General features: G+C 67.3%; 48 protein-coding genes and 1 tRNA gene (1 of these 49 only partly in view). 27 read left to right on the top strand and 22 right to left on the bottom strand.

Translation table 11 applies throughout. The annotated features are described in order from the left end of the window. The 5 genes from BCEP18194_RS12385 to BCEP18194_RS12405 all read right to left on the bottom strand — a co-directional run. Positions 1–995, bottom strand: partial view of an MATE family efflux transporter gene (locus BCEP18194_RS12385; protein WP_011351623.1) — the 5' portion only. 370 nt of this gene lie to the left of the window's left edge; only the first 995 of its 1,365 coding nucleotides appear in the window; it begins with the start codon at positions 993–995; the stop codon falls past the left edge of the window. 10 nt (positions 996–1,005) lie between these two features. Beyond that, positions 1,006–1,329 (bottom strand): DUF2288 domain-containing protein, encoded by a 324-nt coding sequence (locus tag BCEP18194_RS12390; protein ID WP_041492800.1) that lies wholly within the window; start codon positions 1,327–1,329, stop codon positions 1,006–1,008. Positions 1,330–1,405: 76 nt separating this feature from the next. After that, on the bottom strand, positions 1,406–3,025 hold the full coding sequence (locus BCEP18194_RS12395; RefSeq protein ID WP_011351625.1) for an acyl-CoA synthetase: 1,620 nt from the start codon (positions 3,023–3,025) through the stop codon (positions 1,406–1,408). A gap of 368 nt (positions 3,026–3,393) precedes the next feature. Further along, a complete protein-coding gene (locus BCEP18194_RS12400; protein WP_011351626.1) occupies positions 3,394–4,095 on the bottom strand; it encodes a peptidoglycan DD-metalloendopeptidase family protein in 702 nt (233 codons plus the stop codon). Positions 4,096–4,247: 152 nt separating this feature from the next. Beyond that, a complete protein-coding gene (locus BCEP18194_RS12405) occupies positions 4,248–5,159 on the bottom strand; it encodes an aldose 1-epimerase (RefSeq protein ID WP_011351627.1) in 912 nt (303 codons plus the stop codon). A 479-nt stretch (positions 5,160–5,638) separates the two neighbouring features. On the opposite strand from BCEP18194_RS12405, the gene BCEP18194_RS12410 reads away from it, so the two are divergent. Both BCEP18194_RS12410 and BCEP18194_RS12415 read left to right on the top strand, forming a co-directional pair. Continuing rightward, positions 5,639–6,469, top strand: a complete 831-nt coding sequence (locus BCEP18194_RS12410; protein WP_011351628.1) for an undecaprenyl-diphosphate phosphatase — start codon at positions 5,639–5,641, stop codon at positions 6,467–6,469. A 167-nt stretch (positions 6,470–6,636) separates the two neighbouring features. Further along, a tRNA-Arg gene (locus BCEP18194_RS12415) sits at positions 6,637–6,713 on the top strand. 51 nt (positions 6,714–6,764) lie between these two features. Here BCEP18194_RS12415 and glmS read toward each other — a convergent pair. Together glmS and BCEP18194_RS12425 are read right to left on the bottom strand one after the other, a co-directional pair. Further along, positions 6,765–8,582 (bottom strand): glutamine--fructose-6-phosphate transaminase (isomerizing), encoded by a 1,818-nt coding sequence (glmS, locus tag BCEP18194_RS12420; RefSeq protein ID WP_011351629.1) that lies wholly within the window; start codon positions 8,580–8,582, stop codon positions 6,765–6,767. 48 nt (positions 8,583–8,630) lie between these two features. After that, entirely contained in the window at positions 8,631–9,719 is a 1,089-nt protein-coding gene (locus BCEP18194_RS12425) for a hypothetical protein (RefSeq protein ID WP_011351630.1), read from the bottom strand. Positions 9,720–11,036: 1,317 nt separating this feature from the next. Between BCEP18194_RS12425 and wecB the strand changes: the two genes are divergently transcribed. Further along, positions 11,037–12,254: a non-hydrolyzing UDP-N-acetylglucosamine 2-epimerase gene (gene wecB, locus BCEP18194_RS12435; RefSeq protein ID WP_011351632.1), complete on the top strand. Its 1,218-nt coding sequence runs from the start codon at positions 11,037–11,039 to the stop codon at positions 12,252–12,254. 109 nt (positions 12,255–12,363) lie between these two features. On the opposite strand, the gene BCEP18194_RS12440 is transcribed toward wecB, so the two are convergent. Both BCEP18194_RS12440 and BCEP18194_RS12445 read right to left on the bottom strand, forming a co-directional pair. Further along, complete coding sequence (locus BCEP18194_RS12440; RefSeq protein ID WP_011351633.1) at positions 12,364–12,885, bottom strand: ureidoglycolate lyase; 522 nt, start codon at positions 12,883–12,885, stop codon at positions 12,364–12,366. A gap of 23 nt (positions 12,886–12,908) precedes the next feature. Next, positions 12,909–13,856: a LysR family transcriptional regulator gene (locus tag BCEP18194_RS12445; RefSeq protein WP_011351634.1), complete on the bottom strand. Its 948-nt coding sequence runs from the start codon at positions 13,854–13,856 to the stop codon at positions 12,909–12,911. Positions 13,857–14,222: 366 nt separating this feature from the next. Between BCEP18194_RS12445 and BCEP18194_RS12450 the strand changes: the two genes are divergently transcribed. The 6 genes from BCEP18194_RS12450 to BCEP18194_RS12475 all read left to right on the top strand — a co-directional run bounded on the left by BCEP18194_RS12450 (position 14,223) and on the right by BCEP18194_RS12475 (position 22,661). Then, complete coding sequence (locus BCEP18194_RS12450; RefSeq protein WP_341864840.1) at positions 14,223–15,308, top strand: branched-chain amino acid ABC transporter substrate-binding protein; 1,086 nt, start codon at positions 14,223–14,225, stop codon at positions 15,306–15,308. A 657-nt stretch (positions 15,309–15,965) separates the two neighbouring features. Beyond that, a complete protein-coding gene (locus BCEP18194_RS12455) occupies positions 15,966–16,427 on the top strand; it encodes a (2Fe-2S)-binding protein (RefSeq protein WP_011351636.1) in 462 nt (153 codons plus the stop codon). Beyond that, positions 16,424–18,748 carry a xanthine dehydrogenase family protein molybdopterin-binding subunit gene (locus BCEP18194_RS12460; protein ID WP_011351637.1) on the top strand — a complete coding sequence of 775 codons (2,325 nt, stop codon included), beginning with the start codon at positions 16,424–16,426 and terminating at the stop codon, positions 18,746–18,748. The genes BCEP18194_RS12455 and BCEP18194_RS12460 overlap by 4 nt, the downstream gene beginning before the upstream one ends. 68 nt (positions 18,749–18,816) lie before the next feature. Beyond that, positions 18,817–19,584 (top strand): class II aldolase/adducin family protein, encoded by a 768-nt coding sequence (locus BCEP18194_RS12465; RefSeq protein ID WP_011351638.1) that lies wholly within the window; start codon positions 18,817–18,819, stop codon positions 19,582–19,584. 118 nt (positions 19,585–19,702) lie between these two features. Next, complete coding sequence (locus BCEP18194_RS12470) at positions 19,703–21,532, top strand: acyl-CoA dehydrogenase (RefSeq protein ID WP_011351639.1); 1,830 nt, start codon at positions 19,703–19,705, stop codon at positions 21,530–21,532. Positions 21,533–21,680: 148 nt separating this feature from the next. After that, a complete protein-coding gene (locus tag BCEP18194_RS12475) occupies positions 21,681–22,661 on the top strand; it encodes an NADPH:quinone oxidoreductase family protein (protein ID WP_011351640.1) in 981 nt (326 codons plus the stop codon). A gap of 63 nt (positions 22,662–22,724) precedes the next feature. On the opposite strand, the gene BCEP18194_RS12480 is transcribed toward BCEP18194_RS12475, so the two are convergent. Both BCEP18194_RS12480 and BCEP18194_RS12485 read right to left on the bottom strand, forming a co-directional pair. Continuing rightward, on the bottom strand, positions 22,725–23,369 hold the full coding sequence (locus BCEP18194_RS12480; RefSeq protein ID WP_041493049.1) for an SGNH/GDSL hydrolase family protein: 645 nt from the start codon (positions 23,367–23,369) through the stop codon (positions 22,725–22,727). 22 nt (positions 23,370–23,391) lie between these two features. Next, positions 23,392–23,928, bottom strand: a complete 537-nt coding sequence (locus BCEP18194_RS12485; RefSeq protein WP_174935349.1) for a PadR family transcriptional regulator — start codon at positions 23,926–23,928, stop codon at positions 23,392–23,394. 150 nt (positions 23,929–24,078) lie between these two features. Between BCEP18194_RS12485 and BCEP18194_RS12490 the strand changes: the two genes are divergently transcribed. Together BCEP18194_RS12490 and BCEP18194_RS12495 are read left to right on the top strand one after the other, a co-directional pair. Further along, the gene (locus BCEP18194_RS12490; RefSeq protein WP_011351643.1) at positions 24,079–26,103 is read left to right on the top strand and encodes an FAD-dependent oxidoreductase; all 2,025 of its coding nucleotides are present in this window, start codon (positions 24,079–24,081) and stop codon (positions 26,101–26,103) included. A 50-nt stretch (positions 26,104–26,153) separates the two neighbouring features. Beyond that, entirely contained in the window at positions 26,154–26,594 is a 441-nt protein-coding gene (locus BCEP18194_RS12495; RefSeq protein WP_011351644.1) for a nuclear transport factor 2 family protein, read from the top strand. 32 nt (positions 26,595–26,626) lie between these two features. Here the strand turns inward: BCEP18194_RS12495 and BCEP18194_RS12500 are convergent, their stop codons facing one another. Continuing rightward, a complete protein-coding gene (locus BCEP18194_RS12500) occupies positions 26,627–28,060 on the bottom strand; it encodes a PLP-dependent aminotransferase family protein (RefSeq protein ID WP_011351645.1) in 1,434 nt (477 codons plus the stop codon). Between the two features lie 167 nt (positions 28,061–28,227). Here BCEP18194_RS12500 and BCEP18194_RS12505 point away from each other — a divergent pair, with 167 nt between their 5' ends. Together BCEP18194_RS12505 and BCEP18194_RS12510 are read left to right on the top strand one after the other, a co-directional pair. Further along, complete coding sequence (locus BCEP18194_RS12505) at positions 28,228–29,388, top strand: pyridoxal phosphate-dependent aminotransferase (RefSeq protein ID WP_011351646.1); 1,161 nt, start codon at positions 28,228–28,230, stop codon at positions 29,386–29,388. 56 nt (positions 29,389–29,444) lie between these two features. Beyond that, positions 29,445–30,176 carry a transporter substrate-binding domain-containing protein gene (locus BCEP18194_RS12510; RefSeq protein ID WP_011351647.1) on the top strand — a complete coding sequence of 244 codons (732 nt, stop codon included), beginning with the start codon at positions 29,445–29,447 and terminating at the stop codon, positions 30,174–30,176. A gap of 48 nt (positions 30,177–30,224) precedes the next feature. Here BCEP18194_RS12510 and BCEP18194_RS12515 read toward each other — a convergent pair whose 3' ends face one another. From BCEP18194_RS12515 to BCEP18194_RS12535, 5 genes are read right to left on the bottom strand one after another with little or no spacing between them, the layout of a single operon-like run. Then, complete coding sequence (locus BCEP18194_RS12515; RefSeq protein WP_011351648.1) at positions 30,225–31,301, bottom strand: alpha/beta hydrolase family protein; 1,077 nt, start codon at positions 31,299–31,301, stop codon at positions 30,225–30,227. A gap of 13 nt (positions 31,302–31,314) precedes the next feature. Next, positions 31,315–32,982: a bifunctional 3-(3-hydroxy-phenyl)propionate/3-hydroxycinnamic acid hydroxylase gene (locus BCEP18194_RS12520; protein ID WP_011351649.1), complete on the bottom strand. Its 1,668-nt coding sequence runs from the start codon at positions 32,980–32,982 to the stop codon at positions 31,315–31,317. A 50-nt stretch (positions 32,983–33,032) separates the two neighbouring features. After that, complete coding sequence (locus BCEP18194_RS12525) at positions 33,033–34,100, bottom strand: maleylacetate reductase (protein WP_011351650.1); 1,068 nt, start codon at positions 34,098–34,100, stop codon at positions 33,033–33,035. A 7-nt stretch (positions 34,101–34,107) separates the two neighbouring features. Further along, a complete protein-coding gene (locus tag BCEP18194_RS12530; RefSeq protein WP_011351651.1) occupies positions 34,108–34,410 on the bottom strand; it encodes a Dabb family protein in 303 nt (100 codons plus the stop codon). After that, positions 34,407–35,288 (bottom strand): intradiol ring-cleavage dioxygenase, encoded by an 882-nt coding sequence (locus BCEP18194_RS12535; protein ID WP_041492803.1) that lies wholly within the window; start codon positions 35,286–35,288, stop codon positions 34,407–34,409. Before BCEP18194_RS12535 ends, BCEP18194_RS12530 begins: the two co-directional genes overlap by 4 nt. 118 nt (positions 35,289–35,406) lie before the next feature. Here BCEP18194_RS12535 and BCEP18194_RS12540 point away from each other — a divergent pair, with 118 nt between their 5' ends. The 6 genes from BCEP18194_RS12540 (at position 35,407) to BCEP18194_RS12565 (ending at position 42,609) form a co-directional block, all read left to right on the top strand. Further along, the gene (locus tag BCEP18194_RS12540; RefSeq protein WP_011351653.1) at positions 35,407–36,330 is read left to right on the top strand and encodes a LysR family transcriptional regulator; all 924 of its coding nucleotides are present in this window, start codon (positions 35,407–35,409) and stop codon (positions 36,328–36,330) included. Positions 36,331–36,492: 162 nt separating this feature from the next. Beyond that, positions 36,493–37,401, top strand: a complete 909-nt coding sequence (locus BCEP18194_RS12545; protein WP_011351654.1) for a SphA family protein — start codon at positions 36,493–36,495, stop codon at positions 37,399–37,401. 270 nt (positions 37,402–37,671) lie between these two features. Next, positions 37,672–39,762 (top strand): TonB-dependent receptor, encoded by a 2,091-nt coding sequence (locus BCEP18194_RS12550; protein WP_011351655.1) that lies wholly within the window; start codon positions 37,672–37,674, stop codon positions 39,760–39,762. Then, positions 39,762–40,559, top strand: a complete 798-nt coding sequence (locus BCEP18194_RS12555; protein WP_011351656.1) for an ABC transporter ATP-binding protein — start codon at positions 39,762–39,764, stop codon at positions 40,557–40,559. Before BCEP18194_RS12550 ends, BCEP18194_RS12555 begins: the two co-directional genes overlap by 1 nt. Beyond that, positions 40,556–41,572, top strand: coding sequence for an ABC transporter substrate-binding protein (locus BCEP18194_RS12560; protein WP_011351657.1), 1,017 nt, complete (start codon positions 40,556–40,558; stop codon positions 41,570–41,572). Before BCEP18194_RS12555 ends, BCEP18194_RS12560 begins: the two co-directional genes overlap by 4 nt. Further along, complete coding sequence (locus BCEP18194_RS12565; RefSeq protein WP_011351658.1) at positions 41,569–42,609, top strand: FecCD family ABC transporter permease; 1,041 nt, start codon at positions 41,569–41,571, stop codon at positions 42,607–42,609. The genes BCEP18194_RS12560 and BCEP18194_RS12565 overlap by 4 nt, the downstream gene beginning before the upstream one ends. Positions 42,610–42,659: 50 nt before the next feature. On the opposite strand, the gene BCEP18194_RS12570 is transcribed toward BCEP18194_RS12565, so the two are convergent. Then, a complete protein-coding gene (locus BCEP18194_RS12570; protein WP_011351659.1) occupies positions 42,660–44,036 on the bottom strand; it encodes an ATP-binding protein in 1,377 nt (458 codons plus the stop codon). Next, positions 44,037–44,762, bottom strand: a complete 726-nt coding sequence (locus BCEP18194_RS12575) for a response regulator (protein ID WP_011351660.1) — start codon at positions 44,760–44,762, stop codon at positions 44,037–44,039. Between the two features lie 246 nt (positions 44,763–45,008). On the opposite strand from BCEP18194_RS12575, the gene BCEP18194_RS12580 reads away from it, so the two are divergent. The 3 genes from BCEP18194_RS12580 (at position 45,009) to BCEP18194_RS12590 (ending at position 46,889) form a co-directional block, all read left to right on the top strand. Then, the gene (locus tag BCEP18194_RS12580; RefSeq protein WP_011351661.1) at positions 45,009–45,755 is read left to right on the top strand and encodes a MipA/OmpV family protein; all 747 of its coding nucleotides are present in this window, start codon (positions 45,009–45,011) and stop codon (positions 45,753–45,755) included. A 220-nt stretch (positions 45,756–45,975) separates the two neighbouring features. Beyond that, positions 45,976–46,305 carry a hypothetical protein gene (locus BCEP18194_RS12585; protein WP_011351662.1) on the top strand — a complete coding sequence of 110 codons (330 nt, stop codon included), beginning with the start codon at positions 45,976–45,978 and terminating at the stop codon, positions 46,303–46,305. Between the two features lie 38 nt (positions 46,306–46,343). Further along, positions 46,344–46,889 (top strand): hypothetical protein, encoded by a 546-nt coding sequence (locus tag BCEP18194_RS12590; protein ID WP_244272946.1) that lies wholly within the window; start codon positions 46,344–46,346, stop codon positions 46,887–46,889. 31 nt (positions 46,890–46,920) lie between these two features. On the opposite strand, the gene BCEP18194_RS12595 is transcribed toward BCEP18194_RS12590, so the two are convergent. Then, positions 46,921–48,135: a transglycosylase SLT domain-containing protein gene (locus BCEP18194_RS12595; RefSeq protein ID WP_011351664.1), complete on the bottom strand. Its 1,215-nt coding sequence runs from the start codon at positions 48,133–48,135 to the stop codon at positions 46,921–46,923. 410 nt (positions 48,136–48,545) lie between these two features. After that, positions 48,546–49,706, bottom strand: a complete 1,161-nt coding sequence (locus BCEP18194_RS12600; protein WP_011351666.1) for a porin — start codon at positions 49,704–49,706, stop codon at positions 48,546–48,548. A 576-nt stretch (positions 49,707–50,282) separates the two neighbouring features. On the opposite strand from BCEP18194_RS12600, the gene BCEP18194_RS12605 reads away from it, so the two are divergent. From BCEP18194_RS12605 to BCEP18194_RS12620, 4 genes are read left to right on the top strand one after another with little or no spacing between them, the layout of a single operon-like run. Beyond that, entirely contained in the window at positions 50,283–50,792 is a 510-nt protein-coding gene (locus BCEP18194_RS12605) for a sigma-70 family RNA polymerase sigma factor (RefSeq protein WP_011351668.1), read from the top strand. A gap of 3 nt (positions 50,793–50,795) precedes the next feature. Beyond that, positions 50,796–51,782: a FecR domain-containing protein gene (locus BCEP18194_RS12610; RefSeq protein ID WP_011351669.1), complete on the top strand. Its 987-nt coding sequence runs from the start codon at positions 50,796–50,798 to the stop codon at positions 51,780–51,782. A 54-nt stretch (positions 51,783–51,836) separates the two neighbouring features. Continuing rightward, positions 51,837–54,413 (top strand): TonB-dependent siderophore receptor, encoded by a 2,577-nt coding sequence (locus BCEP18194_RS12615; RefSeq protein ID WP_011351670.1) that lies wholly within the window; start codon positions 51,837–51,839, stop codon positions 54,411–54,413. Positions 54,414–54,468: 55 nt separating this feature from the next. Next, positions 54,469–55,248 carry a hypothetical protein gene (locus BCEP18194_RS12620; protein ID WP_011351671.1) on the top strand — a complete coding sequence of 260 codons (780 nt, stop codon included), beginning with the start codon at positions 54,469–54,471 and terminating at the stop codon, positions 55,246–55,248. Between the two features lie 23 nt (positions 55,249–55,271). Here BCEP18194_RS12620 and BCEP18194_RS12625 read toward each other — a convergent pair whose 3' ends face one another. Continuing rightward, entirely contained in the window at positions 55,272–56,144 is an 873-nt protein-coding gene (locus tag BCEP18194_RS12625; RefSeq protein ID WP_011351672.1) for a LysR family transcriptional regulator, read from the bottom strand. A 112-nt stretch (positions 56,145–56,256) separates the two neighbouring features. Here BCEP18194_RS12625 and BCEP18194_RS12630 point away from each other — a divergent pair, with 112 nt between their 5' ends. Further along, positions 56,257–56,682: a VOC family protein gene (locus tag BCEP18194_RS12630; protein ID WP_011351673.1), complete on the top strand. Its 426-nt coding sequence runs from the start codon at positions 56,257–56,259 to the stop codon at positions 56,680–56,682. The last annotated feature ends 55 nt before the right edge of the window (positions 56,683–56,737 follow it).

Here is a 56,737-nt window from a genome sequence, read left to right on the forward strand (position 1 = left end):
AGCGCGCCGAGCGCCGACCAGAACAGCGTGACGCGCACGGCCTGCCGGAACGCGCGGCGGTCGCGCGCGCCGGCCGCCGCGCCGACGAGCGCCTCGGCCGCATGCGCGAAGCCGTCGAGACCGTACGCCATGAACGTCTGGAAATTCAGCAGCAGCGCGTTTGCGGCGAGCGTCGCATCGCCCTGTTTCGCACCAAGGTGCGCGAACCAGCCGAATGCGCCGAGCAGGCACAGCGTGCGCAGGAAGATGTCGCGATTGAGTACGATCAGCCGCTTGAGCGCGACGCGATCGGCGAGCGCGCGTACCGCGATCGGCGCAAGGCCGCGCGGCCGCAGTCGCCACAGCATCCACGCGCCGAGCGCGAAACCGCATGCGTCGGCGGTGGCCGTCGCGGCGCCGATGCCGGCAATGCCCCAGCCGAAGCCATACACGTAGAGCAGCACGGCGCCGATGTTCACCGCATTGATGAACACCTGCGCGACGAGTGCGAGCCGCACGCGCTGCATGCCGAGCAGGTAGCCGAGCACGACGTAGTTCGCGAGCGCGAACGGTGCGCTCCAGATCCGCGCGTGACTGTAGGCAAGCGCCGTGGTGCGGACGGCATCGCTGCCGCCGAGCGCGGACAGCGCAAAGGACAGCAGCGGCACCTGCAGCGCCAGCACCACGGCGCCGAGTGCGAACGCGACGATCAACGCGCGCAGCAGGTTCAGGCGGATTCCGGCAGCGTCGCCGGCACCGTGCGCTTGCGCGACGAGGCCGGTCGTCCCCATCCGCAGGAAACCGAACCCCCAGAACACGAAATTGAAGAACAGCCCGCCGAGCGCGACGCCACCGAGGTACTGCGCGCCGTCGAGGTGACCGGCGACGGCCGTGTCGACGGCACCGAGGATCGGCTGGGTCAGGTTTGCGAGGACGATCGGGAACGCGAGCGCGAGGACACGCCGATGCGTGACGGCGGCCGAGCCGGCCCCGTGCGGTAACGCGGATTCGGACATGGCGGACGCGTCAGGCGCGTTCTTGCACGCAAACCCACGGCGATACGACGACCGCCCACAGCTCCGGGTTGCGCGCCGCGTAATCGGCGGCGGTTTCGGCCGGCATGCGCGCGACGAGGCCTGCCGACAGCCAGCGCGTGACCTGCTCGGCATCGTCGCCGGCAACGGCTTCCGCGACGCTGACGAGATCGAGGTCGCGTGCAACGGACAGCAGCTTGCCCTGCGCGAAGAAGCGTTCGAGATCGCACCAGTCGATCTTGGCGGTTTCGCCGAGGAGTTTGGCGTAGAGCGGGCTGTGCGACGCGCCCGCGTCGGAGTGGTGATCAGAGGACATCGTTTTCTTGGAAAGACTGCGTAGTGGCGCCACTATAAACCATCCGGCCCAGCGGGCGGCTCGGGTGGCGGCCGGCCTACGCGTCGCGCAGCGCACGGCGCACGATCTTGCCGGTCGCGGTCATCGGCAGGCTGTCGACGAACGCGATCGCGCGCGGATACTCGTGCGCGGCGAGGCGTGTGCGCACATGTGCCTGCAGCGCCTGCACGAGCGCATCGTCGCCGATGTGGCCGGGATTCAGCACGATGAACGCCTTGACGATCTCGGTGCGCGTCGCGTCGGGCACGCCGACGGCGGCCGCCATCCGCACCGCAGGATGCGTGAGCAGGCAGTCCTCGATCGGGCCCGGGCCGATCCGGTAGCCGGCGCTCGTGATCACGTCGTCGTCGCGGCCGACGAAGCGCACGAAGCCGTCCGCGTCGATCGTGCCCGTGTCGCCGGTGAGCAGGTAGTCGCCGGCGAACTTGGCGCGCGTCGCGTCGGCGTTGCGCCAGTATTCGAGGAACATCACCGGGTCGGGGCGACGCACCGCGATGCGTCCTTCGACGCCGGGCGGCAGTGGCATGCCGTCCGCGTCGACGATCGCGACCGCATGGCCGGGCACCGCCTTGCCGATTGCGCCCAGCTGCGCGTCGAACAGTGCCGCGCACGACGACAGCACCATGTTGCACTCGGTTTGCCCGTAGAACTCGTTGATCGTCACGCCGAGCGCGTCGCGCCCCCAGGCCGTCAGCTCGGTGCCGAGCGACTCACCGCCGCTCGCGACGGATTTCAGCGACAGCGCGTAGCGTTCGCGCGGTGCCGCGACGGTGCGCATCAGCTTCAGCGCGGTGGGCGGCAGGAACGCATGGGTGACGCCGTGCCGTGCCATCAGCGCGAATGCCGCATCGCCGTCGAATTTCTCGAAGCGGCGCGCAAGCACCGGCACGCCGTGATGCCACGACGGCAACAGCACGTCGAGCAGGCCGCCGATCCATGCCCAGTCGGCGGGCGTCCAGAACAGGCGCGCGTCGCGCGGGAAGCACTGCTGCGACATCTCGACGCCCGGCAGGTGGCCCAGCAGCACGCGATGCGCGTGCAACGCGCCTTTCGGTTTGCCCGTCGTGCCGGACGTGTAGATGATGACCGCCGGATCGTCGGCGGCCGTATCGGCCGGCACGAAGTCGGGCGTTTCGGCGGCGAGCGCCGCGTCGTAGTGCAGCACGCCCGGCTGATCGGGCGCATCGTCGCCGATGCAGTAGACGGTATGCAATGCCGGCAGCTGGGCGCGCAGCGGCGCGATTTTCGCGTAGCCGGCCGCGTCGGTGACGAGCGCAGCCGCCTCGCTGTTTGCAAGCCGGTATTCGAGCGCATCGACGCCGAACAATGTGAAGAGCGGCACCGCGATCGCGCCGAGCTTGTACGCGGCGAGGTGCGCGATGGCCGTTTCGGGGCCCTGCGCGAGAAAGATGCCGATGCGGTCGCCGCGCCTCAGGCCTGCGCGCACAAAGCTGTTCGCGAGCCGGTTAGAGGCATTCTTCAAGTCGTCGAACGTGATGCGAAAAACATCGCCTTGCGCCGTTTCGTGGATCAGCGCGAGGCGTCCGCTGCCGTCGGCCCATTTGTCGCAGACATCCACGCCAATGTTGTAGCGTGCCGGAACGCCCCACGCGAAGCGGGAGAGCAGGTCGTCGTAGCGGTCGGCGGCGGGCAGCATCGAGGTGTCTCCTGGGGGCGAACGTGGTGTTGCGCGAGCGGCTTACATCAGGATTTCACGCAGAAAAATCCACAATGGCGTCTGAGGGTAGGGAATCTTCGTACTCGTCCAATAGCCTTGGCTCAGTGCACGATTCCACAATGACGCATAAGATCACGAAAAAATCAGTGTGTGACCATGGATTTGCTTTTGATAGCTGCGGGGTTCAGCCTGATCGGAATCGGCGTACTGGTGGCGTTTGCCCGTCACGTCGATCCGTTGTCCGGCCGGTTCACCGGACGTCTGCGCAAGCGCTGACATCACCTTTCCCGATTTTCACCGCGACGACACGCGATGCGTGCCGGCATCGCGTGTCGCCCATCGGGCGCTCAACGTGCCGGCAGGTAGCGTGACGGGTCGATCGATCGGCCGCCGTAGCGCAGCTCGAAATGCAGCGCGACGCGATCGCTGTCGCTGTTGCCCATCTCGGCGATCGACTGCCCCTGCGTGACCTGCTGGCCTTCCTTCACCAGCAGCGCGCGGTTGTGCGCGTAGGCGGTCAGGTAGTCGGCGTTGTGCTTGAGGATGATCAGGTTGCCGTAGCCGCGCAGCCCGTTACCCGCATAGACCACCACACCCGGCGCAGCCGCGACCACCGGCGTGCCCGGCGAGTTCGCGATGTCGATGCCCTTCGATTTCGAACCGTCGAACGTGCGGATCACGTTGCCGGCTGCCGGCCAGATCAGCGCGATGCTCGTGGCCGGCTTGACGGCCGATTCGACCGGTGCAGAAGGCGCGGGGCGGGCCCGGCCGGCACTGCCGGTGCCGGTGGTCGACGGCGTCGACGCGGTGGTCGTGCCGGGTGGCGGCGCGACGCGCAGCACCTGGCCGACCTCGATCGCATCGGGGTTCGTCATCTGGTTCCAGCGCACGACGTTCGACACCGACGTGCGGTTGTCGCGCGCGATCTTGTAGAGCGTATCGCCGCGCTCGACGCGATAGAACCCGGGGCCGACAGGCGCGGAGCCGCACGCGACGAGCAGGGCGGCGCAGGCGGCTGCGAAGAGTCGCTTCGTTGTTGTTCCGAACATTGAACCTCGCAAAACCCTGCCGCTCGTGACGCGGCAGGCAACACAAAACGTCCGATTTTAACGGGTTCGACCCGCGCACCGCAGTTTGGGCCGTTGCCGGGGCTGCGGCGCGCCGGTTCGGCGCGCTGCTTGATGACGTCTCGGCCTACGTATCAGCCGGCGAGCGGGAGGACGCGGATCCGCAGCGTGGCGGTTTCGGTCGCGCCCGGCGCGAGCATGCGCAGCCCGAGGCCGTTGTGGATCGCGTCCGGCAGGCCGAGCCACGGTTCGACGCAATAGAAGTCCGAATCGGGCTTCTCGGTCCAGGTCGTCACCGCGTACCACGGGATCGAACCCGGCACGTCGAGCGCGATCTCGATCGTGCGGCCGCGGCCCGGCATCACGATGCGCACCGGCGTGGCCGGCACGCCGTCGAGGCAGTGGAAGCGGTCGAGGATGTCCGGGTTGTCGAGGCGATAACGGGCTTCGCCCGGTTCGGGCGCACTGATCGAACCGTCCGCCTGCTGTGCGCAACGACGCGTCGGCGGCAGCTCGAGCGTGGTTTCGGCGCGTTCGCCGTCCGGCAGCGCGAAATAGAAATGGTGGCCGGCGTAGTAGGGCAGCGGCGTGTCGCCGCGATTGGTCGTCGTCAGCGCGACTTCGAGCGTGTGCGAGTCGGCCAGCCGGTAGGTCGTTTCGAAGCGGAAGTCGAACGGGTAACTTGCGCGCAGGGCGTCGGTCGCGTCGAGCGTCATCGACAGCGCGGCGCCATCGGCCGACGGTTGCGCGGCGAACGGCAGGTCGCGCGCGAAGCCGTGCATCGGCAGGTCGCGCACCACGCCCGCGGCGTCGCGCCAGCGGCCGAGTTCGCCGTCGACGCGGTGACGGCCGAGAAACGGGAACAGCAGCGGGTTGCCGCCGCGCACGCGCGCGAGGTTGCTCCAGTCGGCCGTTTCCGGCCAGAAGATCACCGGTTCGCCGTCGACATGCCACGACAGCAGGCGGCCGCCGAATTGCGGAGCGACCCGGACGAGCGACGGGCCGGCGTGAAGTTCGTGAATCTCGTGTTGCTGGAAGGTCGGCATGGCGAATCGGGTTGGGCGGGTGGACGGGAACGGCGCGCTCCATTATCGGGCCGTGGCGGCTCGGGGAAAACCCTTCTCGGGAAATCGCGAGTTTTTAAGACTGTCAACGGTCGGGATAATGCCTCTAAACCGGTGATGTTGCCGGGTCATGACACTTCGTGGAGGGGGCCATGGATCTGGCAATGGCAATGGGTATCGCACTGTTCGGCATGTTCACCGGCAGCACGGTATTATTTTTCTATCAGCTCGGCCGCTGACGGCAATTCCTGCCGAAGTCGAAAGGCCCGCCATGCAAATGGCGGGCTTTTTGCTTTCTGATTGCTTACAAGTTGCAAGCGTTTGTGTGCATTGCCGCAATATCCAGCCAAATGCCTTGGCGCAGTAATCCTGGCTCGGCATAATCGGGGCGCGTTTTTTTCGGACGCGCATCGCGTCGTCCGCTTTTCTTCCCGCTCAATCTTCACTAAAAGGACCGACGCGTGAGTCTCTGGTTTCTGGTATTCCTGAGCGTCCTGCAGGGCGTCACCGAACTCTTCCCCGTCAGCAGCCTTGGCCATACGCTGCTCGTGCCGGCGCTGTTCGGCATGCACATCGACAAGCACGCACCGCAACTGCTGCCGTTCCTCGTCGCGCTGCACCTCGGCACCGCGCTGGCGCTGCTGTGGTATTTCCGCGCACGCTGGGTCGCGCTGATCGGCGGCTTCTTCGCGCAGCTCGGCGGCCGCAAGAACGACGACGGGCACCTGATGTGGGCGCTCATCATCGGGACGATCCCGACCGGCATCGTCGGGCTGCTCCTCGAGAAGCGCATCGAACGCGTGTTCCACGACCTGCGGATCGTCGCGATCGCGCTGATCGTGAACGGCGTGCTGCTGTGGCTCGGCGATCGCATCCAGCGCAGCCGCGCGCATCAGGCGCCCGAGAAGATGACGTTCAAGCAGGCGTTCTTCGTGGGTCTCGCACAGATCGGCGCACTGATTCCGGGTTTTTCGCGCAGCGGGCTGACGATGATCGCCGGCAATGCAGCGGGACTGACGGCGGAGAAGGCCGCGGAATTCTCGTTCCTGCTCGGTACGCCGATCATCTTCGCGGCGGGTGTGCTCGAGCTGCCGAAGCTGTTCCATGCGCGCGACCAGCTCGCCGATGCGCTGCTCGGCGGCGTGCTGACGGCAATCGCCGCGTACCTGAGCGTACGGTTCCTGATGCGCTATTTCGAAGGGCGTGGCCGGCTGGCTTCGTTCGGCGTGTATTGCGTGATTGCCGGTGTGTTCTGCCTCGGCTGGTTCATGCTGCATCCGCAGCCGGTTTGATGCTGGGTTGGCCGGCTCGCGTGATGTGGCGCGATGATCGGGTATAATTTCGGGCTCGGCTTCATGCCGGGCCCGTTTTGTTTCGGGGCTTCGAGTCGGATGGTTTTGTCGTTGCTCGATGCCTTGCGGCAAATGCGGTCCGCGTCAGCCGTGTCTTTTCTCCCCGACCGCCCTTAGCTCAGTTGGATAGAGCAACGGCCTTCTAAGCCGTAGGTCACACGTTCGAATCGTGTAGGGCGGGCCAGTTAGATCCCTCGAAGACCTTCCCCAGTCCGCCCCGGGTTACCCAACCCCGTCACTCGACCGTCACCGATTTCGCCAGATTCCTCGGCTTGTCGATATCCGCGCCACGCAGACACGCCGCGTGATACGCGAGCAACTGCAACGGCACCACGTGCAGGATCGGCGACAACAACCCGTAGTAATCCGGCATCCGCAGCACCGACACGCCTTCACTGTTGTCGATCCGCGTATCGGCATCGGCGAACACATAAAGCTGCCCGCCGCGCGCCCGCACTTCCTGCATGTTCGACTTCAGCTTTTCGAGCAGCGCGTCGTTCGGCGCAATCGTCGCCACAGGCATCGTGTGCGTCACGAGCGCGAGCGGCCCATGCTTCAACTCACCCGCGGGATACGCCTCCGCGTGGATATACGAAATCTCCTTCAGCTTCAGCGCACCTTCCAGCGCGATCGGGTAGTGCAGCCCGCGCCCGAGAAACAGCGCATTCTCGTGTTGCGAGAATTCCGCCGCCCAGCGCTCGATCTGCGGTTCGAGCCCGAGCACATCCTCGAGCGCGCCAGGCAGCCGCCGCAGTTGCATCGTATAGCGCGCAAGCTGCGCATCGTCGACATAGCCGCGCAGCCTCCCGAGCGTGACGGCGAGAATGAACAGCGCGACGAGCTGCGTCGTGAACGCCTTGGTGGACGCGACACCGATTTCCGGGCCGGCCCGGGTCAGGAAGCGCAGGCCGGTCTGCCGCATCATCGCGCTGGTCGGCACGTTGCAGATCGCCAAGGTGTCGATATGGCCGAGCGCCTGCGCGTACTTGAGCGCGGCGAGCGTGTCGGCGGTCTCGCCGGATTGCGACACGCTCACCACCAGCGTATTCGGCGTCGCGAGCGCGTCACTGTAACGGTATTCGCTCGCAATCTCGACCTGCGCGGGCACGCGCGCAATAGTTTCAAGCCAGCGGCGCGCGGTCAGGCCGGAATAGTGACTCGTGCCGCACGCAAGAATCAGCACGTTGTCGATCTGCTCGAACGCCCGTGCCGCGTCCGGGCCGAATACGGCCGGATCGAACAGCCCCGCATCGGGGATGGTCGCGGCCACGGCCTCCGGTTGCTCGAAAATCTCCTTCTGCATGAAATGCCGGTACGGCCCGAGTTCGACCGCGGCCTGCGCGGAGGAAATGGTTTGCACCGCGCGCTCGACGGGTGCGCCGCCGCGATCGAGTACGCGCACGCCGCCAGGCGTCAACTCGACGATGTCGCCTTCCTCGAGAAAGATGAAGCGGTCGGTGATGCCGGCGAGCGCGAGCGCGTCGGAGGCGAGAAAGCATTCGCCGTCCTTCACGCCGACGACGAGCGGTGAGCCGACCTTCGCGCCGATCAGCCGTTGCGGCTCGTGCTTGCTGAACACGGCGATCGCGTACGCGCCGTGAAGCTGTGAAGTTGCCGCGCGCACGGCGGCGAGCAGGTCGCCGCGGTACTTGCTGTGGATCAGGTGCGCGACGACCTCGGTGTCGGTCTGGCCATCGAATTCGTAGTGCTCGTCGGAAAGTTGCTTGCGCAACGTTTCGTGGTTTTCGATGATGCCGTTGTGCACGAGCGCGATTTCATCGCGCGAGAAGATCGGATGCGCGTTGCAGGTTGCCGGCGCGCCGTGTGTCGCCCAGCGCGTGTGCGCGATGCCGGTGCTGCCGGTCAGGCCGGCGGTGCGCACGTGCGCGTCGAGATCGGCGACGCGCGACACGCTGCGTTCGCGACGCGCCTGGCCGTCGACGACCGTCGCCACGCCGCATGAATCGTAGCCGCGATACTCGAGGCGACGCAAACCTTCAATCAGAATCGGGACGATGTCCCGTTGCGCGACCGCGCCGACGATGCCACACATGACACGTCACCTCCCTGTTAGTCATCATGGACCGCGCGCACCGTTGCATCAGCGCGATGCGGTCGCCGTTGCCGCCGCCGTCGTGAATCCGCATCGAGCGGGTATGACGGGGTCGGCCATCCGGCTTTCGAATGCCAGATAAAGCGACTCCTCCAGTACGTTCCAGTGTGCGCCGTGCCGGTATGGGCCCGACCGGGCCTTCCAGCAGGCAACCGTGCCCCAATCGTTCATCTTGAGCGCGACCAGCCCGATCAAGCTCCACGGATAGTCGGTGTCGGCGAGTTGCGGCCAGCTCTTGCCGTACTTCCGCATCCACTGCGCGTAGATCGTCTCGCCGGATTGTTCGGGTACCTGAATACCGGACAGGAGCGGGAGGATCTGCGCGATCTTCGCCGGATAAAAGCTCGTATCGCTGACCTGCTGCGTGCTGGCGCGAAAGCCGGATTCGGTGCCGCGCCAGAAGACCTTCAGGATCGCGGATGCCAGCCGGTCGGCACGCTGGCTCCACGGTCCCGCATGCGTGTAGTCGGCGCGCCGGACGTAGTACGCCGCGAGGGCCTGGAACGCGCTGTGTACTTCGACGTTGTCCATCAGCAATGCGACATGCAGCGACGACGAGATCTGGTAGACGCCGGAGGGCTTGTCGAGCAGCGTGTCCAGATGCACGCCGGCGCGGTTCAGGCTGAGCTCCCACGCGGCGGGCAAGCCGTCGGGCGGCGCGAAGCGGGCGAGCAATTCGATCCAGGTCGCCATCATCGCGTCGTCGGTTTCCGCGTCGGCACATGCGCGGTAGCGGCCGTTCTTCACGCAGTAGCGATCGAAGCTGCCATCCGGGCGCTGGCGCGGCAGCAACCACGCGATCCAGGCGAGGGCGGCCTGACGGGCGTCGAGTTGCGCGTCGGACGCGGCGAGCAGCGCCTTCGCCGCGAAATACGGGTCGATGCCGACGCCGTTCAGGCGCACGGTGATCGCGCCATCGGCGCGTTGGTACAGCCCGTTGAGGCGGAGCTCGGCAGCGTTCGCATGCAGCGCGAAACCGCACGCAGCGATACAGCAGGCGACGTGCCACCGGCGACACAGCGCGACGGTGGCCGCTACGCGCGAGCGTACGGTCGGGCAAAGCGCGGGCCGATTCATGGTCTTGGGCTCCTGCGCGGCGGTCCTGTGCAATCGTCGCCGGGCGCGGCGTTGGCCGCGTCGCGCCCGGCGAGCGTGTCGACGTTGTGGCTCGGTTCACCGTGGCGAGGGTGAACCAGAGGCTGTTGCGTTCACGGACCGGTTCGCTACTTCGGAGCCGGAACCAGGCTCGTAGATCGCGCGTACTTCAACAGGACACGTCGGCACGTTCGGCGCGCTGGATCGCTGGTCTTTCGCTCCAGGCGGACGCGTCGCGTTTCCTTCCTGTTGTGTTGCCTGGGCGCTCCCGTTCGTCCGCTGCCGGGCGAGTGCTTCGGGGCACGCCTGACTGTCATTAAGCAAGGCGTGAGCCATCGGCCGCGATGCCGCGCGCAGCAAGGGGCGGGGGTGAAGGGGGGGCGCGTGGCGCGAACCACGGCGGCGAATTTTGATTCATCGAAGAATCAGCGTGCGCGCAGGCCGAATGCCCGCGCGCGATCGATGTCGCAGCCCGCACGCGTCGTGCGTCGAGCGAATTGTCTGCCGAACCTGTGCCGCCTTGGCAGCACGACGCTGCGCGGAGATGCGCATCGCGTCGTTCGTTGCGTGTGCATCGGCCGAATTGCCGGAGCGTTCCATGAGAGCGCGTGCGCTGCATGGGCCGGACTCCGATGCAACCACCCCGTTCCGGACCCGCGTTACACATTCGCAACATTTCCCGCCGCGTTGATTCGTGCGACGTGAATGACGTTGCGTGTCGGGTGAATCCGTCGTGCACGACCGTGGCCGCGCGTTCGATCGTGCGGCCGACTGCACTGACAAAAGGAGCGGATCAAGGAAGCGCAACGCGCTTCGACGGATGCGAGCGATCCGATGCGCAATGGACGCTCGACATGAGTGCGAGATTCGTCGGACGACGTCGTCGAAGGGGGCGTGCGACTGCCCCGATGTTTGCCTGTATCGCGCCTGATTGGCGCTGAGACACGCGTAGCAGTTGTGAAACATTCCGTCGCGCACCGCGTATGCGCGGGGCATGCAGGGTGAACCGGGCACGGTCGCAGGGCGGCTGGTTTGAATATTGCTGTAGAGGAAAGGACGTGACGAACAGACGTGACGCCTGGCCAAGCGAGGAACGACTCATGACGTGACGGATCAAGTGCAACGGGACGCCGGTAGTACGACGATTCGCGTGGCGTAGACCGCGTGAACCGGGCGGCACGCTCGCTCCGCGACACCGCAACGTGTCGACCGCGTGCGAGTACGGGAGGTGCCGCCTGAATACATGCTTCGCGCCACGAGCAGGGTCATTCAGCGCGAAATGGCTCAACGAGGATAACGATGAAGAAGATTTTGCTTGTGTTCGGGACTCGGCCTGAGGCCATCAAGATGGCACCGCTGGTGCGTGCATTGAAGGCGCAAGCGGGTGTCGACGCCAGGGTATGCGTGACCGCGCAGCATCGCGAAATGCTCGATCAGGTGCTGACGCTATTCGACATCAAGCCCGACTACGATCTCAACGTGATGCGCCAAAGTCAGACGTTGACCGACGTGACGACCGGCATTCTGCAGGCAATCGGCATCGTCTTCGACGAATTGCGTCCGGACGTCGTGCTGGTACACGGCGATACGACGACCACGCTCGCGGTCAGTCTTGCTGCGTTCTATCGCTATTTGCCTGTCGGGCACGTCGAGGCCGGCTTGCGCAGCGGCGACATCTGGTCGCCGTGGCCGGAGGAGTTGAACCGCCGCGTGACCGACGCGGTGTCGTCGTGGCATTTCGCGCCGACCGGGCAGGCACGCGACAACCTGCTCAGCGAGGGCGTACCGGGCGGGGCGGTCGTGTTGACGGGCAACACCGTGATCGATGCGCTGCACGAGGTCAAGCGCATGCTGGACTGCACCGGTGCGCTGGCGGAAAAGGTCGCCGAACAGTTTCCGTTTCTCGAACCGTCGCGGCGCGTGGTGCTGATCACCGGGCATCGACGAGAAAGTTTCGGCGAACCGTTCCAGAATTTCTGCGACGCACTGTGCACGCTCGCGAATCGCTATCCCGACGCGCAGTTCGTCTATCCGCTGCACATGAATCCGAACGTGCGGGAGCCGGCGCGCGCGCGGCTCGGCCACCTGTCGAATATCTACCTGATCGAGCCGCAGGAGTATCTGTCGTTCGTATTCCTGATGTCGCGTGCGCATTTCATCATCACCGATTCGGGCGGCATTCAGGAAGAAGGGCCGGCGCTGGGCAAGCCGGTACTGGTCACGCGCGAGACGACGGAGCGGCCGGAGGCGATCCAGGCGGGCACCGCGCGGCTCGTCGGCACCGATCAGGAGCGGATCGTGTGGGAGGCGTCACGGCTGTTCGACAGCGAGAGCGCGTACGGGGAAATGGCGCGCGCGAGCAATCCGTATGGCGACGGTCATGCGAGCGAGCGGATCGTTCACGCGCTGATGCGCAATCCGGGGGTACCGTCGAAGGCGACGAGCTTTTCGATGGGGGCGTCGGAGGTGCCGTTCAACCCGCTCACGCTGGGGTTGCAGGCGTTGCGGTCGCGTTGAACGTGCGATTGCATGAAGCACCTGCGCTCGGCTTCGACACCCGGTGAAGCCGACGGTGTTTCATTCATGATTCATCCGGCACGGACGCGCGAGACGGACGACGTCGGACTCAATCGAGACGGTGCGTTTCGATCGCGCCTATCCGGCTTTCGCATGCCGGCGCGCCGGTGCGCAGATGCGCGACAAGGTCGCGGGTCGTCGATGCGCGCGTCAACATCAGGCAGGTGACTTCGGGCTGCTCCACGCGCGTCGCATGCCACGTGCGCGGGTGCATCACGAGCCCCTGCCCGGGGTCGATGCGGAACGCACGCATCGTCGACAGGTCGGGCGCGCCATCCGGCATCGAACAAGCGACGACATGAACGATCGAACCCGTCAGCGGGACGATCGCCTGCTCGGTCAGGTCGTGCGTTTCGAGCGTGCTGACGCTCAGGTCGCGATTGCGATAGCGGACCCACAGAATTTCCGCCGTGTCCGGCGTGCCCGGATCGAACAGGTGTTCGCGCCAGAAATCGGACGGCGGACTAACGAACACGGGCGTATCGCCATCGGTTCTCGGCGGTTTGCCCAGCATCGTGCCGTACGGAGAGCAGGCGTCCGCGGTAAGCGGTTGAATCGGAATGGTCGGCATGGCGCAGAGGGGTGTCGTCGGGATCAGGTGTTTGAAGGGGGCGCGCTGACGGTTTCCGGAAGCAGCGCGAATTGCGGTCCGTTCACGAGCGCGAAGTCGAGCATGACGGCGAGCGCGAGCCGGGCGATCGACTCGGGCAGCAGGCTGTCGGGGTTGCGCCGGTAGGCGGCGATCAGCGGCAGGGCCGGCACGCGGTGAGTCACTTTCAGCATCTGCAGCCTGGCATCGGCCAGCTCCTTCATCACGAAGGCGCTCGGCAATACGGCAATGCCGAAGCCGTCGATCACCATGTGGATGATGGCGGCGACCGACGACATGCAGTTGATCTGGGCAGTCGGCTCGCCGACCGATTCGAACAGGTCGACCAGGAACGTATGCGGCAGCGAGTGGCGCGCGAACCCGATGATCGGAAAGGCGGCGAGCTCCGCTTCCGACAGCGCCTCGTCCGAAATGTTGAGGGACGGGCTGGCGATCCAGCACATCGGCAAGCTGCCGAGCGCAATGCTCGACGTCTCCGTGCCGGTCGTCACGGTGGTCTGCAGTGCCACGTCGATGTGGCCGCTGGCCAGCTGGGCAACGAGATGCGACGAGGTGTCGCCGGTCAGTTCGATGGTGAGATTCGGATATTCGTCGCGTACGCGCTTCAGGAGTTCGGGCAGCCACGTGTGAATGATCGATTCCACGGCGCCGAGCCTCAGCAATCCGGAAATCTTCGAGCGGTCGCCGACGCTGTCGAGCATCAGCTGGTTCAGCTTGAGTATCTGTTCCGCGAAGGGGAGCGCTTTCGTGCCGACCTGGGTCAGCGTGACTTCACGCGGCCCGCGGTCGAACAGCCGCACGCCCATTTCCTGTTCGAGTGCGGAAATGCGGCTCGATATCGCCGCCTGGGTCGCGTGCATGCGTTCGGCGGTCAGGCGGAAGTTGCGCAGACGGGCCAACCAGACGAAGGTCTCGAGAAAACGCACGTTCATGTCGCGTGACCCAAAGTTGCGAGGTTGAGCGGCAGTTTAGCGCGGCGTGCCGCCCGTCATGGCGGAAAAATCTCGTGGTTGACTCGGGAAAATCCTGACGAGCGGGGGCGATTGCATTGCAGCGCGCGGTTCGACGGCCGGGCCGCGCGTGCCATGCGCCGCGATAAGTTTTATTTGTCGGCGGCGAACGGAATTTGTCGTTGGACGCGGAATTTCGGCGATTGAACACTGGGTCGCATGCAGTCGCCCGGTCGGGAATCATGGCGGCTGCAGCGTTCGTTCACTTCGATCACGGAGCCGCCAGTGAAGCCTATCTCTCCCCGCATGCCGCTCGTCGGCGCAACCGTCGTGCTGGTCGCGGCAAGCATGCAGGCCCGCGCGGACACTCCATCCGTCGTGCTCATCGGGCATGCCGCGCCGCTCACCGGGCAACTGGCGAACATGGGCAAGGACAGCGAGAATGCCGCGCGTCTTGCCATCGAGGAAATCAACAGCCGCCAGCCGGTCGTCGGCGGCAAACCGGTGCGCTTCCAGCTCGATTCGCAGGACGACGCGGCCGATCCGCGTACCGGCACGCAGGTCGCGCAGAAGCTGGTGGACGATGGCGTCGTCGCGGTGGTCGGCGACATCAATTCGGGCGTGTCCATTCCGGCGTCACGGATCTACAACGACGCGCACGTCACGCAGATATCGCAGGGTTCGACGAATCCGGTGTTCACGCAGCAGGGGTATCGGACGACCTATCGCCTGGTCGCGACGGACGCGATGCAGGGGCCGGCGCTGGCGCGATACGCCATCGCGACGCTCGGGGCAAAGCGCGTGGCCGTCATCGACGATTCGACCGCGTACGGCCAGGGGCTCGCGAACGAATTCGAGAAGGCGGCAAAGGCGTCGGGGGCCCAGGTCGTCACGCGAGAGGCAACGAACGACAAGGCGATCGACTTTCGCGCGATCCTCACCAAGATCAAGGGCCTGCAGCCCGACGTGATCATGTACGGCGGCTCGGACGCGACGGCCGGCCCGCTGGTGAAGCAGGCGGCGAATCTGGGGATTCGGGCGCGCGTGCTGGGCGGGGACGGGGCCTGCACCGACAAGATGATCGGGCTGGCGGGCGACGCGATCGACAACCTGGTCTGTTCGGAGGCCGGCCTTGCATTGTCGAAGATGCCGAAAGGGCAGGATTTCAACAATCGGTACGTGGCCCGCTACAACGCGCAGATCGATGCGTACGCGCCGTTTGCGTACGATGCCGTGTACGTCATCTACGATGCGATCAAGCGTGCCGGGTCGACGGATCGGGCGAAAGTGCTCGCGGCGATGCCCGCCACGCAGTATGACGGCGTGACCGGGAGGATCGCGTTCGATTCGCGCGGCGACCTGAAGAATGCCGCGATCACGATCTATCGCTTCAAGGACCACAAGAAGGCCGTCGCGGACGTGGTCCGGATGTAACGAAGCATCGCCGCGAACCCGTCGCGCATCGATTCGCGGGACTTCCCGTCCGGGCGCGACGCTCGACCCCCGTGGGCACGCACGCCGTCCCTCGTGGGTGGAGTGGCTGCCTCGCGTCCCCGTCGCGCCGCTCGCCGGGACCGGCTCGTCAGTCGGTCCCGTCCGCATGACGCACGTCATGCGTCACCGAGTCTCCCTCAACGTTTCCCTCCGGATTGCCACGTCAGCGCCGATACGTACGGTCACGTACGGTCGGCGCAAAACTGCCGCACATCAGTTAGAGTTGGAGCCCGAGCCATTCCGCATACGATTCTGGCTCCGCTGAGCAATGTCGAAGCCGCCGGGGCGGAACATGGCACGCAGGTGCCGCGATCCGAGTCGCCGTTTCTGGCAGTCCCGACATGCTCGCGTTGCCTGGGTGACGGTTTGCGTGGGGCAGAATCCGGGGCGGGTGCGTGTCCGCGATCAATCCGGATCGCAGGCCCGACAGCCATCGCCAGCCAGCCGCACCGATAACCACGCATTGACCGCTGGTCCTGCCGGCGGAGCAGTCCACAAGACGGTACCGGGCCGGCGCAACAGAACGCACCCGCTGCCGTTCGAATCCCCACCCGGCACCCGTGGTGCGATGCGGGCGCCTCGACCAGGAGGTGAACGATGATCACGCTGACCGTCAACGGTAGCGAGCAGCACTTCGACGGCAATCCGGACATGCCGTTGCTCTGGTATCTGCGCGATGTCCTCGGCCACACCGGCACCAAATTCGGCTGCGGCATGGCACTGTGCGGCGCGTGCACCGTACACCTCGACGGTGTCGCGATCCGGTCGTGCATCACCCCGGTCGCGGCGGCTTCCGGCAAGCGCGTGACGACGATCGAGGGACTGTCGACGGACCTCGATCATCCGTTGCAGCAGGCCTGGCAGGAACTGAACGTCGCGCAATGCGGCTACTGCCAGTCCGGACAGATCATGCAGGCCGCGTCGTTGCTGAAGACGAATCCCCATCCGACCGACGCCGACATCGACGATGCGATGTCCGGCAACATCTGCCGCTGCGGCACCTATACGCGCATTCGCGCGGCGATTCGCCTAGCCGTGCGCCGCGGAGGTGCCGCATGAGCGCGCCCGAACTCTCCGTCCATAACGAAAGCCGCCGCGCGCTGCTGCTCGGCTTCGCATCCGGCGGGCTGCTGCTCGCGTTCGGCGTGCCGTCGCTCGTGTGCGCAGCCGTGCCGGTGCAGCCGCCCGTCAGCGCGAATCCGCAGTATGGCGGCGCAGGGATGCCGCACGGGTTGCGCGACGATCCGCACCTGTTCGTCGCGATCGCGCCGGACGGCACGGTCACCGTGACCTGCATCCGCTCCGAGATGGGGCAGGGCGTGCGCACGAGCGTCGCGCTCGTGGTGGCGGACGAGCTGGGTGCCGACTGGGCACGCGTGAAGGTCGCGCAGGCCGTCGGCGACGAGCCGCGCTACGGCAACCAGAACACCGACGGATCGCGCAGCCTGCGCCAGAGTTTCGCCGCGCTGCGCCGCGCGGGCGCAGCCGCGCGCACGATGCTCGAACAGGCGGCTGCCGCGGCGTGGGGCGTCGATACGCGTCAGGTCAAGGCGACGGTGCATGAGGTCGTCGACACGAAGAGCGGGCGCAAGCTCGGCTTCGGCGAACTGGCGGCGAAAGCGGCCGCGCTGCCGGCACCGGATCCGGCAACGGTGGCGCTGAAAGCGCCGGCCGAATTCCGCTATATCGGCAAGGGCGAAACCGCGCTGATCGACGGGCGCGATATCGTCGGCGGCCGCGCGCACTACGGGATCGACACGCGGCTCGACGGGATGCTGTATGCGGTCGTCGCACGCCCGCCGGCGTACGGTGACACGGTGGCGTCGTTCGACGCATCGGCGGCGGAGAAGCTGCCGGGTGTCGTCAAGGTCGTGCCGCTCGCGCCGACGCCGCTGCCGTCGGGATTCCAGCCGCTCGGCGGCGTGGCCGTCGTCGCGCACGATACGTGGACGGCGATCCAGGCGCGTGCGCAGCTGAAGATCGACTGGAAGCGCGGGCCCCATGCGAACTACGATTCGGCCGCCTATCGCAAGACGCTCGAAGCGGCTGCCGCGCAACCGGGCGACGTGATCCGCAATGATGGCGACGCGGCCACGGCGCTCGCCGGCGCCGCGAAGCGCGTGCGTGCGACTTACTACATCCCGCATCTCGCGCACGCGACGATGGAGCCGCCGGCGGCCGTCGCGCGCGTGGCGGACGGCCGCTGCGAAGTGTGGACCTGCACGCAGGCGCCGCAGACCACGCGCGACGAGGTCGCGAAAGCGCTCGGGTTGCCGACGGAGCGCGTGACGGTCAACGTGACGCTGCTCGGCGGCGGTTTCGGCCGCAAGTCGAAACCCGATTACGTGGTGGAGGCGGCGCTGCTGTCGAAGGCGGTCGGCGCGCCCGTCAAGCTGACGTTCACGCGCGAGGACGACATCGCGCACGACTATTTCCACGCGGTGTCGCTCGAGGCGTTCGAGGGCGGGATCGATGCATCGGGGAAAGTGGTCGCGTGGCAGCATCGCACGGTCGCGCCGTCGATCCAGTCGACGTTCCGGGCCGGCGTCGTGCATGAGCAGCCGGGCGAGCTCGCGCAGGGGATTGCGGACCTGCCGTTCGCGATTCCGAACGTGCGAATCGAAAATCCGGCTGCGGAAGCGCATACGCGGATCGGCTGGTTCCGCTCGGTCTACAACATCCCGCATGCGTTCGGGATCCAGAGCTTCGTGTCGGAGCTGGCGCATGCGGCCGGTCGCGACCCGAAGGATTTCCTGCTCGAACTGATCGGGCCTGCGCGGCGATTCGAGCCGCACATCACGGTGAAGAACGTGAACTACGGCGAGGATCCGGCGCTGTATCCGGTCGATACCGGCCGGCTGCGGCGCGTGGTCGAGACGGTCGCGCGCGAGGCCGGCTGGGGGCGCAAGCTGCCGAAGGGGTACGGGCTCGGGATCGCCGCGCATCGCAGCTTCGTGTCGTACACGGCGGCGGTGTGCGAGGTGCAGGTCGATGCCGACGGCAAGATCACGGTGCCGCGGGTCGACATCGCGATCGACTGCGGGCCGCAGGTCAATCCGGAGCGGGTACGCTCGCAGCTCGAGGGCGCGGTGGTGATGGGGCTCGGCATCGCGCTGCACGGCGAGATCACATTCAAGGACGGCCATCCGGAGCAGAGCAACTTCAACGGCTTCCAGGTGCTGCGCATGAACGAGGCGCCGCGCGAAATCCGTGTGCATCTCGTCGCACCGGACGATTTTGCGACCCCGCTCGGCGGCGTGGGCGAGCCGGGCCTGCCGCCCGTTGCGCCGGCGCTGACCAATGCGATCTTCGCGGCGACCGGCACGCGCATCCGCAGCCTGCCGGTTGCCGACCAGCTCGCGAAGCCCCGCGCGGGGTGACACAATCCCCAGGCCGGGCCGCATCGTGCGGCCCGGTACGCATCCATCCTTGAACAAGGAGTGTCGACGTGGCCTCATCCGATGTCAGCGTGAAGCAGGCAGTTTCCCCCACCGAATGGGATGCGCGAGTCAACCTGGCGGCGGCTTACCGCCTCACCGCGCTGTTCGGCTGGGACGATCTCGTGTTCACCCATATTTCCGCGCGCGTGCCCGGCCCGGAGCATCACTTCCTGATCAACCCGTACGGCATGATGTTCGACGAGATCACGGCATCGTCGCTGGTGAAGGTCGATCTCGACGGACGCAAGGTGTCCGAATCACCTTACGAGATCAACCCGGCCGGCTTCACGATCCACAGCGCGGTGCATACGGCCCGCGACGACGCGCTGTGCGTGATGCATACGCATTCGATCAACGGCGTCGCCGTGTCGGCGCAGGAAGGGGGCTTGCTTCCGCTGTCGCAGCAGTCGCTCGGCGTGCTGGCGTCGCTCGGCTATCACGACTACGAGGGCATTGCGCTCAACGAGGGCGAGAAGGCGCGCCTCGTGCACGACCTCGGCGCCAACACGAACCTGATGCTGCGCAACCACGGCCTGCTGACCGTCGGCGCGACGCCGGCAGACGCGTTCGTCGCGATGTACTTCTTCGAAGCGGCCTGCATGATACAGGTCCGTGCACAGGCGGGCGGCTCGGCGCTGTTGCCGATCGCGCAACCGATTCTCGACGGCATCAAGCAGCAGATCGCCGCCGTGACGCGCGGGATGGGCGCCGGGGCGCTCGTCTGGCCCGGCCTGCTGCGCCGGCTCGACCGGCGCAATCCCGGTTACGCGGACTAGGGCATCCGTCGCGCATCTGTCGTTGTCGTTTTAGAACGACCGTGCTAAATTCCCGCCAGCACTAGCGGTCACGGAACCCTTCATTCGGCTGACGAAGCCGGCCCCGGGAGGCAGCACGATGAGCTTGTTGATGTCGCGACGCGATCTCGCGTTCCTGCTGTATGACTGGCTCGACGCGGAAGCGCTTGCCGCGCTGCCGCGTTACACCGAGCACAGTCGCGAGACGTTCGACGCGGTGCTCGATACCAGCGAGCGGATTGCCGAAGACCTGTTCGCGCCGCATGCGGCGCGTGGCGATCGCGAAGAGCCGCAGTTCGACGGCGAGCGCGTGACGCTGATCCCGGACGTCGAGCCGGCTGTGCGCGCCTTTGCGGACGCCGGGCTGATCGCCGCGGGCCATGACGAAGCGCTCGGCGGCATGCGCTTGCCGAAGCTGGTCGAAGCCGCGTCGTTCCTGTTCTTCCAGGCTGCGAACATCGCAACGGCCGCCTATCCGTTCCTGACCGTCGCCAATGCGAACCTGCTGGTCGCGCACGGCAGCCCGGCGCAGATTGACGCGTTCGCACGTCCGGAACTGGAGGGGCGCTACCTCGGCACCATGTGCCTGTCCGAGCCGCAAGCCGGGTCGTCGCTGTCCGACATCGCGACACGTGCGGATTTCGAAGGCGACTCGCCGCTCGGCCCGCGCTACCGGCTGACGGGCAACAAGATGTGGATTTCGGGCGGTGAGCACGAGCTGACGGAGAACATCATCCACCTCGTGCTCGCGAAGATTCCCGACGAACACGGCCGGCTGCTGCCCGGCACGCGCGGCATTTCGCTGTTCATCGTGCCCAAGTACCTGCCGGGCGCCGACGGCGCGGCGCAGGGCGAGCACAACGACGTGGTGCTCGCCGGGCTGAACCACAAGATGGGTTACCGCGGCACCACCAACTGCCTGCTGAACTTCGGCGAAGGCACGCGCTACCGCCCGGAAGGGCGCGCAGGCGCGATCGGCTATCTCGTCGGCCAGGCGAACCACGGCCTCGCATACATGTTCCACATGATGAACGAAGCGCGTATCGGTGTCGGCGCGGGCGCGGTGGCGCTCGGCTACACGGGTTATCTGCACGCGCTCGACTACGCGCGCAACCGGCCGCAAGGGCGCCCGCTGGGCCCGGCGGGCAAGGATGCCGCCGCGCCGCAGGCGCCGATCGTCGAACATCCGGACGTGCGGCGCATGCTGCTCGCGCAGAAGTCGTATGTCGAAGGCGGTCTCGCGCTGATCTTGTACTGCGCGAAGCTGGTCGATGAAGCACGCGCGCACGACGACGCGGACGTGCGTGCCCATGCCACGCGACTGCTCGACATCCTGACACCGATCACGAAAAGCTGGCCGTCGCAGTGGTGCCTCGCTGCGAACGACCTCGCGATCCAGGTGCACGGCGGCTATGGCTACACGCGCGACTACGCGGTCGAGCGGCTCTATCGCGACAATCGTCTCAATCCGATTCACGAAGGCACGCACGGGATTCAGGCGCTCGACCTGCTGGGCCGCAAGGTCGCCCAGGACGATGGCGCGTTGCTGCACGCGCTCGATGCGCGGATCGGCGCGACCGTCGAACGTGCACGCGCGCTCGATGCCGGCCTGCGCGAACAGGCCGATGCGCTGGCGCCGCGCTGGGCGCGGCTGGTCGAGGTCACACGGCAACTCGGCACGATCGGCGATCCGCAGGCGCGGCTCGCGAACGCGAGCGTCTACCTGGAAGCGTTCGGCCATCTCGTCGTCGCGTGGCTGTGGCTCGACGTCACGCTCGCCGCGCACGGGCAAGCCGACGATTTCCACGACGGCAAGCGTGCGGCGGCCCGCTATTTCTTCAACTGGGAATTGCCGAAAGTGGATGCGCAGCTCGATCTGCTCGCGCGCGTCGACACGACGACGCTCGACATGCGCGACGCGTGGTTCTGATCATTGCTTCACCGACATTCCGGAATGCAGACGATGTCGCGGTTGCCGATTCCGTCGGCTGTTGCGTCATCGTCGCGAACCGGCCGTGCGGGCGTGCCCCGCAGGACGACCCGATGCGCGGCGATGCCGCACAAGGAGAGAGACGAACATGAAAGCCCTGTTGTGTACCGCATTCGGCCCGATCAACAGCTTGCGCATCGAGGACGTGGCGATTCCCGAACCGGCCGCGGGCCAGGTGCGGGTGCAGGTGAAGGCCGCATCGCTCAATTTCCCCGACGCGCTGATCGTCCAGGGGTTGTACCAGGTGAAGCCGGCGCTGCCCTTTTCGCCGGGCGCGGAATTTGCCGGCGTGATCGACGCGGTGGGCGAGGGCGTGACCGCGTGGCGGCCGGGGGATTCGGTGGTCGCGTTCACCGGGCACGGCGGCTTCGCGCAGCAGTGTGTGGCCGACGTGCACCAGATTGCCGCGCTGCCGCCGGGCATGACGTTCGAGCAGGGCGCGGCGCTCGTGCTCGCGTACGGCACGTCGCTGCACGCATTGCAGCAGCGCGCGCGGCTGCAAGAAGGCGAGACGTTGCTCGTACTGGGCGCGGCGGGCGGCGTTGGCCTCGCGGCGATCGAAATCGCAAAGGCGCTCGGCGCGCGCGTGATCGCGGCGGCATCGAGTGCGGACAAGCTGGCGCTGTGTCGTGAAGCGGGTGCCGACGAGACGATCGACTATGCGACCGAAGACCTGCGCCGCCGGGTGGACGAGTTGACCGGCGGGCGCGGTGCCGACGTCGTCTACGATCCGGTGGGCGGCGCCTACAGCGAGGCGGCGCTGCGCGCGACCGCCTGGCATGGCCGGTTCCTCGTGGTCGGTTTCGCGGCCGGCGAGATTCCGAAGATCGCGCTGAACCTGGCGCTGCTCAAGGAGCGCGACATTCTGGGCGTGTTCTGGGGCGATGCCGTGCGCCGCGACCCGAAGCAGCATGTCGCGAACATGCGCCTGCTTGCCGAGTGGTTCGCGGCCGGCAAGGTGCGACCCGCGATCACCGAGCGCGTGTCGCTGGCCGGCGCGGCCGACGCGATCGCGCGGATGGCGAACCGGCAGGTGAAGGGCAAGGTGGTGATCCTGCCGGACGCGTGACCGGCTTTCCGCGCGCGGCGTGCCGGTGGACGCCGCGCGGTGGTAGCTCAGCGCTCGTGCGCGTTACGCAATCTGCTGCAGAAGGGCAGCGACCCGCTGCCCGAGCACACGATGCTGATCGGCCGCGAAGTGAACGCCATCCACCGGGCTCACCTCGACGATCGCGCCGGCATCGAGAAAGTGCGCACCGGCATCGCTTGCCACCTGTTCGTACCGCTTCGCGAGCTGCCGCGACTTCGCTGCGCCGCCCGCAAAGATCTCGCCGAGGAATCCGACCTCGACGATCGGCGCAGGCGCCATCAGCACGAGCTTCGGTGACGCACCGGACGGACCGGCGCCGCACGCAGCGATCTTGGCAAGCAATACGCCGACCGATGTCGCGATGTCGGCGGGCGTGACCGAGAAGCGTGTCTTCAGATCGTTGGTCCCGAGCATCAGCACGACGACATCGACGGGCAAGTGGCTTTCGACGCACGCGCGCAGATACGACAAACCATTCTTGTGCCGGCCTTCGATCGGATCGTCATGCACGGTCGTACGCGCGGGCAACCCTTCTTCAATGACCCGCCAGCTCGCACCGAGCGTTTGCGCCAGCACGCCGGTCCAGCGTTCTTCGCGTGCAAACCGCCCCAGTCCGCCAGCATGCGTCATCGGGCGTGTGCCATGCGTGTTCGAATCGCCGTAGCAGAGCACGGTTTTCTGCGTCATCGTCATGTCCTCCGTCAGTCGGTCAGTCTTTCGGTGAGCGCAGCACGTCGAGCGCATGCTGCGAGAATTCGACCCAGAACCGCTCGTTCGCGATGCCGGCTTGCAGGACCAGATGCTGAAGGCGCTTCGTGCGCGAATCGGCGTCTTCCGAAAAATCGCGCGCCTCGATCTGCAGATACAGGTCGAGCTTTTCCTGGTGCAACGCGATGCGCCGCCTGATTTCGTCCTCGAGGCCGGCCGGGCCGAGCACCGCTTCCGCGCGCAGGCGCACCATCAGCGCTTCGCGCAGCGGCGTCGGATCTTCCTGTTCGGCGATCCAGCGCCGCAACTCCTTCTTGCCGGCCGGCAGGATCCGGTATGCGCGCTTGCGGCCGCGCCCCGATTCGGCCGGCAGCGATTCGATCCAGCCCGTTTCCTCGAGACGCCCCAGCTCGCGATAGATCTGCTGGTGCGTCGCCTGCCAGAAATAGCCGATCGAGCGGTCGAAGCGGTCGGCGAGCTCGGAGCCGGAACCCGGGCGTTCGGCGAGGGCGGTGAGGAGTGCGTGGGGCAGGGACATGTCGGATCGGAGGAGGCCGCGGAATGAACCGCATCTTGCCATATCGGGGCCACAGTACAAGGTGATGGATGTGTTTATGCAACGGGTTGCATAAACGAGAGTGGTGGACTACCATCTGTGCAACTTGTTGCATAAAAATGGAGACACCCCATGACATCGCGTTATCCGCATCTGACGACCCCGCTCGAGCTCGGCTTCACGTCGCTCAGGAATCGAGTGCTGATGGGGTCGATGCACGTCGGTCTCGAGGAAGCGCCGAACGGCTTCGAGCGGATGGCGGCGTTCTATGCCGAGCGCGCGCGCGGCGAAGCCGGCCTGATCGTGACGGGCGGATTCGCGCCGAACGAGCGCGGCCGTCCGGCGCCGGGCGGTGCGATGCTGACGACCGAAGCGGAAGCCGAGCGTCATCGTGTCGTGACGCGCGCGGTGCACGCGGAGGGCGGCAAGATCGCGCTGCAGATCCTGCATTTCGGGCGCTACGCGTATCACCCGGCGCTCGCCGCGCCGAGCGCGCTGAAGGCGCCGATCAACCCGTTCACGCCGCATGCGCTGAGCAGCGATGAAGTCGACGAGACGATCGCCGATTTCGTGCGATGCGCGGCGCTCGCGCAGCATGCGGGTTACGACGGTGTCGAGATCATGGGGTCGGAGGGCTACCTGATCAACGAATTCATCGCCGCGCGGACGAACCATCGCGACGACGCATGGGGCGGTGCCTACGAGAACCGTATCCGCTTTCCGGTCGAGATCGTGCGGCGCGTGCGCGAGCGGGTCGGCACGAACTTCATCCTGATCTACCGCCTGTCGATGCTCGATCTCGTCGAAGGCGGCTCGACGCTCGACGAAGTGATCCGGCTCGCACAGGCGATCGAAGCGGCCGGTGCAACGATCATCAATACGGGTATCGGCTGGCACGAGGCGCGCATTCCGACCATCGCGACGAAGGTGCCGCGCGCCGCGTACGCGTGGGTCACGCGGCAGTTGATGGGCCAGGTCGGCATCCCGCTCGTCGCGACCAACCGGATCAACACGCCGGAAGTCGCCGAGCAACTGCTCGCCGACGGCTATTGCGACATGGTGTCGATGGCGCGGCCGTTCCTCGCCGATGCCGAGTTCGTCCGCAAGGCGCGGGAAGGGCGCGCGGACGAAATCAACACGTGCATCGGCTGTAACCAGGCCTGCCTCGACCATACGTTCAGCGGCAGGATCACGTCGTGTCTCGTGAATCCGCGCGCGTGCCATGAAACCGAGCTCGTGATTCGCCCGGCGCAGCAGCGCAAGCGGATCGCCGTGGTCGGCGCCGGGCCGGCGGGCCTCGGCTTCGCGGTCACCGCGGCCGAGCGCGGCCATGCGGTGACGCTGTACGAAGCCGGCGCGGAGATCGGCGGCCAGTTCAACATCGCGAAGAAGGTGCCCGGCAAGGAAGAATTCAACGAGACGCTGCGCTATTTCCGCCGGCAGATCGAACTGCGCGGCGTGACGCTTCACCTCAATACGCGCGCGACCGCCGAGATGCTGGTGCAAGGCGAATTCGATGAAGTGGTGATCGCGACGGGCATCGTGCCGCGTACGCCGCCGATCGATGGTGTCGGGCACGCGAAGACGCTCGGCTACCTCGACGTGTTGCGCGACGACCAGGCCGTGGGCAGCCGCGTTGCGATCGTCGGCGCTGGCGGGATCGGCTTCGACGTCGCGGAATATCTCGTCCATCGCGCGGGTGCCGAGCACGTCGACGCGGAACGGTTCTTCACCGAGTGGGGTGTCGATCCGTCATATGCGAACGCAGGCGGTTTGCGCCACGCGCAGCCCGAGCCGGCCGCACGGCAAATCCATCTGCTGCAGCGCAAAGCGTCGAAGGTCGGCGACGGGCTCGGCAAGACCACCGGCTGGATTCACCGCACGGGGCTGAAGGCGCGCGGCGTCGGGATGTCGTCGGCGGTGACCTATCGGCGCATCGACGACGACGGATTCCACGTGACGATCGACGGCGTCGAACAGACGCTGCCGGTGGACAACGTCGTGATCTGCGCGGGACAGGAGCCGTTGCGCGAACTGGCGGAGCAACTGGAAGCCGCCGGGCGCAAGGTGCACGTGATCGGTGGCGCGTACGAAGCGGCCGAGCTCGATGCGAAACGCGCGATTCACCAGGGCACGTCGCTTGCCGCCACCCTTTGAGAGTTGAGACCGATTCGTTTCTTTTCCGCCCGACGATACAGGAGTCTTCGATGACGAACGCAGCGCTGCATCTTCAACCCGCTGTCGCGCAATCGCTCGACAAGTGGCATGCGATGATCGAACGCAAGGATTTTGGCGCACTGGAATCGATCGTCCATCCGGACGCCGTGTTCCGGTCGCCGATGGCGTTCAAGCCGTACGGGCCGGCGCCCGCGCTATTGCTGGCGCTGCGCACGGTGATCACGATCCTCCAGGATTTCACCTATTACCGGCAGTTCGTCACCGACGACGGCAAGAGCGTGGTGCTGGAATTCAGCGCGGCCGTCGGCGACAAGGCGCTGAAGGGGATCGACATGATCCGCTTCGACGACGAAGGGCGGATCGTCGAATTCGAGGTCATGATCCGGCCGTTCAATGCGCTGCAGGCGCTCGGTACGGAAATGGGCGCACGGCTCGCGCAGCAGTTGCCGGCGTTCAAGATCGGCAGCTGAGCGGGGCGATTGCGGGGCGGCCGCCGCCGCGTTCAGCGTGCGAGTTGTGCCCGCGCGAGCCGGCCGAGGCACCGGACACCGTCCTCGATACGTTCGTTCCATACATGCCCGGCGCTCAGGCGCAGGCAATGGCGAAAGCGCCGGCTGGCGGAGAAAATGTCGCCCGGCGCGAAGCACACGCCCTGTTCGAGCGCGGCATCGAACAGCGCGCGTGAATCGAACCGCTTCGGCAGTTCGAGCCAGAGCACGAAACCGCCGGCTGGCCGGCTCACTTTCGTGTCGGCCGGAAAGCTGGCCTCGATCGTGCGCGTCATCCGTGCCAGGTTGTCCTCGAACACGCGCCGGATGCGGCGCAAGTGCGCATCGTATGCACCGCTCGCGAGGAAGTCGGCCACCGCGACCTGCAGCAACACGGGGCCGCACAGGCTGAGCGCAAGCTTGCGTTCCATCACCTGCTGAGTGCGCGCACCCGCCGCGATCCAGCCGATCCGGTATCCCGGGGCGAGGCTCTTCGAGAACGAACTGCAGTAGATCGTATCGGCCCCGCTGTCGAGCGCGCTGAACGGCCTCGGCCGGTCTCGCCCGAAGTGTATGTCGCCGTAGACGTCGTCTTCGATCAGCGGCACGCGATGGCGTGCGAGCAGGGCAAGCAGCGCCCGTTTGTCGTCCTCGCTCATCGCGGAGCCGAGCGGATTGCCGAAGCTCGACGACAGCACGCAGGCGGCGATCGATTCCGCTTCGAGCCGCTGCGCGAGCATGCCGACGTCGACGCCGCGCAGCGGGTCGGTCGGCAACTCCAGCGCCTTCAGTCCCAGTGCCTCCAGCGTATGAAGCAGGCCGAAGTAGGTCGGCGATTCCACCGCAATCGTATCGCCGCGTGTTGCCACGGCATTCAGCGCGAGCGTCAACGCTTCGGTGCAGCCGTTCGTGACGAGGATGTCGTCGGCGGACAGCGGATGCCCGAAGCGCATGGCCCGCCGCGCGATTTCGCGGCGCAGTGCCGGCTCGCCGTAGGGCGCGCAATAGACGTTGTAGCGCGTGCCGTGCTGGCGTGCCGCGCGGGCGAGGGCCAGGTCGAGCCGCTTCGATTGCAGCAGCGCCGGATCGGGCACCGCGCATCCGAGCGGCACGAGCGCCGAGTTGGCTGCATGTTCGAGCATCGCGGCGACTGCGCCGCTGATCGACACCGTCGATGCTTTCGCGCGCGAGCGCGAGGTGCTCGGCAACGCGAGCGTGCCGCCACGCGCGGCCGCGACGTAGAAGCCCGACTGCGGTCGCGATACGAGCACGCCGAGATCTTCGAGCAGACGGTATGCCTGCAGCGCGGTGGACACGCTGATGCGCTGCTGTTCGCTGACGGTACGCACGGACGGCAGCCGGGTGCCCGGCGCCAGCGTGCCGTTCTCGATCATGCCGACGATGAGGTCGGCCAGTTGCCTGTAGCGGAATGACGTTTGCGTTTCCATGAGACACCAGCGGCAGGGGAGTGCCCGATTATCGACCGTTCGACACGATCTCGCCACGCATAATTGTGTCGGTCAAATCGGCGGAAAATTGTGGCTGTTATGGTTTTTGTGCGAACGCTACGATGGCGGTGTTCCGATCCATCGATCGGCCATTGTGAGGCTTGCCCATGCAGACGACACACGCGCATTCCGGCGAGTGGCGCGGACGGTTTCCGTACAACGAAATCATCTCGCTGCTCGACGTGAACCGGACCTTCAACCTGGCGGAGAGCACGTCGCAAGACCTGACGGTCGGCGAACTGCTGGATCTGGCCGGCGTCGACACGATCCGCAACCTGAAGCTCGGCTACAGCCAGTCGGCGGGCGCTGCGGTGCTGCGCGATGCGATTGCCGATACCTGCAACGTGCCGGCCGAGCAGATCGTGACGACGCAAGGCACCGCGCTCGGACTGTTTCTGCTGGCCTATGAAGTGTGCCGGCCCGGCGACGAGGCCGTGCTGGCGACACCCTGTTTTCCGCCGAGTGGAGACTGCCTGGTCGGTGCGGGCGCAACGGTGCGTGAAGTGCGGCTGTCGTTCGAGAACGGCTATCGGCTGGACCTCGCGCAGTTCGACGCGAGCCTGTCGTCGAAGACGCGGCTGGTCAGCATCGCGTCCCCGCAGAATCCGGGCGGCGTGCAGGCATCGCGCGCCGAGATCGATGCATTGCTGGCGTTGATGGCGCAACGGTGTCCGGACGCGATACTGTTCATCGACGAAACCTATCGCGAAGCAAGCTATGGCGATGCGGCCGCGGCTGCCAGTTTCGCGGGTGTCGATCCGCGTATCGTCACGGGGTCTTCGGTGTCGAAAGCGCTGGGCGCACCCGGTCTGCGGACCGGATGGCTCACGGTGGCCGATGCAGGGCTTCGGGCGCGTCTGCTCGTCGCGAAGCTGAATACGGTGATCTCGGGTTCGGTGCTCGACGAAACGCTGGCTGCGACCGTGCTGCGCCACCGCGAACACGTGCTCGCGCCCCGGCGCCGGCTGCTTGCGGGCGCGCTGGATATCGTGTCGGACTGGTGCGAACGTGAACGTGCGCGGGTGGAGTGGGTGCGGCCCGATGCGGGCGCACTGTGCTGCGTGCGGCTGCGTCAGGACGCTTTCGACGAGCCGGCCGTGTCGCGTTTCTGGCAGCGGTTGCCGGATCACGACGTGCAGCTTGCTTCAGGCACGTGGTTCGGCGAAAGCAGCCGCGTGTTCAGGCTCGGGTTCGGCTATCTTCCGCTGGAGCGGCTGCCGCCTGCGTTGATGGCGCTGTCCCGGGCGATGGATGCAGCGGTTGCATGAATCGGGCGCCCGGGGTCCGGGCGCGACGAACATCATTGAACGTCAGGAGTGACACCATGAAGGTAAGGATTGCGTACATCGAGGAACCGCCTTTCTACTGGACGGCAGAAGACGGTACCGTGACCGGTGCGGATGTCGAGGTGGCCGAGGTGGTGCTGCGCGCGATCGGCGTGACGGAAATCGAATATCACCCGACGTCGTTCGACGCACTGCTGCCGGGCGTGCAGGCCGGGCGCTGGGACATGAACGTGCCGATCTTCGTGACGGCCGAACGCGCGCGGCACGTGACGTTCAGCGTCCCGGTGTGGGCGATCGGCGACGGCTTCGTGCTGCAGGCCGGCAATCCGAAGCAGTTGACGAGCTACGCGGCCATCGCGGCGCGCAGCGATGCGCGGCTGGCGTGCGTGACCGACCAGGTGCAGATCGATTCGGCCAGGGCGGCCGGTGTGCGCGACGGGCAGATCGTCATCTTCAAGGATCAACCCGACGCATTGGCTGCGTTGCTTGCAGGGCAGGTCGACGCGTTCGCGAGCACCGCGATCGGGGCCCGCGCGGTCGCCGACACGGACACGCGACTGGAGGCCGTCTCGCACGAGCGGGGTGCAGGTGAGGCCGCGCCCGTTGGCGGATTTTCGTTCAGCCAGAACAGCGATGCGCTCGTGCAGGCCGTGAACGCAAAGCTGCGCGAGTATCTCGGCTCGGCCGATCATCGCGAGCGGATGGCGAAGTACGGCTTCACGCATGCGGAAATCGACGGCGTGGTGGAGAACGGCGGCGCGACGTCGTAATGCCGCGCGCGGTGCCGGCCGTTCGCACGGTCGACACCGCATGCGTGATCACGCAGCCGCAGCCTGCGCGAATCGCTCGACGAACCAGTCGCAGACGAACGCGGTTCGCTCGGATGCGTGGTTGTAGATCGTGTGCTCGCCGTCCGGCCAGACCTTGAGTGTTGCCTCGCCGGGCGTCGCCGCATCGAGGAACGGCTGCTGATCGTCGAGCCGGATCAGCGGATCTTCGCCGCCGTGCAGCACCAGCAGCGGGCATGCGATGCGGTCGCGTTCGGACGAGAAGCTCATCCGCGCGAAATTCGCCGCGACCGCATCGGGATCGTCGTTGCCGAGCATGGCCGCAGCCTGTTCGACGAACGTGCGGAACGGCAGCAGCGTCGGCGCCGCGAGTGCGCCGTTCACGCAGCAGGCGGCGATCCGTCGGTCGCTCGCAGCGGTCGATGCGGCCCACAACCCGCCGATGCTGTTCCCCCAGATGCCGATCGGCCCGGGCACGCGGTCGGCGACCGCATCGACGAAGCGCCGGTATGCGGCGCTCATGTCGACGTCGACGAAGATCCGCTGTTCGAGCCGCGTCTCGCCCTGGCCCGGCCCCTCGGCGAGCAGCGTGGCGATGCCGCGCGCCGCAAGCGCGCGTGCGATCGGCCAGTACGCGAAGCCCCAGCCGCTCTGGCCGCCGAAGAGTATGACGGTGCCGCGTACGCGTTCGGTCGGCGGCCGGACCAGCCAGCCGATCAGGTGGGCATCGCCGAACGGCACTTCGACACGTTCGATGCGCTTGTCGGACCAGCGCGCGAGGCCGTGCGACGCGTCGACGAGCCGCGCATAGAGCGCGCGCTTGCGCGGCACATCGTGGTTGAATGCCATCTGCGCGAACAGCAGGTTCGCGATGGCCATCGCCTGCGCGTCGGCGGCCGTGACCAGGTGGCCGGCTTCCGCCGCCTGCGCGGCGCGCGCGAGCTGCGCGTCGGCCAGCGCTTCGGCCGCGACGTCCCACGGTTCGCCAGTGGACGTGCGCGCGTGCAGTGCCATTGCGTCCGCATAGTCCATTCCGCAGTCGAGCAAGCGCGTGACGGGCATCGCGCGTTGCAGGGACAGCGCGAACGGTGACAGTTCGGTCGTCATGCGTAGGTTTCCTTTACGATGCGTGAGTGACGGCCGCCGAGGCTGCTGAAGTCGCGGACGGCTCGGTCGACGCGGCGGACCAGTGCAGCTTGTCGCGGAGTGCATCGATGAGCGCGCCGAGGTCGCGCAGCTCGGCCACCGAACCGAACACGATGAAATCGGGCCGCGCGATATACGCGCCGATCCCGTGCGCCTGCATGAACGCTTGCTGCTCGCCGTCGAGATCGACCACGGCATCCGGTGCGCTCACGTCGTCGGACAGCACGGCCACGTGACAGCCGAGCCGCGCGAGGAACGCACGCTGCGCGTCGTCGAGGTAGCGGGAAGGGTGTTCGCGCGTGACGAGCTGGAATCCCCGGCCGACCACATCGTCGAAACGGCCCTCGGCTGCGCCGCGGCGCACGCGTCCCTGCGGCGCGGGTGCGCCGGTCGTCGGATGGCGCGTGCCGTCGGCTTCGTCATGCAGGATGCCGTGGTCGAGCTTCGGGAACGGCGGCATCGGCGGCATGTTGCCGGAGCGGAACGCCGCGTCGCGCTCGGCGACCTTGCGCGGATCGTCCTCGTTGACGACTTGCCCGAGAAACAGCGACATCTGCGTGATCGCGGTCACGTGCGGGCGGCGCTCGGCTTCGAACGTGTCGAGCAGGTCGGCGCAGGCGCGCCCGGTCAGCACCAGGTCGAGCTTCCACGCGAGGTTGATGCCGTCGCGCATGCCGGAGCACGCGCCTTGTCCCATGTACGGCATCATCGTGTGCGCCGCATCGCCCGCGAGCAGCACGCGGCCGGTGCGCCAGCGTTCGGCCATGCGCGTCTCGAACGTGTAGACGACGTGGCGCAGCAGCTTCAGGTCGTCCGGGCCGAAGCCGTAGTGGTCGTTGAGCCACTTCCAGCCGGCTTCTTCCGTTTCCCATTCGGCGGTCGATTCGTTCGGCAGCACGCGCAGCTCGAAGCGCGTGCGCTTCGTGCCAATTGGCATGTGCATGTACGCGCGATCCGGATCGCAGTAGATCGTCGTGCGTGCGCAGCCTTCGCCGAGATCGCGCTTGTTCTCCGAATCGAGGTTGAGCCAGCGCTCGTTGTAGCCGAAATCGGATCGTTCGATGCCGAGCGTGCGGCGCACGAAGCTGTTCGCGCCGTCGGCGCCGATCACGTAGCGGGCGCGAATGGCGCGCGGCTTGCCGGTCCATTGCGCGTCCTGGCTGCCGCGCGCCGGATGGGCGGTCAGCGTCACGCCGTCGTCGTCCTGCAGCAGCGTGTCGACTTCCCAGCCGCGCAGGATCGTCACATTCCTGAAGGTGCTGGCGCGCGCATCGATCGCGTCCTCGATGTCGGGCTGGTAGATCGAGATGTGCGCGGGGTAGCCGCACGCGCGGCCGGTCCAGTTCAGTTCGAGCAGCAGGTCGCCGTTGGCATCGCAGTAATGGTAGGTGTCGACGGCTTTCGCATTGCGCAGCGCGTGATCGACGTCGGCACTCGCCTGCACGATGCGTGCGGTTTCGCCGTCGATGTGCGTGAGGCGCGGCAGGCCGTAGGGCGTCGGCCAGCGTTCGAGGACGATCACGCGATGGCCGGCGCGGCCCAGCATCGATGCGGCGACGAGGCCGGTCGGGCCGTAGCCGACGATGGCGACGTCACAGTGTTCGACGGAGCTGTCGCCGTGGGCGCTCGATTCGGTATTCATGCGGGGTGTCTCCATGACGGTTTCGTTTGTTGGTCTGTCGTGTGGCCGGTTCAGCGTGCGGTCGAGCCGGGCAGGTTGCCGTCGAAGGCGTCCTGCAGCAGCGCGCGCAGGCCGTCGCGTTCAATCGGGCGCGGGTTCCAGTACGGATTGGCCGCCGCGAGATCGGCGGCGCGATCGAGGTCGGCTTCCTGCATGCCGATCGCCTTCAACGAGACCGGTGCGCCGTTGTCGAGCGCCAGTGCGTAGAGGCCGCGTGCCGCGTCGTTCGTGCCGATCGCGCGGGCGATCCGCTGCATCGCGTCCGGCGCATGTGCGGCGTTGTACGCGAGTGCATGCGGCAGCACGACCGTGTGGGTCGGCGCGTGCGGCAGGTTGAAGCTGCCGCCGAGCGTGTGACAGAGCTTGTGGTGCAGCGCCATGCCGACGTTGCCGAGCACCATGCCGCACAGCCACGCGCCGTAGAGCGCGTCGCTGCGCGCGTCGAGATCGGCCGGGTCGCGCCGCACGCCGGGCAGGCCGCGGGCGAGCGCGCGAATGCCTTCTTCGGCCACGAGGCTCATCACCGGATTCGCGTTGTTCGCGTAGAGGCCTTCCGCTGCGTGCGCGATCGCATTGAGGCCGCTCGTCACGGACAGCTCGACGGGCAGCGTGACGGTGAGGGCGGGATCGTAGATCACCGTTTTCGGCAACACGCGCGCGTCGGAGCCGGTGCGCTTGAGGCCGCCTTCGGTCAGGCCGTAGATCGGCGTCATCTCGCTGCCGGCGTACGTCGTCGGTATCGCGAGGATCGGCAGGCTGCTTTCGAGCGCGATCGCCTTGCCGAGGCCGATCGTCGAGCCGCCGCCGATCGCGATCGCGCAGTCGGCATCGCACGACCTGGCGAACGCCTGCGCATCGCGGGCGATCTCGATCGGGACGTGCATCGTCGCACGATCGTAGAGTCCGGCCGCGCGCGCACCGAGCCGCTCGACGATGCGTTGCGCGAGGTCGCGCTGCTCCGGCGTGCAGAGCACGATCGCGCGTTGCGCGCCCAGTTCCAGCACTTCGCGTTCGAGATGCTCGAGGCTGCCTGCGCCGAAGATCACGCGGGCGGGGCGGGCCTGGTAAATGAAATTCATGTCGTCGTTACTCCGTTGCGTAGTCGACCTGATGGCGCGCGATGCGCAGGCCCGTCAGTGCGTCGCGTACGCGTGTGTGTTCGGGATGCGTCGCGTAAGCGTCGAGTGCTTCGCGCGACTCGAATTCGGCGACGAGAATCAGGTCGCACGCGTAATCGGCCGCGCTGAAATCCGCACCGACTTCGAGGTGCGTCATGCCCGGAATCCGGCCGCGCAGGCTTTCGAAGGCGGTCTTGACGGTGGTGCGTGCCACCGCGCGCTCGGGCTCGGTTGCACCGGCGACGTTCCACATCACGACGTGGCGGATCATGCGGCGCGCTCCGCGGGATTGAGCACGAAGTCGTAATCGAGCGTGTAGAACGGCGTGTCCATGCGCGATCCGTCCGGCGCGAGGCCGGGCGCGTGCCGGACCCAGTCGGCAACGAGCGTCGACCGGACGCCGAACACCGCGTCGGAGTCGAGATAGCGGTCGCCGTCGCGGAACACGTGCGTGATCAGCGTTTCGTAGCCGCGGGCCTCGATCATGAAGTGCAGGTGCGCGGGGCGCCACGGATGACGGCCGAGCGCGTCGAGCATCGCGCCGACGGGGCCGTCGTGCGGAATCGGATACGGCTCGGCGAGGATCGAGCGGAATGCGTAGCGGCCGTCGGCGCCGGTGCGCAGCCGGCCACGCGCGCGGTGCGTGACCGAGCCGTCGTCGGCCGGCAGCTGCACGTCGTAGTGCCCGTCCTCGTCGGCTTGCCAGACTTCCAGCGACGCGTGCGCGATCGGCATGCCGTCGATGCCGCGCACATGGCCCGACACGAAGCAGGGCTCGCCGCAGGCGCCGTTCGCGATGTCGTCGAACATGCAGAAATCGCGGCTGCCTTCGACGTAGAACGGACCGAATACGGTCGCCTCCGTGCAGCCGGCCGGCTTCGCATGATTCTGCGCGGTGACGAGGGTCGACAGCCCGAGCACGTCGGACAGCAGGATGAACTCCTGACGCTTGTCGTCGGTGATGTGGCCCACCGCCGTCAGGAAGCCGATCGCGGTCTGCCATTCGGCTTCGGTGAGTTTCGTCTCGCGAGCAAACGAGTGCAGGTGCTGGACGAGGCTGGTCATCACCGTGCGCAACCGCTCGTCGCGACAGCCGCCCAGCGACGCGATCACGGCCTGTGTGATGGTGTCTTCGTTGAGATTGCGCATAGGGGGTGTCTCCTGATGTCGTTGGGTGGCGCGTTGACGTAACATTAATTCCTCCTTGAATCGTAAAAAAGATGGTTTGGAGGAGTTTTGTTCTCCGCCAAGTGGAAGAATCGAACGCATGGACAAGTGGACGCAGATTGAATTTTTCGTGCAGGTCGCCGAACTGGGCAGCCTGTCGAAGGCCGCCGAGCGGCTCGGGATGTCGAGCGCGGCGGCGAGCCGCTGCCTGAACGCGCTGGAGGAGCGGCTGGGTGCGCGGCTCGTCGAGCGCACCACGCGGCGCCTGTGGCTGACCGACGCCGGGCATGAATATCACCGGCGCTGCGTCGCGATCCTGATGGAACTGTCGGAAGCCGATGCGGCGGTCAACGAAACGAGCGTCAATCCGGCCGGCACGCTGCGCGTGACCGCGTCGGTCTCGTTCGCGTCGATCTATATCGCACCGGCGTTGCCCGAGTTCCACCGGCGCTACCCGAACCTGAACGTACAGATCGTCGCGGCGAACCGCTATCCGGATTTCATCGAGGCCGGCATCGACGTGGCGATCCGCACGCGCGAGCATGAAGCGGATTCGGGCATCACCGTGCGCAAGCTCGCCGAGACGCGGCGCGTGCTGGCCGCGTCGCCCGGGTATCTGGCGAAGCACGGGGCGCCCGCGACGCCCGATGCGCTGTGCGACCACCGGCTGCTGGTCTACAACCTCGCGAACGATCCGTACGTGCTGCATTTCCGCCACGGCGCGAAGAAGCAGTCGGTCACGATCAAGAGCGTGCTCGATGCGAACGAAGGGCAGGTGATCCGCGCCGCGGCACTGGCCGGGCTCGGCATCCTGATCCAGCCGCTCTACATCATTCACGACGATATCGTCGCGGGGAAGCTGGTGCCGGTGCTCACCGACTGGCAACTGCCGGCGCTCACCGTCAATATCGCGTACCAGAGCCGCCGTCACCAGCCGGCGAAGATCCGCGTGTTCACCGAGTTCCTGATCGAGCGTTTCGAACGCCTCGGGCTCGCACGCAAATGGAAGGAAGTCGGCCGCTGAGCGCAGGCCGGCGCTGGGCCGTCGCGCATTTCTCCGTGTGACGGAGAACTGTTCTCCCGAACGTCGTCTTTTTCGCCGCTGTCGTGCGCTTTACATTGCGTCTCCCCGGGCCTGCGATGCCCGGCTCGCGATTACACGATAACAATCCGGTCTGGAGACGACATGAAATTCGCATTGCGACGGGTGCCGTTGGCACTCCTGATCGCCGGGGCCATTCAGGTTCCGGCGTCGGCCACGGAGAACGGGCAGATCAGCTATCCGTTCGGCGTCAACACGGTACTGAACGGGCTGCTTCCGCCGCCCGGCAATACGCAGTACTTCAACTACGCGCTGTACTCCGCATCGAACCGGTTTGCCGGGCCGGACGGCGGCAGCGCGGTGCCGGGGTTCCACCTGAGCGTGGTCGCGGAGACGCCGCGCGTGGTCCACACGTGGGGCGCGACGTTCGGGCCGTTTTCGTTGTCGAGCAGCGCGATCGTCCCGATCGTCCACCTGCATCTGTCGACGCCGGGCGGCACGGGCAACCGCACGTCGCTCGGCGACGTGATCCTCGAGCCGTTCATGCTCAACTATGCGAACGCATCGAAGACGTTCTTCGCGTTCTTCTCGCCGTCGTTCGCGGTGCCGACCGGCGCGTATGCGGCGAACCGGATCGCGAACACGGGGCTGAACACCTATGCGTTCCTGCCGTACGTCAGCACCACCTGGTTTCCGGGCCGCGACTGGGAGATCTCGACGACCACGCTGCTGGAGCTGAATTCGCCGAACCATGCGACGCGGTACCACTCGGGGGCGGTCGCCGTGCTCGACTACCTGATCGGCTATTCGATCGACCGGCGCGTGCAGCTCGGCGTGCAGGGCACGTTCCTGAAGCAGTTCACCGACGATACGCAGGACGGCGTCAAGGTCGCGTCGGACGGCTTTCGCGGGCAATCGGTCGCGATCGGCCCGCAGCTGCGCTACATGTGGGGGCCGGCGTCGGGCGTGGTCGTGAAATACCAGCACGAGTTCGCGGTGCGCAACCGGCCGCAGGGCGACAAGCTGTGGGTGCAGTTCAGTTTCCCGTTGTAGACGCGGGTGCGGTGCCCGTCGGCCGGGCGCCCGGCGCAAGCTGACAAAATCCTGACGAAGTGAATTGATATTTTGTATCATCTGACGTTTTGCGCCACCGGCCGCCCGGGCTACCCGGTGCGGCCGCGCGCGGCGACTCCAGACGAAGATCGATACGACGTGACGAAAACCAGGAACACGCCGGCGCGCGGGGAGCGGCACGCTGCCGCGCCGCGCCGGCCCACCCGCGCGTGGCGCGCACGCGGCTGCACGACCCTGCTGGGTTGCGCGATGGCGACCTCGGGCGCGATGGCCGCCGAAGCGGCCGCACCCGCACCGGACGAGCGGCATGCGCTGCCGGCGATCAACGTCAGCGCGCACGCCGCACCGGTCGACCCGCTGATGCAACCGCTCGAAACGGGCTCGCGGCTCGGGCTTGCGAGCCTCGACACGCCCGCGAGCGTCGAGACGGTCACGGCCGACACAATCGACGCGCGCGGCGATCGCACGGTGCTCGATGCGGTGACGCGCACCGCGGGGTTCTCGAGCGCGATGGCGCCCGGCACCGGCGGCACCGCCTTGAGCGTGCGCGGCTTCAGCGGGCAGGAATCGGTGATGACGCTGCTCGACGGCGTGCGGCTGATGCCGGCCGCCGGCACGATCACGTTCCCGTTCGATACGTGGTCGGTCGAGCGCATCGAGGTGTTGCGCGGCCCGGCGTCGGCGCTGTACGGCGAAGGGGCGATCGGCGGTGTCGTGAACGTGGTGCCGAAGCGGCCCCAGCGCACGCGCGAGACGACGCTGCAGATCGGTGTCGGCCCCGACGGCGCGAAGCGCGCCGCGTTCGATACGACGGGCGCGCTCGGCCCGCAGCTGTCGTATCGCTTCTACGCGAGCGATGCGCGCGCGAACGGTCTCGCCGAGCGGGCCGATACGCATACGACGGCCGTCGGTGGCGCGCTGAAATTCGACGTGAGCCCGAAGCTCACGCTGACGCTCGACTTCGACTACGGCCGCCAGATGCCGGCGACCTACTATGGCGTGCCGGCGCCGAACGGCGTGCTCGATCCGTCGCTGCGCAAGCTCAACTACAACGTGGGCGATGCGACGATTTCCTACTACGACCAGTGGACGCGCCTGTCGGCCAGCTACCGGCCGACGGCCGGCGTGACGATCGACAACCAGCTCTACTACCTGACGTCGAACCGCCACTGGCGCAATGCCGAATCGTATGCGCTCGATGCCGCGACGGGTCTCGTCACGCGCAGCGACTATCTCGACATCGGCCACCATCAGCGGCAGATCGGCGATCGGCTGAGCGCCCGCTTCGACGGGACGCTGTTCGGCCGCGCGAACCGCTTTGTCGTCGGCACGGAATTCAGCCAGATCACGTTCAGCGGGACCAACAATTCGCCGTACGGCGGTGAATCGACGGTGCCCGCGCACGGCTTCGATCCCGGCGTGTTCACGAGCCCCGACCCGACGGTGCCGCAGTTCAGCACGCGGGCGCGGCAGGCCGCGGTGTTCGCCGAGAACCGGCTCGAAGTGCTGCCGCGGCTCGCGTGGGTGAGCGGCCTGCGCTACGACCACATCGCGTTCAGCCGCGAGCAGGCGGCAACCGGTGCGGGCTTCGACAAGCGTTTCGCGAATGTCGGCTGGCGCACGGGCTTCGTGTTCGAAGTCGCGCCGACGCTCAGCGCGTATGCGCAGTACACGACGGGCGCGGAGGGCCTCGGTTCGCTCGTGACGCTGTCCGCGTCGCAGGCGAACTACCGGCTCGCGACCGGCGAACAGTGGGAAGCCGGCGTCAAGCAGACGCTGCTCGACGGCCGCGCATACTGGACGTTCGCCGTGTACGACATCACGAAGCGTAACCTGCTGAGCACCGATCCGTTCAATCCCGCGCTGCGCCAGCAGGTCGGCCGGCAATCGTCGCGCGGCATCGAGCTGACGGGCGGCGCGCGGCTGCCGCACGGCTGGACGGTCGATGCGAACGTCGCGCTGCTGCGCGCGCGCTATGACGAGTTCAACCAGAAGGTCGGCAGCGCGACGGTGTCGCGCGCCGGCAATGCGCCGGCCAACGTGCCGCAGCAGACGGCGAACCTGTGGCTCGGCTGGGCGTTTGCCGAGCGCTGGCAGGCGAACGCGGGCGTGCGTTACGTCGGCGCGACGTACGGCGACGACGCGAACCGCGTGCAGGTGCCGTCGTACACGGTGTTCGATGCGTCGCTGCGCTGGCAGCCGACGTCACGCACCGAGCTCGCGCTCTACCTGCGCAATCTCGCGAACCGCACGTATGCGGTGACGACGTCGAACGGCGGCGAGCAGTGGCTGCTCGGCCCGTCGCGTTCGGCGGAGCTCGTCGCGACGATGCGCTTCTGATGCGGCGCGACGAGCCTCCCGTGACGCACATGCTCGACATCGAACGCGTGAGCTGGTCGCCCGGCGGCGCGATCACCGTGCTCGATTCGGTGACGTTGAGCGTGGCCGACGGCGAGTTCGTCGGGCTGGTCGGTCCGAACGGCAGCGGCAAGACGAGCCTGCTGCGCTGCGTGTTCCGTTACGCGCGGCCCGATGCCGGCCGCGTCGCGCTCGATGCGCAGGACGTGTGGCGCATGCGGCCGCGCGCGGTCGCGCAGCGCATCGCGGTGCTGCAGCAGGAGACGCCGGACGATTTCGGGCTGACGGTCGACGAACTGGTCGGCATGGGTCGCACGCCGCACCAGCTGCCGTTCGATGCGGAGACGGCGGACGATCGCCGGATCGTCGAATCCGCGCTGCACGACGTCGGTCTCGTCGAGCGCCGTGCGCAACGCTTCGCGTCGCTGTCGGGCGGCGAGAAGCAGCGCGCGCTGCTGGCCCGCGCGCTCGCGCAGCAGCCTGAATTGCTGCTGCTCGACGAACCGACCAACCATCTCGACCTGCGCCATCAGCTCGAACTGCTCGCGCGCGTGCGGCGCCTCGGCATCGCGACGCTCGCCACGATTCACGACCTCAATCTCGCGGCCGCGTATTGCGACCGGCTCCATGTGCTCGCGCACGGCAGGGTCGTCGCCTCGGGCGTGCCGGCCGACGTGCTGACCGACGCGCTGCTGCGCGACGTGTTCGGCGTCGCCGCGCTCGTCGATCGCCATCCCGTCACGGGCCGGCCGCGCATCACGCCGCTTCATCCGGAATGACCGCCATGCCGTTTCCCTTGTTGTCCTCCGCTTTGTCGTCCGCTTTATTGCCGGTATCCCGCCGGCTGCTTGCCGCGGCCGTGCTCGGCTGCGCGGCCGCTCAGGCGGCGGCCTATCCCGTCACCGTGCGCAGTTGCGATCGCGACGTGACGTTCGAGCGCGCGCCGACGCGTGCGGTGAGCAACGACGTGAACCTGACCGAGATGATGCTCGTGCTCGGCCTGAAGGACCGGCTCGTCGGCTACACCGGGATCGGCGGCTGGAAGACGGGCACGGCACGCGTGCGCGATGCGCTGCGCGGCGTACCCGAACTGGCAAGCCAGTATCCGTCGCTCGAGGTGCTCGCGGCCGCGCGCGCCGACTTCTATCTCGCGGGATGGAACTACGGGATGCATGTCGGCGGCGCGGTGACGCCCGCGACGCTCGCGCCGTTCGGTATCCGCACGTACGAGCTGACCGAATCGTGTTCGCACGTGATGAAGCAGTCGGCGGCCTCGTTCGACGACGTGTTCCGCGACCTGAACAATCTCGGCCGGATCTTCGGCGTCGACGCGCGCGCCGCGCAGGTCGTCGGCGCGATGCGTGCGCGTCTCGCGGCGGTGTCGCGTGCGATCGGGCATCCGGCGCCGCTGCGCGTGTTTGTCTACGACAGCGGCACCGACAAGCCGATGACGGCCGGCGGGCTCGCGATGCCGACCGCGCTGCTGACGGCGGCCGGGGCGCGCAACGTGATGGCCGACCTGCCGCGCAGCTGGACGCAGGTGAGCTGGGAAAGCGTGGTTGCGCGCGATCCGCAGGTGATCGTGATCGTCGACTATTCGGCCGTGACGGCCGCGCAGAAGCAGCAGTTCCTGCTGAGCCAGCCGTCGCTCGCGCGCGTGGCCGCGATCCGCGACCGGCGCTTCATCGTGATTCCGTACGATGCGGCGACGCCGGGCCCCGAGAACGTCGCGGCCGTCGAGACGCTCGCGCGCGCGCTGTATCCGGCCGCGTTCGCGGGGCCGGCGCGATGAGCGTGCACGTGCGTGCATCGCGGCCCGGCATGCGCGTGGTGCTGCCGGCGCTGACGCTGCTGTTGATCGTGTCGATCGTCGCGTCGGCCGCGTTCGGCCCGGCGCCGATCGCGATGCCGGCGGCGGTGAGGATCGTCGCCACGCACATCGTGTCGGCGTTCGGCGACGCGGGCGCATTCGCGGCAGGGGCGGGCGACGACAGCATCGTCTGGCTGATCCGGATGCCGCGCGCGCTGCTGGCCGCGATCGTCGGCGCGACGCTGGCCGCGGTCGGCGTGGCGCTGCAGGCGGCGACCGCGAACTGCCTGGCCGATCCGCACCTGCTCGGCGTGAGCGCGGGCGCAATGCTCGGCGCCGTCGCGGTCACGGTGATGGCCGGCGCGGCATTCGGCCCGTTCACGCTGTCGGCTGCCGCGTTCGCGGGCGCGCTCGCGGCGACTGCCTGCGTCGTCGCGCTTGCTTACCGGCGCGGCCGGCTCGAGTCGGACCGGCTGCTGCTCGCCGGCGTATCGGTGTCGTTCATGATGGCCGCGTTCGGCAACCTGCTGCTGTATCTCGGCGACCAACGCGCCGCGTCGTCGGTGCTGTTCTGGATGCTCGGCGGCGTCGGGCTCGCGCGCTGGGACCTGCTGCCGGTGCCGGCCGTATGCGCGGTGCTCGCTGGCGGCGCGTTGTACGCGCGCCGGCGCGAACTGAATGCGCTGATGTCGGGCGATGTTGCCGCGGCTACGCTCGGCGTGCCGAGCGCGCGGATGCGGCGCGAGGTCTTCGTCGTCGCGTCGTTCGCGACCGGCGCGATGGTGGCGGTGAGCGGGGCGATCGGCTTCGTCGGGCTCGTGACGCCGCACCTGTGCCGTCGTGTCGTCGGCGCCGAGCACGGCAGGCTGCTGCCGGTGGCCGCGCTGACCGGTGCGATCCTGCTCGTCTGGGCCGATGTGGCCGCTCGCACGCTCGCGGCACCGGAGGATCTGCCGATCGGGATCGTGACCGCGATGTTCGGCAGCCTGTTCTTCGTCGCGCTGCTGCGCCGCCACTGAGCGGCGCGCAGGTCAGGCGAGGGCGGCCAGGGCGCGTCCTGCCGCGCGCTTCATTGCCGCGGGATGGCCATGCCGGCGCTGCCGCCGAACGTGTCGAGATTCGTGACGGTATCCGGCAAATCGAACAGATTGTCCAGCAGCGCCAGCGCGGGCAGCGTGATCACGAAGCGTGCGCCGCCGAGCGGCGAATCCTCAAGCCGCACGTCGCCCCCGTGCACCAGCGCGACGCGTCGCACGATCGCAAGCCCGAGCCCGAAGCCGCCGGTCTGCCGGTCGCGGCTGGAGTCGAGCCGCTGGAACGGCTCGAACACGCGCGCGCGTTCGGCGGCCGGAATGCCGGGGCCATCGTCGTCGACGCTCAGCACGAGCGCGCCGGACGCGGTGCGCTCGGCGGCGAGCAGCACCGTGCGCGATGCGTAGCGCGCGCCGTTGCGGATCAGGTTCAGCAACGCGCGGGCGACCAGCTTCGGGTCGCACACGTGGGTCGCGGGTGCTCCGAGCGCCGACACGTCGAGCGTGATGCCGCGATCGGCAATGTCGTTCGCGACGCTGCCGGCGACGCTGTCGATCAGCGCATCGACGACGACTTCCATCGGCGCGAGCTGGCTCGCGCCCTGTTCGAGCCGGCCGATCGTCAGCAGCTCGGTGACGAGCTCGTCGAGTTCGCGCACGTCGCGCCGCAGCGCATCGCGGCGTTCGCGCATCCGTCCCGTTTCGTCAGGCTCCGCGAGCAGCGCGAGCCCGAATTCGAGCCGCGCGAGCGGTGTCTTCAGTTCGTGCGAGATGCCGTGCATCATTTCGCGCTGCTGCTTGATCGACGCCTCGATGCGCTCGGCCATGTCGTTGAACTGTTGCGACAGCTCGTAGATGTTCGATTTGCCCGACAGCTTCACGCGCGTCGACAGCGTGCCGGCGCCAAATGCGCGTGCGGCTTCCTGCAGCCTGCGCAGGTCGCGCCAGTGATAGTGAACCCACAGCACCACCGCGAGCAGCGTGCTGAGCGCGAGCAGCATGTATGCATAGATCTTGATGTCGAGACTGAATGCTTCGATCGGCCGCGCATGCAGGACCGAACCATCCGCGAGCGGCATGTAGTAATCCTTGCCGTCGTAGCTGATCGAGATCCGGCCGGCGTCGAGATCGCGCAGCGGCTCGCCGCTCAACTGCGCGCGGGCGGTGGCCATCGGCATGAAGTCGAACCTTTCGTTGCCGTGTTTCGCGAGCTCGCGCAGCGCCAGCTTGCGCTGCTCGCCCGGATGGCGTTCGAGGTAGTCGTTGAGCACGAACGCGTAGGTCGTCAACGAATCGCGCTCGGCCTGCGCGCTGCGATCGTAGAAGATCCGGTCGAACGACAGCTGGATGAAGATGATCGACGCGGCGACGAACAGGATGACGACGAGATACAGCCGGATCAACGGGCGGAGCATTTATTCGTCCCACGCAGAAGGGCTGAACAGGTAGCCGCGGCCCCAGATCGTCTTGATCTTGTGCGGCTCCGACGACGCATCCTCGAAGCGGCGGCGCAGCTTCGAGATGCCGGAATCGACCGAGCGGTCGAGTCCGTCGAACTCGATCCCGCGCAACTGCTTCAGGATGTCGTCGCGGCTCAGCACGGTGCCGGCCGCGCGCGCGAGGATCAGCAGCAGGTTGAATTCGGCGGTCTTCAGGTCGACCGGCTCGCCGCGCCACGTGACGGTGCGGTTCGGCGGCGAGATCGCCAGTTCGCCGAACACGAGCGCTTCGGGCGTGGCCACGGGCGCTTCCGCGACGGCCGGCTGCGCACGGCGCAGCAGCGCACGGGCGCGGGCGACCAGCACGCGCGGCTCGATCGGCTTCGTCACGTAGTCGTCGGCGCCCGTCTCGAGGCCCGCGACCTGGTCGTAGACGTCCAGGCGCGCGGTCAGGATCAGCACGGGGACGTTGGTGAACGCGCGGATGCGCCGGCAGACTTCCATCCCGTCGAGGTTCGGCAGCATCAGGTCGAGTATCACGAGGGCCGGCTGGTGCTCGCGCACCGCCGCGACGGCGAGGTCGCCGCGGCGCACGACCGTCACCGCGAATTCATAGCCGTCGAGGTATTCGCGGACGAGCTGCGCCAGGCGGTCGTCGTCCTCGATCAGCAGTACACGGTATTTGAGTGGATCTTCGTTCATGGTCTCCTCGGGGCGCACGCGCCAACTCACGCCCCGGCAAGCCGGTGCGCGGCGCGGCACGCGAATTCTATCCGGCGCGCCGAAGGCCGGGGGAGCGAGACGACAATCTCGAACAATCGAACACAATTGAGCACAGATTCTCCGAATATTCAGGACAGTCTCGGCGCAGGGCGGCCCCTAGACTGCGGGCTCCGTCACTCCTATCTCAATATTGTGCGCCCAATACTCCGCCGCTACCGCTATTGCATGCCGCTCGCCGGCCTGACCCTTGCCGCCGCCGCCCACGCGGAAAACCAGTATTCGCTGTCGCTGGGTGGCGGTATCGCGCCGCGCTACCCGGGCAGCAACCAGTCTCGCGGTGTCGTTGCGCCGGGGTTTTCGGCGAAGTTCGGCAATGGCTTCTTCATCGACAGCACCCAGGGCGCCGGTTACCGGCTGGACCTGCCGCACGGGGCGTTCGTGTCGGCGGCCGTGAGCTATGACGCGGGTCGAGCCGACGAGAACCGCCTCGACTTGCCGGGCTCCGACTACCTGAAGGGCATGGGCCGGATTCCGGGCTCGGTGCTGGTCGGCGTGCGCGCGGGCGTGACGCTGTTCAATGCGGCGGAACTGAGTGTCACGATCGACACACCCGTGACGCACACGTCGCACGGCGTGTCGGGGCACATGGATCTCGCGGTGCCGGTGTTCAAGACCGCGCAGCACGAGATCATCGTGACGGGTACCGTGCACGCGGGCTCGGGGCGCTATACGCAGACGTTCTACGGCGTGACCGATGCGCAGTCGATGACGAGCCGGTTCCGGCCGTATTCGACGAGCGGCGGGATCGACAGCGCGTCGATGGCGGTCGCGTGGAACTGGACGCTGTCGCAGCACTGGTCGGTGCTTGCGACCGGCGGCGTGACGCGGCTGCTCGGCCGCTACGGCGACAGCCCGATCGTCCAGTCGCGCAGCAACTACTACGCGATCGCGGGTGCGACCTACAAGTTCTGAGCGGATTGTCGCGGCACGCATCGAGCGGCGCAGCCGGCATGCCCGTGCCGTCACGCCGCGCGGCGTGCGGTAACATGCAGGCGGCTTCGGCGGCAAGCCGAACCTGCGGCACGGGGCGCGCAACATCGACGTGGCCCGTGCGCGCGGACCGACACGCATGCAATGCCCGGTCGGCCGGGAACGCCGCACAGGTTCCGCCGGGCGCAACAGGGAGAATCCGATGAAGAAGACGATCGCGATGATGATGGCGCTGGTTGCGGGCGCAACGTTTGCGGGATGCACGGACATGAAGACGAAGAATGCGACCGCAGGCGGCATGGTGATGAATGGCGAGCCGGCAGGCACGTCGCAGGCCTGCAAGGCAGACGCGGGGCCGGACGATGCGCTGGTCGGCAAGGCCGAGGCCGATGCGGCGGCGCAACTGGACGGCTGCCTGTGGCGCGTGCTCGAGCGCGACGGCAAGGCATTGCCGGGCACGATGGATTACCGGCAGGAACGCCGCAATCTCGGCATTCGCGATGGCAAGGTGATCTGGGTGCGGCGCGGGTGAGGGGTTCGGCCGGTGGTGGTGTGCCTGTGGGGACGCGAGTGAATGTTGTCGGCATGCGTGCGGTGCCCGGCAGTGTCGTGTTCGCGAAGCTGTCGACGCAGTCCAGGGCAGGGGCTCGTGCGCTGACACTGGCGGCGCTGGGTGTGCTCGGCGTGCTGGCCGGATGCGAGCAACATGACGACGCGGCATCGGCAGCGCCTCGCACCGTTTGCATCACCGGCTATAACGAGTACACCCGCAAGCTTCACGAGTTCTGGCTCGACAACGAACACAAGTCGGGATGCTTCGGCAACCCGTCCGCGCGGGAGGCAGGTGAGGCCTTTGGCGGTGGCGGCGGGTTCGCCTGTGGCTGCACGGTCACGGCGGGGCAAACGGTGAAGCTGGCGTGGGTGTTCGCGCAACCGCTGGCCGAGATCGAGCGCGGCGTCGCAGCGGAACACCAGACGATCGACGTGACGATTCCGCGGCCGGAATCGTCGACGTCGCGCTATCTGCGCGTGTATTTCAGGAAGAACGGTGCGGCCGACCTGCAATGGGTGGACGACATGAACGCACCCGAGCTGCCGCCGACCGTCGAGCAATGATCGCCGCGCGACGCGTGCGATCGGCGGCGCGTTACTTCGAGATGTACCACAGCGCATCCGCGCTGGCGCGCGAAGGCTGAGCGGCTGCAGCCGGCACTTGAGCCGGCGCGGGCGGCGGCGTGTTCGACGTGATGGCCGTCGGCAGCGTGGCCGGAACGTTCGCGGTCGACGGCGAGGCCGCCGTGGTGCCCGACGTCGAAGGCGTATTCACGTACCACAGCGCATCGGCCGACGCCGTGCGTTTTGATGCCGTTGCCGCCGGACTGGCTGCCGCATTCGCCGCCGCATTCGCCGACTTTTTCGAGCCCGCAGCCGTCGCCGTGCTCCCCGTCCCAGCCTGCGCCGTCATGCCTGCGCCGTTGCCCGCGCTACGCTGCGCGCGCGCCTCGAACGGCCCGAGCTGGAAGATTAACGTTTGCGCGGGACGCGTCAGGACGGCATACGGAAACTGCAGCTCCCACGACATCAGCACGCGCCCGGACGACGTCTCGGTGAAGATCGCCGGCAGGTGCTTCATGTCGCTGAACTGCACGTAGATCCGCGCACCGTCGTCGAAAACCTGGGTCGGCTTCGCCTGGTCCGCACCCGTGACCGTCCAGCCGAAGTTGTACGTGCCGGCAGGGCCGGCGGGGCCGCCCTGCGGCGGAGGCGGCGGGGCCGACGAAATCGTGCGCGGACGCGTGACCTGCTGCGGGGCGGACACGCTCAGGCTCGCGAACGGGTTGTACGCCTGGGCCTGTTGCGGCGGCGTAAAGGACGGTGGAAGGATAGGCATGGGAGTATCCGGCGAATCCGGCATGGTCCGGATTGCATCATAGACCTTGCGCGCATACGCGAGGCGCTTGTCGGGCGAGGCGGAGTTGTACGCGCCGATCGCGTTCCAGTTGGCGCCGAGCTGGCGAATGTTCTGCGACAGGATCCACGCGCCGACATACGCGTTCGTGCACGCATCGAACAGGCTCTCCCGCGTGATGCCTTCGCGCGCGAGCGTCGGCAGCCAGGTGCTGTTGATCTGCATCAGGCCGATGTCGACCGTGCCGTTCGTATTGGTGTTGACGGCGCTCGGATTCATGCCCGACTCGACCTGCGCGATGCCGCGCATCAGGCTGACGCTCACGTGCTGGAACGCGGCCGCGTCGTCGAGGCAATCGGCCCGCGCAACGCCGTGCAGCGCGCACGACATTGCAATCGTCGCGGCGATTTTCAGCGTTGCTCGGCTGATCGAACGGGTTGTCTGACGCGGCATGGCAGGATGGGGCGGAATCCGGCCGCCCGGTGCAAGGAAATTACGCAGACGCGAAGTGTGCCATAGCGAGCAGGCAAATGGCTCGCGTCAAACTTTCCTTTGCATTTGCCCATGCGTTCGCCACGCATTTTTATCGCGCCCGATCGCGGGGGGCGGCGAAGCATTTTCGGTAAAAATGGCCGGATTTTCGTGCGAATGCCGGGGCAGTGGAGGCGTCGGAATACTGACGCGTCGCGTCATTTGCTTCGGGAAATCGGTATTGAATCGAACCGGATGAAAAATGCGCGGCAATCGATATCCGGGTCGAAAAGGGCGACGGAAAGGCGATTCAAAAACAACGGCGGCCGAAGCCGCCGTACCGGTGAATGCGGATTCGACCGGCCGCGTGTCGCGCAGCCGGCCGTTTTGCATCAGAAGCGGTGGCGCAGGCCGAGGTTGACCATCGTCTGCGAGCTCGTGCCGGCATAGCCGTACGAACCGATCGACGCCTGCGCGGCCATCGAGCCGCCCTTGCCGTCGCCGGTCTGGCCGCTTGCGTGCTGGTACGCGGCGGTCAGGTAGACGTCGGTGCGCTTCGACAGGTTGTAGTCCGCGCCGGCCGATACCTGGTGATAGGTGGCCGACGTGTCGCCGCCCGAGCGCGTATAGCTGTAGCCGACGCCGACCAGCAGCGCATTGGTCGCCTGGTAGTTCACGAAGCCTTGCCCCGTGTTGTAGTGCTCGTTCGAGCCGAACACCGAGCTTCCATCGCGGCGGTACTGCGCGTTGCTGTAGCCGAGGCCGAACGTGAACGGGCCGGCGACGTACTGGCCCGCGATGCGCGCGATGCCGATCGAATGCGCGCTCGCATAGCCGCTGTTGACCGGGCCGTCGAACGTGCCGTCCGACGAGCTGGTCCAGCCGCTGCGCTGGGTGTTCGACGCGGGGCTGTTGGTCGTGTGGAAGTAGCCGCCCGCGACGCTGAACGGCCCGTTGTTGTACGACACGGCGGCCGAATACGAATTCGCGGCGCCGGTGCTCCCGGCGATGCCGCCGAACGAGTACATCGCCGAGAACTGCAGGCCCGAATAGACGGCCGACGTGTACTTCACCGCGTTGTCGACGCGGAAGCTGTTGTCGTAGTTGTCGACGTCGCCCGCCGTCGCGAACACGCTGCCGAGATAGTTGTCGGCGGTGATGCCTTGCACGAGATCGATGAGCGGATCGTACTGGCGGCCGAACGTGAGCGTGCCGTAGCGGTCGCTCGTCAGGCCGACGAACGCCTGCCGGCCGAACATGCGGCTGCCCTGGCCCATCCGGCCGTTGCTCGGGTCGAAACCGTTCTCGAGCTGGAACAGCGCCTTCAGCCCGCCGCCGAGATCCTCGGTGCCTTTCACGCCCCAGCGGCTGCCGGCGAGGTTGCCCGCGCTGCTGTTGCCGAGCATCCACGCGTTGTCCTTGCCCTGCGCATGGTTCACGTAGGTGATCGACGTGTCGATTACGCCATACAGCGTGACGCTCGACTGCGCATGCGCGACGGGTATCGCCGCGAATGAAGCGATGGAAATCAGAGAGAGGGTCGTGCGTTTCATGTCATCTCCTTGCGCATTGGCTTGTGTTCGTGATCCGGAATGGCAGGAGACTACCGAGCCCGATTAAAACGACAAAAATGAAATTCTCTTTTGTGGCCTGACGCAGACAGGGATGTCCTCCGATTTTTGCGATCGGGGGATTTGAATTGTTGAAAATTACGTATCAATTGATTGTCATTTCGCGATTTAGCCATTGCGGCTTGCATATCTCGCGATAATTTCGGCCAATTCGGGGAGGAATCAAGGCGGCCGGGATATTGTTATCGATCCGTCAAATAACTATTTAATGAATCGATTTGGTCGCGTTGTAATGAATGTGTTAGCGGCGGGCTGCGCGTGCCTGGCGGTGTCGTGGCGGTGTCGTGGGGCGTGGTCATCCATTTCTGTCTCGTTGTTGCTCCATGCGTGGAACGTCGTGCTTGTGCCGCGCCAGCGCGTGACCGCCACCGGTGCGCTCACGACGGAGCGCGGCAACGGCCACCGCGCACCGGAACGCCGGTCGCCGTCCCGGTTTTGTATATAATAATCATTCTCATTTACAAAATCGTTGACGCCTGCGCACCCCGGAACCCGGCCATGTCTGCTGACAAGCTGTCTCTCCATCGAGAAATCGACGCCCTCTACACCGGCCATCACGCGTGGCTGCGCGGCTGGTTGAGCCGGAAGCTCGGTTGCGCGCACCGCGCGGCCGATCTCGCGCACGACACGTTCATGCGCCTGCTCGCGCGCGACGAGCCGATCGGCGCCGACGAGCCGCGCGCGTTCCTGACGACGGTCGCTCAGCGCGTGCTGAGCAACCACTGGCGGCGCGAGCAGATCGAGCGCGCGTATCTCGATGTGCTCGCGCAGCGCCCTGAAGCCTATGCGCCGTCACCGGAGGAGCGGGCCGTCGTGCTCGAGACGCTGCTCGAAATCGACCGGTTGCTCGACGGCCTGCCGCACGCGGCGAAGCGGGCGTTCCTGCTCGCGCAGCTCGACGGGCTCACGCAGGCCGAGATCGCGCGCGAACTCGGCGTGTCGCTGGCGACGGTGAAGCGCTATCTCGTGAAGGCCGGCACGCAGTGCTTCTTCGCGATGGCGGCCTGACCGATGGCCGCCCCGGGAGCACCGGCGGTGCCGCCGCAGGTGGCGCGGCGCGCGGTGGAATGGTGGGTCGACCGGCAGGCCGGCCGCACCGATGAAGCGTCCGACGCCGCGCTTGCGCGCTGGCGTGCCGAGGATCCGGCGCACGACGCGGCATGGCGCCATATCGAGACGATGCAGCGCAGGTTCGGCGGGCTGGCGGCCGGGCTTGACCCGCAGGTCGCGCATGCGGCGCTGCTGCCGCCGCGGGCGGGCCGCCGCCGCGCGGCCGTGAAGGCGCTGGCCGTGCTGCTGTTCGCGGGCGGGGCCGCATGGATGGCCGAACCCGCGCGGCGCGCGGCGATCTGGCCGGCCGACCTGCGCACGGCGGTCGGCGAGCGGCGCACGGTGACGCTCGCGGATCGCACGGTCGTCGTCCTCGATACCGACACCGCGCTCGACGTGCGCTTCGACGCTACGGCACGCCGCCTGCGCCTGCTGCGCGGCACGATCATGGTGACGAGCGGCCACGACGATCGCGTGCCGGCGCGGCCGCTCGTCGTCGCGACCGCACAGGGTGAGCTGCGGCCGCTCGGCACGCGCTTCGCGGTACGGCAGCGCGACGGCGCGACGCGTGTCGAGGTGTTCGCCGGTGCCGTGCGTGTGCAGCCCGACGATGCGACGGCCGACGCACGCGTGATCGCGGCCGGAGAGGGCGCGGATTTCACGCGCGACACGATCGACGCGCCGGCACCGCTCGATGCGTATGCGTCCGCGTGGACGAGCGGCATGCTCGTCGCGTCGCGCATGCGGCTGGCCGACCTCGTCGCCGAGCTCGACCGCTATCGCCGCGGCAGCCTGCGCTGCGCTGCGGCCGTGGCCGACCTGCGCGTGTCGGGCACCTATCCGCTCGACGATCCCGCGCGCGTGCTCGACACGCTGAAGGCGACGCTGCCGATCGACGTTCACTACCTGACGCGCTACTGGGCGACGGTCGTACCGGCCCGTTCGTGAGCGTTTCAAAAAAATTTCTCAACGACCTGAGCTGTTTCTCGATGTTCGCGTGACATGGGTAGTGAAAGCAGCACTGGCCCATCGTCCACCGACCTCCCGATCATGGTTTCCATCCGTCTCACGTATCGGCGCCGTCCGGCGCCCGCCCGACATCTGCCGCGCGCGTCGCGCCCGGCCGCACCTGCCGCGCCGGGTCGCCTCGCGCGCCGGCTGGCCGGCGCCGTCCTGGTGTCGGCGCTGCTGCCGCTACCCGCGCTGGCCGACACCGACACCGATGCGGCGCCGGCCGCGCAGCGCGCGCCGCGCCGTGCGTTCGACATTCCGGCCGGGCCGCTCGAAGCGGCGCTGAACCGGTTCGGCCGCGATGCGGGCATCCTGCTCGCGTTTCCTGCCGAACTGACGGCCGGCCTGACGAGCGGCGGCGTGCAGGGCCGCTTCGACATCGACGGCGCGTTCGACCGCCTGCTCGCGGGCACGGGGCTCGTCGCGTTGCGCCAGCCGGCTGGCGGTTACACGCTGAAGCGCGCGGACGGTTCGCTTGCACGGCCCGCAGCGGCCGGCGTGGCCGCGGGCGCCGAGTTGCCCGCGATCAATGTGCGCACCAGCGCGCTGCGCGCCGAAAGCTATCGCGCGCCGAAGGAAGCGGGCGTGCTGCGTTCCGATATCCCGCTGCTCGACACCGCGCAGGCCGTCAACATCGTGCCGGCGCAGGTGCTGCGCGACCAGCGTCCGCGCAATCTGGACGACGCGCTCGGCAACGTCAGCGGCATCACGCAGGGCAACACGCTCGCGGGCACGCAGGACACGATCATGAAGCGCGGCTTCGGCGGCAACCGCGACGGCTCGATCATGCAGAACGGGATGCCGCTCGTGCAGGGGCGCGCGTTCAACGCGGCGGTCGACAGCGTCGAGGTGCTGAAGGGGCCGACGTCGCTGCTGTACGGGCTGATGGACCCGGGCGGCGTGGTCAACGTCGTCACCAAGCAGCCGCAGCTCAAGCGCTACAACGCGATCTCGCTCGGCGCGTCGACGTTCGGGCACGGCAAGAACGGCGGCAGCGCGACCTTCGATTCGACCGGGCCGGTCGGCGATTCGCGGCTCGCGTACCGGCTGATCGTCGACCAGTCGAACGAGCAGTACTGGCGCAATTTCGGCGAATACCGGCAGACCTTCGTCGCGCCGTCGCTCGCATGGTATGGCCGCGATACGCAGGTCGCGGTGTCCTACCAGTATCGTAAATTCCATTCGCCGTTCGATCGCGGCACCGCGCTCGACCCGCGCACCAACGCGCCGCTCGACATTCCCGCGCGGCGGCGCATCGACGAGCCGTTCAACAACATGGACGGCGAATCGCATCTCGCGCAGGTGAGCGTCGATCACCAGTTCAACGCGGACTGGAGCGCGCATTTCGGCTACAGCTACAACCGCGAGACCTACGACGCGAACCAGTTGCGCACGACCGGCGTCGATCCGGTGAAGGGCACGATGACGCGCAGCAACGACGCGACGCACGGCTCGCTCAGCACCGACAGCTACGGGATCGGCTACGTGAACGGCAAGCTGATGCTGGGCGGGATGCAGCACGACGTGCAGGTCGGCTTCGACACCGAATACCGCCGCATCTACCGCAAGGACATGCTGCGGCAGGCCGTGAAGACGCCGTTCAACTATCTCAATCCTGTCTACGGGCTGCTGCCGCCGTCGAGCACGGTGTCGGCGAGCGACAGCGACCAGACCGACACGCTGCACGATGCGTCGGCGTTCGTGCAGGACACGATCCACCTGACCGACAAGTGGATCGTGTCGGGCGGGTTGCGCTACATCACGTACAACCAGGTCGCGGGGCGCGGCCGGCCGTTCGTCGCGAACACCGATCTCAGCGGCTCGAAGTGGTTGCCGCGCGCGGGCGTCGTCTACAAGTGGACCGACACGTTCTCGCTGTACGGCAGCTATTCGCAATCGCTGAAGCCGTCGTCGTCGATCGCGCCGATGACGGGCTACATCATCGACGGCGCGACGCCGCCCGAGGAAGCGACTGCGTGGGAAGTGGGCGGCAAGCTCGACCTGCCGGGCGGGGTGACGGGCACGCTCGCGCTTTTCAACATCGACAAGAAGAACGTGCTCGTGTCGCAGTACAACGACGCGACCAAGCTGACCGACTGGCGCACGTCGGGCAAGGCACGCTCGCGCGGGATCGAGCTCGACGTGTCAGGCAAGATCGGCGAGCGCGTGAACGTGATCGCGAGCTATGCGTACATCGACGCGAAGACCACCGAGGATCCGCTGTACGCGGGCAACCAGCTGTGGAACGTCGCGCGTCACACCGCGTCGCTCGCGGCCGTCTACGACTTCGGCACGGTGGTCGGCGGCGACGACCTGCGCATCGGGGCAGACGTGCGCTACGTCGGCGCACGGCCGGGCGATTCGGCGAACAGCTTCACGCTGCCGTCGTACGTGCTCGCCGATGCGTTCGCCACGTACGACACGCGGATCGGCAAGCAGAAGCTGTCGTTCCAGCTCAACGTGAAGAACCTCTTCAATCGCACCTACTACCCGTCGAGCGCGAACCGTTACTTCGTCGCGATCGGCGATGCGCGACAGGTGTCGCTGCTCACCACGCTGCAGTTCTGACCACGCAATCGCCGCGTGGCCGTCATGGCGGCGCGCGGCCTCGGAGAAGATCCAGATGAACCGGAACATGAAAACCGGCGCCGTGCGCGCCGTTGCCGCCGGCGCGCGGCGTCGCGCATTGCGGGTGATCGCGGGCTCGGTGCTCGCGATCGGCGCGGGCCTGGGCGTCGGCGCAGGGGTGGCCGCCCCCGCATTGGCGGCCGATGCACCGCAGGCCGTCACGCGCGTCGCGATGCTCGTGCAGCTGCGCGGCCCGAACCTGAAGGTCGACGAACGCATCGTCCAGCATCTCGGCGAACGCGGCTACGCGGTGCGCCTGATCGACGAAGCGTCGACACCCGATGCGGCGCGTGACGCCGACCTGGTCGTGATCTCGTCGACGGTGTCGTCGAAGAACGTGCGGCCCGGCTGGCGCACGCTCGACAAGCCGCTCGTGACGTGGGAAAACGACCTGCTCGACGATCTCGCGATGACGGGCAAGCGTCATGACGTCGACTTCGGCGAAACGGGCAAGGAGCGCTACCTGTGGCTCGTCAATGCACCGCACCCGATCGCGGCCGGGCTGCCGGCCGGCGCGACGAACGTGTACGGCAAGCAGGCGCCGATGAGCTGGGGCAAGCCGGGGCTCGGCGCGATCACGATCGCGACCGTGTACGGCCAACCCGACAAGGCCGCGATCTTCGCGTACGAGAAGGGCGCGACGATGGACTACGAAGCGCTCGCGCCGGCGCGCCGCGTGATGTTCTTCCTCGACAACGACACGTTCGTGAACCTGTCGCCGGCCGGTGTCGCGCTGTTCGACGCGGCCGTCGACTGGGCGGCCGGCCGGCGCTGATTGGCAGCGGCGGCCCTGGGCCACTAGGCCGCCTGCGCCGCCGCTTCGATCAGCTGCGCGAGCATCTGCGCCGGCTCCGACATCGTGCGCCGCGCGCGATGCACGAGCCCGATGTCGCGGTGGAACGTGTGATGCCCGAGGTCGATCGCGCGCACGCTGGCCGGCCAGCGGCGATACACGGCGGTCTGCGGGACGATCGCGACGCCGACGCCGTTCTCGACCAGCTTGACGATCGCGTCGAGCTCGTCGAGTTCGCAGGTGTCGCGCACCGCGATGTGCATCTTCCTCAGAAAACGATCGACCTGGCGGCCGCCGAACGACGCGCGGTCGTAGCGCACGAACGGCTCGCTCGCGAGCAGGTCGGCCCAGTCCTTGCCTTTCACGCTGCGCGGCACGATCAGCCGGAACGGTTCCTGCACCAGCGTCGTCCAGTGCAGGTCGCTCTGCAGCGAAAACGGCGGCCGGATGATCGCGGCCATGTCGATCTCGCCCGCATCCACCCGGTTGACCAGTTCGATCGACAGCCCCGGAATCACGCGCGTGCGGCACGCGGGATGCCGGCGATGGAAATCGGCGAGTGCGGCCGGCAGCAGCGCGCTCTGTACCGATGCGATCGCGCCGATCGTCACACGCGCGGTGGCCGGCGAACCGGGCGCGGTCGAGCTCAGGTTCTCGTACAGGCCGATCAGCGCCTGCGCTTGGTCGAGCACGTGATGACCCATCTCGTTGAGCCGGGCCGACCGGCCTTGCCGGTCGAACAGCGCGAAGCCGAGCTCGGCTTCGAGGCGCTGCATCTGCGCGCTCACGGCCGCCTGCGTGAGCCCGATACGGTTGCCGGCCGCGGCGAACGTGCCTTCCCGGGCGACGGCGACGAGGGTTTTCAGTTCGCGGATCATTCATCAATTCCGTTTGTGAATGACGCAACTATATATTGATTTAATTTCTGCTTGACCTTGACTACCATGGTGCCGTCCTCGCGCCACGCGAGCGTTCCATCACGAGGCCACCATGAGTCTTTCCCCGTTTCACCTGGCGATCCCCGTCTACGACCTGCCGGCCGCGCGCGATTTCTACGGCCGTGTGTTCGGGCTGGCAGAGGGGCGCTCGAGCGCGCAGTGGGTCGACTTCGACTTCTACGGGCATCAGCTCGTGATCCACGAGCATCCGAAGACTGCGTCGCAGGAAGGCGCGCATACGAACGCGGTGGACGGTCACGACGTGCCGGTGCCGCATTTCGGGATCGTGCTCGACTGGCCGAGCTGGGAAGCGCTGGCCGAGCGGCTGAAGTCGTTCGGCGTGACTTTCGTGATCGAGCCGTATGTGCGGTTCCAGGGGCAGGTCGGCGAACAGGCGACGATGTTCCTGTTCGACCCGTGCGGCAATGCGCTCGAATTCAAGGCGTTCCGCGATATCGGCCAGTTGTTCGCGAAGTGACCGGCGGCGCCGTCAGCGCCGATTGAAATTGGGTGCGAGAATGCGGCCTTCGGCC

Source organism: Burkholderia lata (genome assembly GCF_000012945.1).
GTDB classification, from domain to species: Bacteria; Pseudomonadota; Gammaproteobacteria; order Burkholderiales; family Burkholderiaceae; genus Burkholderia; species Burkholderia lata.

Coding starts and splice junctions, on each gene's coding strand:
- BCEP18194_RS12605 (WP_011351668.1), top strand. CDS start 50,283: ATGTCTGCTGACAAGCTGTCTCTCCATCGAGAAATCGACGCCCTCTAC.
- BCEP18194_RS12630 (WP_011351673.1), top strand. CDS start 56,257: ATGAGTCTTTCCCCGTTTCACCTGGCGATCCCCGTCTACGACCTGCCG.
- BCEP18194_RS12495 (WP_011351644.1), top strand. CDS start 26,154: ATGACGAACGCAGCGCTGCATCTTCAACCCGCTGTCGCGCAATCGCTC.
- BCEP18194_RS12440 (WP_011351633.1), bottom strand. CDS start 12,885: ATGCCGACCATTCCGATTCAACCGCTTACCGCGGACGCCTGCTCTCCG.
- BCEP18194_RS12555 (WP_011351656.1), top strand. CDS start 39,762: ATGCGGCGCGACGAGCCTCCCGTGACGCACATGCTCGACATCGAACGC.
- glmS (WP_011351629.1), bottom strand. CDS start 8,582: ATGTGTGGCATCGTCGGCGCGGTCGCGCAACGGGACATCGTCCCGATT.
- wecB (WP_011351632.1), top strand. CDS start 11,037: ATGAAGAAGATTTTGCTTGTGTTCGGGACTCGGCCTGAGGCCATCAAG.
- BCEP18194_RS12530 (WP_011351651.1), bottom strand. CDS start 34,410: ATGATCCGCCACGTCGTGATGTGGAACGTCGCCGGTGCAACCGAGCCC.
- BCEP18194_RS12455 (WP_011351636.1), top strand. CDS start 15,966: ATGATCACGCTGACCGTCAACGGTAGCGAGCAGCACTTCGACGGCAAT.
- BCEP18194_RS12405 (WP_011351627.1), bottom strand. CDS start 5,159: ATGCCGACCTTCCAGCAACACGAGATTCACGAACTTCACGCCGGCCCG.
- BCEP18194_RS12595 (WP_011351664.1), bottom strand. CDS start 48,135: ATGCCGCGTCAGACAACCCGTTCGATCAGCCGAGCAACGCTGAAAATC.
- BCEP18194_RS12500 (WP_011351645.1), bottom strand. CDS start 28,060: ATGGAAACGCAAACGTCATTCCGCTACAGGCAACTGGCCGACCTCATC.
- BCEP18194_RS12540 (WP_011351653.1), top strand. CDS start 35,407: ATGGACAAGTGGACGCAGATTGAATTTTTCGTGCAGGTCGCCGAACTG.
- BCEP18194_RS12600 (WP_011351666.1), bottom strand. CDS start 49,706: ATGAAACGCACGACCCTCTCTCTGATTTCCATCGCTTCATTCGCGGCG.
- BCEP18194_RS12580 (WP_011351661.1), top strand. CDS start 45,009: ATGCCGCTCGCCGGCCTGACCCTTGCCGCCGCCGCCCACGCGGAAAAC.
- BCEP18194_RS12445 (WP_011351634.1), bottom strand. CDS start 13,856: ATGAACGTGCGTTTTCTCGAGACCTTCGTCTGGTTGGCCCGTCTGCGC.
- BCEP18194_RS12485 (WP_174935349.1), bottom strand. CDS start 23,928: ATGTCCCTGCCCCACGCACTCCTCACCGCCCTCGCCGAACGCCCGGGT.
- BCEP18194_RS12575 (WP_011351660.1), bottom strand. CDS start 44,762: ATGAACGAAGATCCACTCAAATACCGTGTACTGCTGATCGAGGACGAC.
- BCEP18194_RS12425 (WP_011351630.1), bottom strand. CDS start 9,719: ATGAATCGGCCCGCGCTTTGCCCGACCGTACGCTCGCGCGTAGCGGCC.
- BCEP18194_RS12620 (WP_011351671.1), top strand. CDS start 54,469: ATGAACCGGAACATGAAAACCGGCGCCGTGCGCGCCGTTGCCGCCGGC.
- BCEP18194_RS12475 (WP_011351640.1), top strand. CDS start 21,681: ATGAAAGCCCTGTTGTGTACCGCATTCGGCCCGATCAACAGCTTGCGC.
- BCEP18194_RS12490 (WP_011351643.1), top strand. CDS start 24,079: ATGACATCGCGTTATCCGCATCTGACGACCCCGCTCGAGCTCGGCTTC.
- BCEP18194_RS12460 (WP_011351637.1), top strand. CDS start 16,424: ATGAGCGCGCCCGAACTCTCCGTCCATAACGAAAGCCGCCGCGCGCTG.
- BCEP18194_RS12535 (WP_041492803.1), bottom strand. CDS start 35,288: ATGCGCAATCTCAACGAAGACACCATCACACAGGCCGTGATCGCGTCG.
- BCEP18194_RS12550 (WP_011351655.1), top strand. CDS start 37,672: ATGGCGACCTCGGGCGCGATGGCCGCCGAAGCGGCCGCACCCGCACCG.
- BCEP18194_RS12560 (WP_011351657.1), top strand. CDS start 40,556: ATGACCGCCATGCCGTTTCCCTTGTTGTCCTCCGCTTTGTCGTCCGCT.
- BCEP18194_RS12525 (WP_011351650.1), bottom strand. CDS start 34,100: ATGAATTTCATTTACCAGGCCCGCCCCGCCCGCGTGATCTTCGGCGCA.
- BCEP18194_RS12570 (WP_011351659.1), bottom strand. CDS start 44,036: ATGCTCCGCCCGTTGATCCGGCTGTATCTCGTCGTCATCCTGTTCGTC.
- BCEP18194_RS12480 (WP_041493049.1), bottom strand. CDS start 23,369: ATGACGCAGAAAACCGTGCTCTGCTACGGCGATTCGAACACGCATGGC.
- BCEP18194_RS12520 (WP_011351649.1), bottom strand. CDS start 32,982: ATGAATACCGAATCGAGCGCCCACGGCGACAGCTCCGTCGAACACTGT.
- BCEP18194_RS12505 (WP_011351646.1), top strand. CDS start 28,228: ATGCAGACGACACACGCGCATTCCGGCGAGTGGCGCGGACGGTTTCCG.
- BCEP18194_RS12625 (WP_011351672.1), bottom strand. CDS start 56,144: ATGATCCGCGAACTGAAAACCCTCGTCGCCGTCGCCCGGGAAGGCACG.
- BCEP18194_RS12390 (WP_041492800.1), bottom strand. CDS start 1,329: ATGTCCTCTGATCACCACTCCGACGCGGGCGCGTCGCACAGCCCGCTC.
- BCEP18194_RS12400 (WP_011351626.1), bottom strand. CDS start 4,095: ATGTTCGGAACAACAACGAAGCGACTCTTCGCAGCCGCCTGCGCCGCC.
- BCEP18194_RS12510 (WP_011351647.1), top strand. CDS start 29,445: ATGAAGGTAAGGATTGCGTACATCGAGGAACCGCCTTTCTACTGGACG.
- BCEP18194_RS12450 (WP_341864840.1), top strand. CDS start 14,223: ATGCAGGCCCGCGCGGACACTCCATCCGTCGTGCTCATCGGGCATGCC.
- BCEP18194_RS12585 (WP_011351662.1), top strand. CDS start 45,976: ATGAAGAAGACGATCGCGATGATGATGGCGCTGGTTGCGGGCGCAACG.
- BCEP18194_RS12615 (WP_011351670.1), top strand. CDS start 51,837: ATGGGTAGTGAAAGCAGCACTGGCCCATCGTCCACCGACCTCCCGATC.
- BCEP18194_RS12515 (WP_011351648.1), bottom strand. CDS start 31,301: ATGACGACCGAACTGTCACCGTTCGCGCTGTCCCTGCAACGCGCGATG.
- BCEP18194_RS12470 (WP_011351639.1), top strand. CDS start 19,703: ATGAGCTTGTTGATGTCGCGACGCGATCTCGCGTTCCTGCTGTATGAC.
- BCEP18194_RS12565 (WP_011351658.1), top strand. CDS start 41,569: ATGAGCGTGCACGTGCGTGCATCGCGGCCCGGCATGCGCGTGGTGCTG.
- BCEP18194_RS12545 (WP_011351654.1), top strand. CDS start 36,493: ATGAAATTCGCATTGCGACGGGTGCCGTTGGCACTCCTGATCGCCGGG.
- BCEP18194_RS12395 (WP_011351625.1), bottom strand. CDS start 3,025: ATGCTGCCCGCCGCCGACCGCTACGACGACCTGCTCTCCCGCTTCGCG.
- BCEP18194_RS12610 (WP_011351669.1), top strand. CDS start 50,796: ATGGCCGCCCCGGGAGCACCGGCGGTGCCGCCGCAGGTGGCGCGGCGC.